Consider the following 51,089-nt stretch of genomic DNA (forward strand, 5'->3'; position numbering starts at 1 on the left):
GCATCGATTTGCATGCCCGGTAGTTTGCGTAGCAGGTCTTCTAAGGTCGCTCCGGGTGGTACTTTGAATTTGCTCGCATCATACTCCAGCGTGTCTCCACGCATCATGAGTGGTGCTTTGGCGGCTTTTACCACTACCTCGTACAGTTCCTGCATAATTGGAACCAATTGAATCTCTTCTACCTCAAGATCTTCTGTTTCAGGGAGTGCTAGCTCTTTTTGGAAGGGGATGTATCCCATGTAAGTAGCTTTGATGAGCAGCGGTTGCCGCTCCACGTTTTTGAAAAGGTATTCTCCATTTTTATTCGTCAGCGTGTATGCAACCAAAGCCGAATCGGAGGGGCTTAGCAGAAGAACTGAGGTATAATCCAGCGGAATATTGGTGGTGTCTTTTACCGTCCCCCGAATCGTAAGTTTGGATTGGGCATGGGAGGCAAAAGTGACAGCGACCACAAAAAGGAACAGAATTCCCATGCGATAAGGCTTCACACCTTGTGAAAAGATAAAAAGGGTATTCCATCTGACCCTAAAAATCAATTTAAATACACATGAAAGGAGGATTTTCATTTTTTTTCTGTGTTAAAATCTCAAACTAAAATATAGATGACTAAAACTGTTTATCACCTCATCATCCCAGCCAAGTATTTTATTGTTCGGCTGGGAGGATCTGTGTAAAATGACATGTTCTCAATAGACTGGATTCTATGGCAATCTGGCTAAGTTGAAAATGAGCGTTCCTTACTTTTACAACACTAGGCTGACCTTAATTCTTTACACTTCTTGATCCTCAATTTCCAGAAGTAGATGTTTTTGGATGCGTTCTCATTGGCTTGGTGCTCTCCTCAAACAAATCAAAAACTCCATCCGTCCTCTGGCGCCTTTCAATAAAAAAATTGACAATCACCTGATCGCTAGCCGGAATGGCACTTTACTACTGCTAGTATAGTAATTATTTAATGAAAATAGAATGACTAATTTGTTAAAAAATGTTTTTTACTCAACACTTTGTTACTGAGGTTTCTTGAAGTCCAAATTAAATTTGGAATTGACTTCCCGTGAGACAACTAAATTTTGAAAGAATAATTTTTTGTCCGGTTTACAAAAAGAAATAGGGGTTGAAATTTTCTTATAAAAATGAGAATCGTAGAAAAAATCAGACGGATGAAGTCCTGGTTTAGTGAAAAGCAGAATAATAGGACCCAGTTATCTACCAGATTCTTGTGTTGAAATAATCAAGGGAAAAAAAATCTACCTCTTGTCTTCCCAAGGCATATAGACCACCTTTTTTGTCTGGAAAAAATCTTCCTTGAAGTAATCTTCCAAATGGTAGACTACATAAGACTTGTCAAGCGCTTCCATCTCTTCGTCTACATCTCCTCCTTTGAGATAGAGAATGCCGTTTTGGAACTCGTTAAAGTCTTCCTTTTTGATTTTCCCCTTGACCCAAGGATAAAAATTAACCATCTGTGTCACAGCACGGCTAATAACAAAGTCGTATTTCCGGACCAACTGTTCTGCCCGGGCCTGTTGGGCTTCTACGTTTGATAGCTTCAATTGTCTAGCCACATCCTTTACCACGGTAATTTTCTTTCCAATGGAATCCACCAAATGAAAATGAGTGTCTGGGAAAAGAATAGCCAGTGGTATTCCCGGAAATCCTCCTCCGGTACCGATGTCCAGCACTTTGGTGCCTGGCAGGAAAGCCATGACTTTGGCGATTCCAAGGGAATGCACTACATGATGGATATAAAACTGATCCATGTCTTTGCGACTGATCACATTTATTTTCGAATTCCAGTCTTCATAAAGCGCCTGCAGCCGCTCAAATTGTAGGATTTGAGTTTCGCTCAGATCTGGAAAGTAAGAAAGAATCAGCTGGGTACCTGGGTTCATCAGATGTGTTTTTCTTTGCCGGAGGCTATTTCAAAAAGCAATTCTCGGGATCTGTGAAGCTGTGCTTTTACAGTACCCAAAGGTTTCTCTAATTCCTGTGCGATTTCTTCATAGGAAAGCTCATCGAAATACCGGAGCTGAACCAGCTTTCGGTATTTGGCGGGAAGTTTATCTACAAAAATCCGGACCATATCAATCCGCTGAGAACGGATGAACTGATCCTGTGGATTGTTGTCATCATCTTCCACATCGATGTTTACCGAATTTCCACTGTCATCGGAGAGGGTGTTGTTCAAACTCATGGTTTTGAGTTTTTTCTTTCGGATGAAGTCAATCGTGTTGTTGGTGGCAATCCGGAATAGCCAGGTGCTGAAGGTATAGTCTTTTTTAAAACGCTCCAGATTCCTAAACGCTTTGGCAAAAGCCTCCATCGTCAGATCCTCTGCATCATCGGCATCACGGATCATTTTTAGAATCATGAAATAAACGGCCTTTTTATACCGCTTCATGAGCGTAGCATAGGCTTGCTGGTCTTTATCTTGCACAGCCCGATCGATGAGATCAAAATCCTCGAGTGCTTTATTCGAAAAACCGCGTTCGTTTATTTCCATTGGATGTCTTTTGCTTGGTAAGAAACAGATCCCAATACCCAAAAATATCCCAGGTACATGAAATCATTAATCAGGATGTTCATCGGTGACACAGATCCCTGAACTTTTTTGGAGGCAGATTTGAAAATCCATACCACCAGTGCAGATCGTACTAAGACAATACCCAAAACGATTGAAAATTGTTCCAATTGCTGCCCTAGTCCGAAATAAATTAACAATCCTATCGCTCCAATCCAAAATAATGCATGAGAAAGGGAGAATAGTCCAATTTTTCGTTTGTCTTCCCCTCGGTAATATTTACCGACATGCAGGTGACGTTTTTTCTGAATGAGGTATTCTCTCCAAGTTTCTTTCGGAATCGAAGTGGTAGTTGCTTCAGGGTCCAAAACCATTGCTGCGTTTTTGCCAGTAGCGTATTGGTTTACAAAAAGGTCGTCATCACCACCTTCCAAATGCCAGATACCTTTGAATGCCTTCACGTCCATAAAAAAGCTTTTCCGATAGCACAGATTTCTACCCACACCCATAAAAGGAGCCTTCCACAGACCAAAAGAGAAATAAAACAAAGCAGTCAATAAGGTCTCAAACTGAATCCACTTATTGAGAAGCGTGGATTTTGTCGTGTATCCCGAGAATCCAATGGCAAAGGTTTTTCCGTTTTCTCGTACTGGTTCGGTCATTTTTCGTATCCATTGGTCGGTCGTCGGCATACAGTCTGCATCTGTTAACAAGATGACGTCGCTTTTGGCTACTTTGATACCAAGGGTAACAGCAAATTTCTTTGCAGTGACATGACTAGGCGTGTATTTGATCGTGACGGAGCGAAGTTTGGGATAGATGGCCATCATCTCCTCCAGTAGTCGCTTGGTCCGATCTGTACTTCTGTCATTGACGATCATTACGTCAAATTTGGGGTAATCCTGCTCGAAAAGTTTGGGAATGAGGACCTTTAGGTTTTGGAATTCGTTATGAGCAGCCACAAGGACAGTCACCCCCTCTTCAGGGTGTTGGTTTTTCGAAGACTTGGTAAATGATTTGAACCAGGCTGTTCGTCCGAAAATCACCAGAAGGTAAACCAACTGAATGAGAATCCCGATGCCAAAGAAAAACCAGAGTAAAAAAAGGCCCATAGGTCGATTTTGCTGGGCAAATATAAAATCAATTTCAGCAACTCATTTAAGAATAAGTGGATATTTTTGCAGACTAAACGAGACAATTCGTAGCTAGGTGCTGCAGTCTCAGCAAGTAGGATATGAAGTTTACCTTAGGGAAAAAAGATTTACAGACCAAAGCGCGGACAGGAACTCTATTTACTGATCATGGGGAAATCCAAACCCCGATTTTTATGCCTGTAGGCACCGCAGCCACAGTCAAAGCTGTACATCAGCGAGAGCTCAAGGAAGATATCAAAGCGCAGATAATCCTTGGAAATACCTATCACTTGTATTTGCGTCCGGGTCTGGATGTATTAGAAAAGGCAGGCGGTCTCCATAAGTTTAACGGCTGGGATCGTCCCATACTTACCGACAGTGGAGGGTATCAGGTGTTTTCGCTTTCCGGTACCCGTAAAATCAAAGAAGAAGGGGTGACTTTCAAATCTCATATCGACGGATCCAAGCATGAGTTTACTCCGGAAAATGTCATGGACATCCAGCGAACTATCGGAGCCGACATCATCATGGCTTTCGACGAGTGTACTCCGTATCCCTGTGAATATGGATATGCCCGCAATTCCATGGAGATGACTCATCGTTGGTTGACTCGCTGCATCGAGCGGTTTGATTCCACCGAGGGAAAATATGGCTACAGTCAAACGTTTTTCCCGATAGTGCAGGGTTCGGTATATAAAGATCTGCGAAAGCAAAGTGCAGAATATATTGCCGCCCAAGGCAGAGAAGGCAATGCGATAGGAGGACTATCGGTCGGTGAACCTGCTGAAATGATGTATGAGATGACAGAATTGGTGACAGATATCCTGCCATCAGACAAGCCAAGGTACCTCATGGGAGTAGGTACTCCTGCCAATATTTTGGAATGCATTGCTTTAGGTGTCGACATGTTTGACTGCGTGATGCCCACGCGAAATGCCCGAAACGGAATGCTGTTCACTTCGGAAGGCATTATCAATATCCGTAACGAAAAATGGAAAGATGATTTTAGTCCCATCGATCCAGCGATTGGAAACTATGCGAGTACATTTTATTCCAAAGCCTATTTACGCCATTTGACAGTATCTAAAGAAATCCTTGCAGCACAGATCGCCAGCATTCATAATCTTGCATTTTATCTTTGGTTAGTGGGGCAGGCGAGAGAGCATATCCAAGCAGGGGATTTTGCCGTTTGGAAGGATCAGATGGTGAAAAAAGTTAGCGCAAGACTTTGAAATGAAGATTCTAGACAAGCTGATCATTAAGGAATTTTTGAAGACCTACTTTTTTGTAGTGGTCATGCTCGTTCTTATTGTGTTGGTTTTGGACTTCACCGAGAAGAATGATACCTATATTCGAAATGCTGTTCCGGCCGGAGAGATTCTCCGATATATGGGCAATTATGGTCTTTATCTGAACAATCTTCTGACGCCGATCACGGTCTTTATAGCGGTGATTTTCATCACATCTAAAATGGCCGGTCGGACTGAAATTATTGCAATTCTAAGTTCAGGAGTGAGTTTCGTCCGGATGCTCCGGCCTTTTTTGCTTGCTGCAGCGATGATAGGGGCGATCAGTTTTCTCCTCAATGGCTGGATATTGCCTATGGCAACAGCAGGTGTTACCAAATTCAAAATCACCTACCTCGATAAGGGAAGAGCATCCACGGATCCCAATATTCATATTCAAGTTGGTCCAAATAAACTGGCTTATTTGAGTCGCTTTTTTAAGACCGGAAATACAGGATATAATTTTACACTGGAGGAGATTCGGGACGGGCAATTGATTGCCAAACTATCCTCAGATCGTATAGAATGGGATACAGCCAAGAATGTCTGGACCCTGATCAATTGGCGCTTGAGAGAAATCAAGGAAGGAGGAGAAGATTACAGCGTTGGAGAAAAGCTGGACACGGTACTTTCTATTACGCCGGCGGATTTTGATCTTCCCGAAAATCACCACGAAACTTTAAAACTGCCAGAGCTTAGTCGTCAAATCAAGATCCTCGAAGAGCGTGGTGCAGACAATGTAAGCTTCTATAAGATCGAGCGATATGTTCGGTTTATGTCGCCTTTTGCTGCCTTTATTTTGACATTTATCGGGGTGATCATGTCAGCTAGGAAAACCCGTGGCGGATCTGGTTTTCAGATCGCTATGGGCTTTTTGTTAGCTTTCATTTACATTTTACTTTTTATTCTTTCCAGGACTTTTGCGGAGACGGGGTCACAATATCCCATTTTGTCTGTCTGGATGCCTAATATCATTTTTGGGCTCACAGGTCTGGTTTTGTATAAAACCGTTCCTCGGTAGATGTCATCCGGAACGTTTAAAGATTATTTACTCCTTCATTTCATCGTATTGATTTGGGGATTTACCGCCATACTGGGGCTATTGATTAGCTTGCCATCCTTAGAATTGGTTTTTTACCGGACTTTGATTGCTGCAATTGGAGTAGCCGCAGTCATGCTGATCCGAAAGAAACCCATGTTGGTACCCCTACCTGACCTGTTTAAGATTGCCGGAGTGGGGGTGTTGATTTCTCTTCATTGGATATTCTTTTTTTGGTCAGCCAGGCTTTCTACCGCTTCTGTATGTCTGGCAGGGATGGCTACTACTTCGCTGTGGACGGCATTTGTGGATCCGATGATCAATCGGACCAAAATCAAATGGTACGAAGTGGCTCTCGGCTTGCTGGTGATTTCCGGCTTGCTGGTGATTTTCCAGTTTGAGACCGGCTATTGGATTGGCTTGACGATGGCCTTGATTTCAGCATTTTTGGGAGCACTTTTTTCAGTCTTGAATGGAAGACTTACCCTTCGACATTCTCCCTTTCAGATTACCCTATATGAAATGGCGGCAGCGTGCTTTTTTGCTTTAGCATTTATGCCGGTTTATGCTGCATTTTTGACTGATGGGGCTCCGATCCAATGGACTTGGAAAGACTTGGACTGGCTTTGGTTGTTGATTTTGGGAGGAGTCTGTACAGTATATGCGTTTTCAGTATCTGTAGACCTGATGAAGCGTTTGCCCGTGTTTTCGATCAATCTGACGATTAACCTGGAGCCAGTTTACGGGATTGTACTTGCGGTTTTGATTTTTGGGGAAAAGGAAAAAATGACCCCGCAGTTTTACCTGGGTACCTTAATAATCCTCATATCCGTCCTAATTTACCCAGTGTTGAATTATTGGAATAAGCGGAGAAAAGCGGTGAGAACAATCAGTTGATGCGCATACATTGTAGTAATATCAGCCAAAGTAACTCCTGAAGTGCTCAATTCTTCGTTTGAAATTGCACCGATCTTTTCGATCAATCGGTCTTTGGTAATGGACCGAATATGAAAAACCATCAGTTCAGACTCAGGTTTTAGTTCATTCTCAGCTGTAGGTTTCAAAATCGGATTGCCCTGATAGTTTTTGATTTTGGAAGTAATTGGAGCAGTAATCACGACTTGGAGAAATTTGTTTATCAGATTACCGCTAAGAATGACCACTGGTTTTCTGCCTGCTTGCTCAGATCGTATCACTAGATTCAGGTCTTACATCCAAATTTCACCCTGCCTCATTTAGGTAGGTGTCCATTCCTTTTTCGGCTACAAGAAGGTTATCTTCATCCTACGCAGCCTGCCTATAGGATTTGACATCTTCAGCATGCTTTAGATGATCCAAGTAAAGATTCAAAGCATTCTCCATCGGCTTATTTTTAGGAAGAGAAAGCTTTTTCGCATAAGCAAGTCGCTGTGGGAGATCATCAGGTAGAGTACTAGTAAAGGTAGCCGTTGTCTTTTATAGATATAAATGGAAAATATAAAAGACCTTTGTAGTTTATAGTCCACTTATTATTAATGGTTTATAAAAATTTTTCAAACCTAAAATACCGATTTGGAAATTCTAAATCTGAAGGTTGCAGGTCAAATAACCCAAATACACTTGATCCCGAACCTGACATAGCTGAATAGAATGCGCCAGCTGAATACATCGTGGATTTAATCGCTTCGATTTCCGGGTGGTTTTTGAAAATGGTGGGTTCGAAGTCATTGACTAGTTCGATTTTCCAACGGCTTCGATCAGCCAGGATTTCTTCCAGCTTCACTTTAGGAGGAGCTGGTGATACGCCAGCGTAAGCTTCTTTGGTGCCGACATGGATTCCCGGATTGATCAGGACCAGGTAAGTTCCATTTAGTGAAAGATCAATGGGTTCAAGGATTTCACCTCTACCTCGAGCGATTTTAGGTGTATTTTCAATGAAAAAGGGGCAATCGCTTCCGAGCTGAGCGGCATATTCTTCCAAAAAGAAGTCATCCAGATGCAGATCAAAGAGGTTGTTCATCAATTTAAGTGCAAAAGCACCGTCAGCCGATCCTCCGCCTAAACCAGCACCCATTGGGATATTTTTATGCAAGTGAATGTTGAGGTTTGGAAGACCTGGGAAATCCTTTCTTAGGAGCTTTTCGGCTTTCAAAATTAAATTATCTTTTGAGTCGCCGGGGATATCCAGACCCGTGGAGTTCCAAGTTGGTTTTTTATCAAGGATCATTTCCAACGCATCAAAAAGCGGTATTGGAATCATGCATGTTTCGAGTTCATGGTATCCATCTTTTCGTTTGCTTGTGATATGAAGTCCTAGATTGATTTTGGCGTTTGGGAAGCTGATCATTGCTTTTGTGCTTTTGACAAAAATAATTGAATTTAGACGAGTTGCATTTTTTGGTTTTCATTGAGAAATCCCTAATGTTTTCCAAAAATTTTAAGTTTTTGATAGCTTATCATTTTTTTTCTTAAATAAAAGAGAATAATTTTTCATAAAATTTGAAATTACTTGAAATCGGAACAAAATTTCGATTAGTAGCCATTTATAGCCTGTATTTGAAAAATTGATTTTGTAAATCGGCTATAATTAGAATATAATTTGTAAAAAAAATATTTTCTCTAACATTAAAGTCTGTCAAAAACGATTTGCAAAGAATTAAATATTGTAAGTCTGGTGATTGGGTTTTAATATTGTCATGTGATTCGACCACGAACCATAAAACCTCGAACCTCAACATGTACCTATCGGTCTTCTTGCTAAGCTTTATTATTCTCATCGGATTTTCGAAGTGAGGCACTAGACTATTATAAAACAGCATATAAAATCTAAAGTGTCTCACTCAAATGGGACACTTTTTTATTTTTCATACCTATGACCCAAGACAACCTTAAGAAATATAGTTGGGAAATATCCGACAATGACGAGCATCCTGCAGGCAAAGCTATGTTGTATGCCACCGGCTTGAGCGATAAGAAAATGAAACAGCCCTTTGTAGGGATAGCGAGTTGCGGCTATGAGAGTAATCCCTGCAATATGCACTTGAATGACTTTGCCGGTCTGATCAAAAACTCCTCCCAGGAATATGATCTGACCGGTTTGGTTTTTAATACCATCGGGATCTCAGACGGGACTTCCATGGGGACTTTGGGGATGCGCTATTCGCTGGTTTCCAGAGAAATCATCGCTGACTCGATCGAGTCCTTTATCCTAGGGCACTCCTTTGATTCCTGCATTGCTGTCGCTGGATGCGACAAAAATATGCCGGGAGCGGTCATGGGAATGCTGCGAATCAATCGGCCTTCGATCATGGTCTATGGCGGGACCATTGCCTCTGGACTTTATAAAGGAGAAAAGCTCAACATTGTATCTGCCTTTGAAGCTTTTGGAAAAAAAATACAAGGTAATATCAGTGCAGAAGATTATGATGGAGTAATCCGAAATGCCTGTCCAGGTGCAGGTGCTTGTGGCGGAATGTACACCGCCAATACCATGTCTTCAGCCATTGAAGCAATGGGCATGTCCTTACCTTATTCTGCGTCCTTTCCTGCAAATTCACCAGAGAAACTCAGGGAATGTCGCGAAGTAAATAAGTACATGCGGATTCTTTTGGAAAAAGACATCAAGCCAAGCGATATTATCACACGCAAAAGTATTGAAAATGCGGTCCGGGTGGCCATTGCCGTTGGAGGCAGTACCAATGCTGTTTTACATATTTTGGCCATCGCCCGCACTGCAAAGGTTGACTTTTCCCTTCAGGATTTTAAAGCATTTAATGCGGTGACACCAATGATCGGAGACTTCAAACCTTCTGGCAAGTTTCTGATGGAAGATCTTCACGAACAGGGCGGCTTGCCTGCCTTTATGAAATATTTCTTGGAGGCAGGCTACCTACATGGTGACTGCATGACCGTGACAGGTAAGACTTTAGCTGAAAACTTGGAAAAAGTTCAGCCCATTATTCCTTCAAAAGTCAATGTAATCCACCCGATCGAATCACCGATCAAGGAGACAGGGCACCTTTGTATCCTATCAGGGAATCTCGCCCCGGAAGGCGCAGTGGCTAAAATTACCGGGAAAGAAGGACGCTTGTTTACTGGTCCTGCCAGAGTTTTTGATTCTGAACTTGACGCTAACAATGCGATTCGAGATCACAAAGTGAAAGCGGGGGATGTTGTCGTCATTCGAAATGTAGGCCCAAAAGGTGCACCTGGAATGCCGGAGATGCTCAAGCCGACTTCCATGATTATCGGAGCAGGACTTGGTGCCGATGTGGCCTTAATTACTGATGGTCGTTTTTCTGGAGGAACTCACGGCTTTGTGGTGGGGCACGTCACGCCAGAGGCATGGTGTGGTGGTCCGATAGGATTACTTCAGGATGATGACCTCATTACCATAGATACCGACAATCAAGCACTAACTGTGCAGGTGAGCGAAGACCAATTCGCTGAACGTAAGAAAAACTGGTCTCCCAAGTCCATCGAAGGGCTACAAGGGACTTTGAAAAAATACAATAAACTTGTGTCAACTGCGTCTGAAGGATGCGTTACCGATAAATTCTAATTCTATGAAGGATTCGATGATTAGAGGAGCAGACATTGTAGTAAGGTCACTCATTGCCGAAAATGCAGATATCATTTTTGGTTATCCAGGCGGAGCAATCATGCCCGTGTATGACGCCTTGTATGATTATCACGACCAAATCAGACATGTTTTGACTCGACATGAGCAAGGGGCCATTCATGCTGCACAAGGCTATGCTCGGGTCTCGGGCAAAGTAGGAGTTTGTATCGCAACATCAGGCCCAGGTGCGACCAATCTGATTACAGGTCTAGCCGATGCCCAGATCGACAGTACTCCTCTAGTTTGTATCACTGGTCAAGTGGCAGCACATTTGCTCGGTACGGATGCATTTCAGGAGACTGACGTAGTCGGCATATCTATGCCGGGGACTAAGTGGAATATTCAGGTCAGACGAGTAGAAGATATTGCACCTGCTATCGCTAAGGGTTTTTACATCGCCCGATCCGGAAGACCAGGGCCTGTTTTGATTGACATTACAAAAAATGCCCAAGTGGATTTTGGCGATTGGAATTATACCCCTTGCCTAGGCTTCAGATCATACAAAACTCACACGCCGATTGAACTATCCCAGATCAAACAAGCTGCAGATTTGATCAATTCCGCAGCGAGACCCTACCTTCTTTTTGGTCAGGGAGTTGTTTTGGGAAAGGCTGAAACTGAACTTAAGTTCTTTTTGGATAAATCCGGAATTCCTGCAGCATCCACACTTTTGGGCTCTGGGGCTTTGTCCGAGGATCATCCTAATTACGTCGGCAAGCTAGGCATGCATGGTAATTATGCCCCAAATCTCCTCACTAACCAATGTGATGTCCTGATCGCAGTGGGGATGCGTTTTGACGATCGGGTCACGGGTGATTTGAAACGCTATGCAAAACAGGCGAAAGTCATCCATCTCGAGCTCGACGCCGCTGAGGTGAATAAAAATGTAAAAGCTGAAGTAGCAGTATTGGGGGATTGTAAAGAAAGTCTTGCCATGCTCACCGAAGCCGTCCAAAGCAAAAAGCATGAAGATTGGATGGGTAAATTTAGAGAACTCGAGCGGGAAGAGGCCAATGCGGTAAAGCAGCATGATCTAACTCCTTCTAAGCTGGGTCTGACCATGGGTGAAGTTATTCATCAGATTAATCAATACAAAGCAGACGATGCAGTGTTGGTGACCGATGTGGGCCAGCACCAGATGATCGCCTGGAGGTATTTCAATTATAAGAAAACGAGGACTCAAGTGACTTCCGGTGGTTTGGGTACGATGGGATTTGCCTTGCCGGCAGCATTGGGGGCGCAATTACATGACTATTCCAGACAGGTGATTTGCGTAGTCGGAGATGGCGGTATTCAGATGACGATTCAGGAATTAGGCACGATTATGCAGACGAAAGCCCCTGTAAAAATTGTCCTTTTGAACAATAACTTCCTCGGAATGGTCCGGCAGTGGCAGCAAATGTTCTTTGACAGACGCTATTCTTTCACCGAACTGGATAATCCAGACTTCATCAAAATAGCCGAAGCCTATAACATTAGAGCTCAAAAAGTAACAGAGCGGACTGATCTGAAGGAAGCCATAGAGGATATGTTGATCCATGATGGACCTTTCTTCCTTGAAGTGGTGGTCGAGAAAGAAGACAACGTATTTCCAATGATTGCTACCGGATGCTCGGTGGAAGAAGTCAGACTCAGTTAATCCTTACATATGAAGCGATACACAATTTTCGTAATCACCGAGAATTTCATTGGAATTCTCAACCGGATCACCATCATTTTTACCCGAAGAGGAATCAATATTGATGCTTTGACCGCTTCCGAAAGTCGAATTCCAGGAATTCACCGGGTCACCATTGAAGTGACCGTAAATGAAGACACGGTCATTCAATTGGTCAATCAGATTGAAAAAATCATTGATGTGATCAAGGCTTTTTATCACGAAGATGAAGGAGTAGTATATCAGGAAATTGCCCTGTATAAGATTCCTGTATCACGACTTGATGGAGGTTTGGAAAAAGTAATTCGTCAGCACAATGCTAAAATCATCGCCGCAGAGCCTGATTTTGTAGTCCTCGAGCTGACTGGACACAAGGAGCAAACGCAGGAATTGTTGGAAATCCTCAAAGGATACGGGCTTCTGGAGTTTGCCAGATCAGGTAGAGTTGCTGTCGCCAAGCGAATGTTGACAATCGAATCCTTCATTAAATAAAATTTCAACCCAAGCATAATCAAACTATTAAATCAAATTATAATCATGAAATTAAAATTCGGCACAGTTGAAGAAAACGTAGTAACCAGAGATGAATTTCCTCTGGAGAAAGCCAGAGAAGTTCTCAAAAACGAAGTCATTGCAGTTTTGGGTTATGGCGTTCAAGGTCCTGGTCAGGCTTTAAACCTGAAGGACAATGGATTCAACGTGATAGTAGGTCAACGCAAAGGTTCCAAGACTTGGGACAAAGCTGTTTCAGACGGTTGGGTTCCTGGAGTGACACTTTTTGACTTGGAAGAAGCGTGTGAAAAGGGTACAATCCTGCAGTTTTTGCTTTCAGATGCTGGTCAGATTGCACTTTGGCCGACAGTTAAAAAACACCTAACTCCCGGCAAAGCACTCTATTTCTCCCACGGTTTTGGGATTACTTACAAAGAGAAAACAGGAATCATTCCGCCTGCAGATATAGATGTGATTTTGGTGGCACCGAAGGGTTCCGGTACCTCTTTGAGAAGAATGTTCGTCGAAGGTCGTGGCTTGAATTCTTCTTATGCGATCTACCAAGACGGAACAGGAAAAGCGAAAGATCGCGTAGTGGCTTTAGGTATTGGAGTAGGTTCAGGTTACTTGTTTGAGACGGATTTTTACCGGGAGGTGACATCTGATCTTACCGGTGAGAGAGGTACATTGATGGGAGCTATTCAGGGAATTTTTGCCGCTCAGTACGAAGTGTTGAGAGCTAATGGACATTCTCCATCTGAAGCGTTCAATGAAACCGTAGAAGAATTGACTCAATCCTTGATGCCACTAGTCGCTGAGAATGGGATGGATTGGATGTATGCCAACTGCTCCACAACCGCTCAGAGAGGTGCATTGGACTGGTGGAAGCCGTTCCGTGATGCGACCAAGCCAGTGTTTGAAGCGCTTTACGATTCAGTAAAAACAGGAAAAGAAGCGCAAAAATCAATTGATTCCAATTCCAAAGCTGATTACAGAGAAAAGCTTGAAGCAGAATTGAAAGAATTGAGAGAGTCTGAGATGTGGCAGGCTGGAGCAGTCGTCCGTCAGTTGAGACCAGAAAATAATTAAAACCCAAACCCAGAAGATTATGAGTGACAAGCTGTGGATTTTTGATACAACCCTGCGCGACGGGGAGCAAGTACCCGGGTGTCAGTTGAATACCCAGGAAAAGATTGTGGTGGCTAAAGCTTTGGAGGCTTTAGGAGTAGATATTATCGAGGCAGGTTTTCCGATATCTAGCCCGGGTGATTTCAATTCCGTGCAGGAAATTTCCAAAGCAGTTTCCAATCCGATCATCTGTGCGCTCTCCAGGGCGGTAGAAAAAGATATTGACGTAGCTGCTCAATCACTCAAGTTTGCAAAAAGAGGGCGAATTCATACAGGAATCGGCGTATCTCCATACCATATCCAGTTCAAACTCCGCTCGACTCCCGAGGATATCATCGCGAGGGGAGTCGCTGCTGTCAAATATGCCAAGCGATTCGTGGAGGATGTGGAGTTTTATGCAGAGGATGCTGGCCGCTCGGAGCCTGATTTTCTCTGCAAAATCATTGAAGAAGTAATCAAAGCCGGTGCGACCGTTGTCAACATTCCTGATACGACAGGTTATTGTCTTCCCGAACAATACGGGGCAATCATTGCCAATCTTAAAAACAATGTTCCAAACATTGATCGGGCGATCATTGCTACCCATTGTCACAACGATTTGGGAATGGCTACTGCCAATACTATCGCTGGAGTGCAACACGGAGCTAGGCAAGTAGAAGTTACCATCAACGGGATCGGTGAACGCGCAGGAAACACCTCCATGGAGGAAGTGGTCATGGCTATCAAATGTCATAAATCAATTCCTGTTTACACGGATATCGTGACTCCGAAAATCTATCAAACCAGTCGACTCGTGTCGAAACTGATGAATATGCCTGTTCAGCCCAACAAGGCGATTGTAGGCAGAAATGCTTTTGCACATTCTTCAGGTATCCATCAGGATGGGGTGCTGAAGCATCGTGAAAATTACGAAATCATCGATCCAAAAGAGGTCGGCGTAGACGAATCCACGATTGTATTGACTGCAAGATCTGGTAGAGCTGCACTTAAGCATCATTTGGATGCTTTGGGTGTAGAGTTGGAGGGTGAGGAGCTTCGAGAAGTATACGAAGCGTTCTTGATCTTGGCTGACAGCAAGCGAGATATCGGCCGCAAAGATTTACTTGGTCTGGTTGGTAAATTCATGGAGGAATCCAATTTTATCGAACTGGAAAAGGTGAACTACTCTTCCAATGGACAAATCAATGCTCAGGTGACGCTCAAAATAGGTTCTGAATCACACCAAGCTACTTCCTCCGGTGTAGGACCAGTTGATGCGGTTTTAAAGGCAATCGAGAAAATTGCAAAGCCGCAAGTCGACCTTGAGGAGTTTTTGATCCAAGCGATCACACATGGTAGTGATGATGTGGCCAAAGTTCACATGAGATTAATCAAAGGAGAAAAACCCTATTACGGCTTTGCCTCCAACGCCGACATCGTATTAGCTTCAGCTCAAGCTTTTGTCGACGCATTAAATAAAATTCCGGTCAAAGAATATGCGACAGCATAAGTATGGAAAAGACAACATTATTTGATAAAATTTGGGATTCGCACGTAGTCAAATCCGTGCCAGCAGGTCCTGACGTATTCTTCATCGATAAGCATTTTATCCATGAAGTCACCTCTCCAGTAGCTTTCCTCAATCTGGAGAAGCGCGGCATTGGTGTGAAATATCCTGATCGGACGATTGCTACTCCAGATCACAATGTACCCACAGTGGATCAAGATCAGACGATCAAGGATAAGCTTTCCAGAATGCAGGTGGAGCGCCTGCGGGAGAACTGCGCCAAACACGGCATTGAACTCCATGATCTAGGCTCTGCCCACCACGGTATAGTTCACGTGATCGGTCCAGAATTGGGAATTACACAGCCGGGAATGACTATTGTCTGTGGAGATTCACATACTTCCACTCACGGAGCCTTTGGGGCGATCGCATTCGGAATCGGAACTTCTGAAGTGGAGATGGTTCTTGCGACACAGTGCATCATGCAGTCTAAGGCCAAGAAAATGAGGATTTCTGTCAATGGAACTCTTGGTGCCGGAGTGACTTCCAAGGATATCATCCTATACATCATCTCTAAAATTTCAGCGGCGGGAGCCACTGGGTATTTTGTAGAATATGCAGGTTCAGCTATTCAAAGTCTATCGATGGAAGCTCGAATGACCATTTGCAACATGTCCATCGAGATGGGTGCCCGTGGTGGATTGATTGCTCCTGATGAGACCACATTCAATTACCTGAAAGGAAAACAATATGCCCCAAAAGGTGACGATTGGGATAAGGCAGTGGCTTATTGGAAAACACTAAAAACCGACGAGGGAGCTGTATTTGACCAAGAGTTGGTTTTCGAAGCAGAAGATATCGAGCCAATGATCACCTATGGAACAAATCCCGGTATGGGAATCAAGGTGATTGGAAATATCCCAACTACTGAAGGAATGGAAGGCTCAAACAAAACTTCCTACCTGAAATCTTTGGAGTACATGGGATTTGCGCCAGGTGAACCAGTCAAAGGAAAGCTCGTGGACTATGTGTTCGTGGGATCTTGCACCAACGGACGAATCGAAGATATTCGTTCCGTTGCTCAGTTTGTAAAAGGTCACAAAAAAGCGGATAACATCACGGCTTGGATTGTACCCGGATCCAAAGAAGTGGAGAAAATGGCAAACGAAGAGGGCTTGGTGAAAATTCTGGAAGAAGCTGGTTTCGTCCTTCGTCAACCGGGTTGTTCAGCATGTTTGGCTATGAATGACGACAAGATTCCTTCAGGAAAATATGCCGTTTCGACGTCAAACAGAAACTTCGAGGGTCGCCAAGGTCCAGGTGCACGCACCATGCTCGCCTCCCCATTGACTGTGGCTGCAGTTGCTATCACTGGCCGGATCACTGATCCACGGGAAGTATTTTCCAATTAAGTCTCTTAGTTATTAAGTTATTGGTTAAAAGTTATTTGTGTTTGGGGTCAAAGCCACTTTCGCACATTCAAGTCACCAATAACTAATAACAAATAACTACTCTACCAAAAATTATGGCTTACGATAAATTTACCGTCCTCCGAAGTACCGCGGTTCCATTACCGACTGAAAATGTGGACACTGATCAAATCATCCCTGCACGATTCCTGAAGGCAACCGAGCGTGAAGGTTTTGGAGACAACTTATTCCGTGATTGGCGATACGATGTTGAGGGCAATCCCAAAAAGGATTTTGTTCTGAATGACCCTACCTTCTCCGGAAAGATTCTGGTGGCAGGAAAGAATTTCGGTTCGGGTTCCAGTCGTGAGCATGCCGTTTGGGCAATTTACGATTATGGATTTCGCTGTGTAGTGTCCAGCTTTTTTGCAGATATCTTCAAAAACAACTGCTTGAATATCGGCGTGCTTCCTGTGACCATTTCAGCGGAATTTGCAAATAAGCTTTTTGAAGCAATACAAGCAGAGCCAAAGACCGAAATCGAAATAAACCTTCCTGAGCAAAAAATCACCCTACTTTCTACAGGCGAGTTTGAGTCCTTTGACATCAACGAATACAAGAAAGACAACATGCAGAATGGATTCGACGACATCGACTATTTGCTGAATATGTCTTCCGAAATTGACGCATTTGCAGCGTCCAGATAAGAAAATAATGGAGGCAAATAGAAGTCATACAGCTCAACCCTCCAAGGGTTTCAAACCCATGGAGGGTTTGAATGGGCGGCGTATTGAAATCATGGATACCACGCTGAGGGATGGAGAACAGACCTCGGGAGTTTCTTTTTTGCCTTCTGAAAAGCTCCAAATTGCAAAATTACTGCTTGAGGAATTGAAAGTCGACCGGATCGAAGTCGCTTCTGCCCGAGTATCTGACGGGGAACTCGAGGGCGTCCAAAAAATAACTTCGTGGGCGGCTCAAAAAGGGTATCTCGATCGGGTGGAGGTGCTTGGCTTTGTCGACACACCAGTATCTGTCAATTGGATTATGGAAGCTGGCGCAAAAGTGCTGAATCTATTGACCAAAGGCTCTCTAAATCACTTGGTTCACCAGCTGAAAAAAACGCCGGAGCAGCATTTTGAGGAGATTGCTTACAGTATTTCCTATGCGGATAAAAATGACATTTCGGTCAATGTATATCTTGAAGATTGGTCCAATGGAATGCGCAATTCTCCGGAATACACCCTCAATTTGATCGAATTTCTGACTAAGCAACCAGTGAAGCGAATCATGCTTCCAGATACCTTGGGGTTACTTTCTCCAGATGAAGTTCGGGATTTCTTTGATTTGATTGTAGGTAAGTTTCCTGAAACGCACTTTGATTTCCATGCACACAATGACTACGATCTTTCTGTAGCCAATGTCATGGAAGGAATTCTCCATGGTGCATCCGGTATTCACACCACCGTGAATGGTCTTGGCGAACGTGCTGGAAATGCGCCCTTGGAATCAGTGATCGCTGTGATCAAAGACTTCACTGACTTCGAAATTGGTGTGCAGGAGCAGAAGATTTTCCGCGTATCCAAGTTGGTGGAGCAGTTTTCCGGTCAGCATATCCCTGCCAATAAGCCAGTGGTCGGCGAAAATGTCTTTACCCAAACGGCAGGAATTCACGCAGACGGCGACAATAAGAAAAACCTCTATTTCAATGATTTGCTTCCTGAGCGATTTGGACGTCAACGGAAATATGCGTTGGGAAAAACCTCAGGCAAAGCCAACATCCTGAAAAATCTTGAAGAACTGGGGATTTCCCTAGAAAAAGAAGAGCTCACTCGGGTGACGCAGCGAATCATTGAGTTGGGAGATAAAAAGGAGCGGGTGACCACAGAAGATTTGCCATACATCATTTCCGATGTGTTGCAAAACAACTCGATTTCCAAAAATATCAGCATCGAAGGGTATCACATGACCCATTCCAAGGGGTTGAAACCATCCGTTCAGCTTCGATTAAACGTGTATGGTAAGTCGTACGATGCCACCGCCACAGGAGATGGACAGTACGATTCCTTCATGAAAGCAGTAAAAAAGATCTATAAATCCCTCAAAAAAGAGCTGCCAAAGCTAATCGATTACCACGTATCCATCCCTCCCGGAGGAAAAACCGACGCTTTTGTGGAGACGGTGATCACTTGGGATTATGGAAAAATATTCAAAACCAAAGGGCTCGACCCGGACCAAACGGTGGCAGCGATGATGGCTACCGAAAAAATGTTAAACATCGTCGAATCATTCAATACAAACCCAGAAAAAGAATCCGCAAACTATGGAAATGAATATCGCGCTGTTGCCGGGTGACGGCATCGGCCCTGAAGTAATTGCTCAGGCAGTGAAAATAGTCAATGCAATTGGGCAAAAATTCGGTCATAAAATAAGCTTTAAAGAGGGACTTGTAGGTGCATGCGCCATTGATGCTACAGGTGATCCTTATCCTGATGCTACACATGAGATTTGCGCCGCTTCTGATGCTGTACTCTTTGGTGCGATCGGAGATCCGAAATATGACAATGACCCGAAAGCAAAGGTCAGACCTGAGCAAGGATTGCTTCGGATGCGTCAGAAATTAGGGCTTTTTGCCAATGTAAGACCGACTTTTACCTTTCCTTCCTTGGTTCATAAATCTCCATTGAAACTGGATCGCGTGGATGGAGTGGATTTGGTTTTCTTCCGGGAATTGACCGGAGGGATCTATTTCGGAGAACCAAGAGGCAGAAATGAGCAAGGCACCAAGGCATTTGATACCAATGTGTACAGCAAAGAGGAGATTGTTCGTTTGGCTAGAATGGGTTTTGAGGCTGCGCAAAAAAGAAGAAAACTTTTGACCTGTGTAGACAAAGCCAACGTGATGGCCACCTCCAGACTTTGGAGAGAAACGGTTCAGGAACTAGCTCCTGAATATCCGGATGTAAAAGTGGAATACGAGTTCGTAGACGCCGTTGCGATGCGACTGATCCAATGGCCAAAAGCTTATGATGTTTTGATCACCGAAAACCTCTTCGGCGACATCTTAACCGACGAAGCTTCCGTGATTTCCGGTTCGATGGGTTTGATGCCTTCCGCATCCTTGGGTTCCAAAGTGAAGCTATTCGAGCCGATTCATGGTTCCTATCCTCAAGCAGCTGGAAAAGACATCGCAAACCCGCTGGGAACAGTGCTTTCTGCTGCGATGATGTTTGATTATGCATTTGATTTGGCGGAAGAAGCGAAAGCTATCAGTGACGTGGTAAACCTTTCGCTAGCTGAAGGCTATGTGACCGAAGATATCGCTGATGGCGGAAAAGCCTACAAAACTTCTGAAGTAGGAGACTGGTTGGCAGCGAAGATTTTGGGATGAGTTTTTCCCATTAAAATGAAGAAACCACCTCAGGAATGGGGTGGTTTTTTAGTTTAATCTTTCGTTTCTGATTTTCACCAAGTCGACTACTTTGATTCCAAAAGCCTTAGCATAGTCGGAAAGTCTGGAATCTCCGGTAATCAAAAAATCACACTCTTTACTTATTTCTAAAACTACTGAATCTGTTAGTCCTAATTCAAAAAATGCATTGGAGTCCATAATTATTTTAGACTCAAGAAATTTTTCTGTAGACTTCGCTATCAATTCTCTTAGTATTTGGTAATAGGCCCAGCGATGCCCTTTTTGGAAGTTATTCAGCAAGTTGGCAACTTCTGTAAGAACATTCGGAGTTGTTACAACTTTCCCCAAGTCACCGATCAGAAGTGCCAAATTCTCAAAATCAATCGATTCAAAAATGGAAGTCCGCTTATGCGATGAGATAAGTGACTTGTCAATAAGCCCAACTATCAAAAGTATCAGCGCATTGGTATCCACAAAAATCATCCTACCTCTGAAAACATGTAAATCCCCAGCACTTCTTTATTTTCATCGATTTTTAGACGTTTGTAAACTCTCTCAACCGGGAAAGAAAAAGTTATTGGAGTAATTCCAACAGGTTTATTTTTGTTTGCAACTAGAAATGAGATTACCACTTCCCAAATCTTTTGATCTTTTTTGAATTCAACCTGCTCTAGTCTAAAGTCAGGATCAGGTAGACTAACTATTTCGGATAGCACACTTTTAGATGCCTCAAATACCTCTTTTAATGAAAGTTCCATAACTGATTTTTTTCAAATTTAATGAATAACCTTAATCCCTCGCCGGATTGATCATGATATGTGCGCGATGAGTTCCCGGATCCATGATCCAAGGTAAACCCGGTCCAGCTGGTTTTAGTGGCAAGCCTGTACTTTCCGCGGTTGCCCAAGGAATGTAGACGACAGAGCGAGTATAGGTGTTTTTGGCATCCCCAGTAGTCCAATTCACGTCTTTTTCTTCAGCAGTCAAGGCATTGAGTAGGCTTCCCTGATCGGGAAGTTTGAGTTTGCCAGCTTTGGATTCAGCTTCACGGGTAGTGAATATTTCCTGAGCGGTTTTTCCCTCTTTTCTAAGTGTCCAACCGCGCTCCATAAAAGGCTGTGCACTAATGTGGTAACTGGAAACAGAAAGTCCCTCACGTGTAGGATCGTCTCCCAAACAAACGGTCTGATTGGTTCCTTTTCGAAGTAAAGTCCCGTCAAAAGCATAGACAGTAGCATCAGAACGCTGGTCCTCGGGAGCTGCTAGGAGGGCCATTTTAATCTGAATCTCTTTGGAAGGTCCAGTCTGGGAAAGCACAGGCAGCCAAGCTACCATCAACATCAGGAAGAAGGGAAGTTTCATAGGTATTTGGATTTAACGCTTAGGGAAAGTACAAAAAGATGAAACCTCCTCCAAAAAAGGGAGTAAAGCAAGAACCTGATAATCAACTCATCCTCCACATATTTACTTAATTAAGCTCAAGAATCAGGGCAAAATCATCCTCATAGACAACTTTTCGTGGTAATTCAATTCCATGATAATCCAGACGGTCAAGGGCCGTGGCTACGATATCGTTGAGATGTAGGAGCTGATCAGGTTTGGTGACCAGCAGATAATCTGCGTAGAGTTTGGGCTGCTGTAGCGCATGCTGAAAGTCCGGGCTGAAGTGACCCTCCCAAGTCCAGTCTGCGGGAAGTTGGGAAAGCTCAGGGTAGAAGATTGCATCATCGCTCAAGATCCTTCCTTTGCCTTTTTCTTTGAAAAAAGCTTGAATTTGGCGAATTGAGGCAGCTCTGGAAGTTTCACCGGGTTGTTGAATTACCTGTAGTGCCAGACGCTCTTTTTGAGATACAGTTTGGTTGAAGTAGAAGATTTCCAATAAAATCCCCAGAAATGGAATAAGGTAAGCTAAAAATCGAGTGGTAGGCAAAGTCTTGGATTGAGTGGGATGGAAGAAAACAGCCAAACTTACACCAGTCATCATGGATAGTAGGTTTAAGTGTAAATTCTGAACCTTGTCTGCCGCAGTCTCAGAAATCACATAAAGCAACGCAAGTACCACAACAGCAGCTGCGGATTTCCCTCGCGTAGCATCCAAAATCAAGAATACACTTAAGGCCGAAACAAGTCCGATTAAAATCAGGTATCGCAAACTACCTTCGGATATTGCCCGCCAGACCATGAAATCATCCTGAACTAGCGGGAATCTTCCAGAATAGCTATTCCATACGTCAGCTAGGCTAGTCTCAAAGTAAAAAAATCCACCTCCGAAGACCCGATTAAGAATCAGAAAGACAAAGATCCCCATCAGAGGGATAAAGCATACTAAGAAAATAGAAGAAAAGAAACCGGTGAAGAATTTTCTCCGCTGTGATTCATTGCGGAAAATAGCAGAAGCCTTGGCAAAGAAATTTCCGCTGATCCCTTTGGCTTTGCCGAATCCCACAAAAAAGAAGATTGGGATCAACATGAGCAATAATTTCAGGAAACCTCTATCCAGCAAAAGGAAAGTTCCTAAAAGCAAACTTAGAAAGGTCAGATGAAAGACCGAATACGATCGGATGTATCTCAGAACTAAGCTGAAAAACGAAAAATAAAACACCAAATACAAAGCCAAGCTTCCTCCACTGATTCCTGCAAAAAGTAAAACCGGGCTTAACAGAACATAGATTCCCAGCATCTTTTGTTTCTGGTCACCCAGCCAGCTTTTTCGGATCAAAACTGCACTCAGCCCCCCCATCAGTAGTGCATTGATCAGATAGCTAGGCTGGATTACTTGGACAAACGAAAAAGCATACGAACCCAAAAACAACAAGGCAGGCTCCGTAAAGTAAAACGTCCGGAAAAAACTCAGGTCATAGCGGGTGAGATTTTGAATTTTATACTGAATAAAGTAGGCTTCCAAATCTATGAACCCCCGACTTTGGATCCACAAAGAAGCCAACAAATACAGCGTCGAGAGAATAAGCCAACCCAGAAGGGTGAGAAGCGTGTTCTTTTTCATCCTGCAGACGATTTAGTGGATTTGGTCAACCCATGATTGGTTTTTTCCCAGTAAAATGGTTTGGTTATCAATTGGATCAGTCCCTTGTAAGCAGAGATGGAATGCATCAGCCAGTAGAGTGGATTGATCAGCGCATAGAGGATCAGCGTGTAGGATCTCCTTCGGAAAACCGCAATCATATTCACATAGATCATCATCAGATTGCCGATAGCAAAGTTGAAAATCGCAACCACGATCAGCCAATCAGGGAAAAAGACGGAAATCGCATCCAAAATCGGCTTGCTCACCGGCTGATCTGACCAAAAGACCAGCGTATCCAAGAGTCCCGAATGCAAAAACAAAATAAAAAGTAAAAACAATAGCAGGATTGGATAGACCAAAAACGTAAAGAAAGTGCCTCCAATAAAAAACTGAAATCCAAAGAACCCTTTGAGCCCAATACTTTGGAACAACTTCACCGGATGTCGCATGTGTACCAAATAGGTCTGCATGTAGCCTTTGATCCAGCGGGAGCGCTGCCGGATCCAGTTGAAGAAGTCGTTGTTTGCCTCCTCCAACGTAGTGGAGTCCAGCACGGTCACTTTATAGGACTTGGCATAGGCTCGGAGTCCCAGATCTGCATCTTCTGTCACATTAAACCCGTCCCATCCGCCCAGCTCCATAAGCTTGTCAAATCTAAAGTGATTGCTCGTTCCACCTAGTGGAATAGGTACATCAAGGTTATCCAAGCCAGGAAGCATATAATCAAACCAGTACGAATACTCTAGTGTGAAAAGTCGGGTTAGGAGGTTTTCTTTTTTGTTGAAATAGTTGAGTGCGCACTGGATGACCACATAGTCATCGGAGATTTTGTTGAAAAGGGAGTGGACGAGCTTTAGCTGATTGTTGTCCGGGATGTCTTCGGCATCGTAGATCGTCAGGTACTTGCCCTTGCTGAAGTACAGGCCATAGTTGCAGGCCTTGGGTTTGGTCTTTGGCTGGGCATAAGGCACGACCACCGGCTCAAAAATGCAAGGAAAATTCATCTCCTTCACCGCATTGTACGTCATGCTGTCGTCCGATTCGATGAGCAGTTTGATGTCCAATTTTTCAAGTGGATAATCCAGATTTTTCAGGTTCCATACCAACTTGTGAATGACCTCGGATTCTTTGAATACGGGAAGCAAAATTGTGTAAAAAGGCAGCTCCTCATCCCGAATTGACTCGAGCTCGGACTTACTGATTTTTTTGGTTGTCTCCATCCGAGATCCATAGAGAGTCAGTAAAAATTTAAAAGTGATCGAGAAAAACAGCAGCCCATTTAGGATGAGATTGATGACGATGGCGGTATTGACCGGAAAAAAGAAAAAGAATCCCAAACCTGCTATCAGTACGGCTCCGATGACTATTAATTGGCTTTTCGTGAAAGTTTCGATAGCACAGCTTTCCCGATCCTGATCGTAAATGTTAAAAACAGCTTTGTCAAGGTAGTCTAGCCCATAAGTGGTATGCAATGCCTTCAACACGTCCAGATCTTCTGCGACATGGTACCGATCTACCCGCTGACCCAGGAGTGCTTCGATCTGGTTGATGTTGATGCTGTCTGAGGGGTCGGAGAGTACAACCTCAAGGTAATCCTCCCGCTGGACCAAAGGGAAAATCAATGCGTCAAGGAAAGTATGAAGCTTTTCTTGGACCACTGATGCTTTTGGGATTGGACTCAACGAAGTGAATTCAAATTGAAACAGAGAAATCCCCTCGCTTACCAAGGATTCTTTCCACTTTCTCCGGCTGAGATATCCATAGTTTAGGGCAATCCGTAGAAAGCTTTTTTCCAGTTTCTTTTCCAGCCTTTCGATGGACTCAATGGAGGAAGAGTTGAGACCGGCTTTTTCCACAAAGAGGGACTTTCGAAAATATTCTTTAGTCTCCATTAGCGCAGCTTGATTACCGAAAACACCTGAAATCCGCTTCCGATTCCGGAGTTGCGGTTGAATATATCATGAAATAGTCCACCGTACAGTGCCAAATCCGGAGTAAACTCATAGCCCAGATTCATAGCCGCTTTGACCATGCTGAAGTCAGAGACTAGCTGAAGGTTGCCTTCGAAGAACTCACTGTTTTCACTAGTGGAGAAAATACAATCCAACTCTCCAAGAGCGACCCATTTGCCCCCAAAGCGGATCCCCTCAGAAGCATAAATCCTGAGCTGCAGGGGATCGTCCGGGAAAAAATATCGAACTCCTGTTTCCAGTTTGTGAAAGTTATTGCTCGAGCCAAGCCAGGGTGCATTGCCATATAGCATAATCCGGGCTTCCATTCCAAATCGGTCGTAACCCGTGAAGGGGACTTTGTCATTGGTATAGACCGGAAAAAAAGCTGTCAATGAGCCAAGCAGGTAGTTGTTTTTGAGTTGGGTGAGGTGCACACGGGCTCCTAGTTCCAATTCACCCCAGTCCGTATTTTTCTGATTTTGGTTGTCATCCCGATACCGGTTGAAAAAGAGCGGTACAGTACCAAAAAGATTGACCTTGTAATTTTTAATTGGCATACTGAAATAAAGCCTTGGATTTGCGTTGCTGAATTTTCCTTGGTCTGAAAAATCAATCTTGTCACCTGATCGGTCCCGATAGGCCGTTGCTTTGTAGCTGCTTAGAAATGGAGAAAGCAAAAATTCTCCCTTATCCTGTTGCCAAGGATTTTGAGCTAGACCGGGTAGGGCACCGCACAGGAAAATTAGGATCAGGAATAAAATGTTACGTCCGAGCATCTTCGATTTTCTTTTTAGCAGTTTGAGATTTTTGATAGACATAGAGCAGAAGAACCACGATCAGAATCAGCAAAAAAGCACTCAGGTAGAGCCGATAGCCCATCCAGAAGCTTTCAAAACTTTCCCGGTTTTCGACCCTTTGGGATTTCAGCTCCTTCAACCTGATGTCAAAGTAGTAGTAGTGCGATGCATCTGCCACCAAGATATTACCCATATCGGTGACATAATAGTCTTCGATGCCATCAATGGCTTCTACAAGAGGTCGCCCATCCTGAAGATCATTGGAGATCAAAAGAACATGCTGACCGTCTCGTGCAAACAGCTCCATCCAAGTTAATGGTGTCTGCGGGTGATTTTTCAGAAACAGTCCGATTTCATCTGATTTATGAGACAATCCCTCGGGGGAATACGCTATTTTTTTTAGGTTTTTGAATACCTCCTCGTATTGTTCGGGGCTTTGGGTGAGTAGAATCAGATGGGTATCACCCATGGGCAATTCCTCAGGACCATTGATCCGGGTCATTTTTGGAAAGTATAGCGGATATTCTTTTTGCGGACGCTGATTGAGGATGTCGAGAAGGTTGCCTAAGGCCTCAAGTTCAGCTAGCCTGAGGGTGAAGTCATAGCGGATTTCCAAAGGCTTTCCTTCCATGTTTTTGGGGAACGAGGAAAAAAGAAGTGGAAACTCTGATCGATATTCAGGGGAAATTAGGGTGTTTTCCAGATCGATCTCCAAGTCAAAGTCCTTGCTTCCAGGTCCTGAGAAATCTGCCGGCAGGAGCTCGAAGGTAAAATAAGAACCCGGAGCCAGTACAATTGGCGGTATCTCAAAAAGTTCGTCTACACCATTGTTTGCAGTCAGTTGAAAGGTCCGGAGTAGGTTGTTGTTGAGATAGAAATTCAAAAACCTGCGGTTGCCTTTGGGAATGGAACTGTGACTTGCCCTAAAATGGACGCTGAGAGACTTGAGTTTGGCTTTCGAAAGGTAAGTTGGGATATTGACTGAGTGTACCTGAAGTTTTTCTCCAATTAAATGAAGATCGGGGAAGTTCATGTAAGCAAGACTGTAAGTGTCTAGCCAATCGTAAGCATAGACGGTCGCTGATCCAGCAGTCGGCATACTGGGCAAACCAAGAACACGATATAATGCCTGAAAGTCTGGATTTTCGGTTGTTTCAAGATAGAGCTTTCGGACAGGTTTTATTTCTCCGGAATCCAAGTCAACTGGATGATTCAAAATCGACAATCTAGATGCAGATGGAGATAATCCCGCTAAGATCATACTATCCAAATCATTCTTTGGTCCAATTACCAATACTTCTGAAATGGGATTGCTTTGATCCTCAGCTAGTCCCCTCAAGGAGATCGCTTTTCCAAATTTTCTTTTCATACCGAGCTGGAGACCGATCAGTTCGGCAGGATATCGCTCGACCCAACTTTCGGGAACAGCGATTCTTGTAATTTCAGGCAGAAGCTCCTCTGGCAAAGGCAAGGAGTTTATTGCTAAGGAATCCTTTTGGTTTTTAGGACTTTGAGGGTGGAGATTAGCCAATGCGGTGGAGCATAACCCGAGCAGCAAGAAAGGTAGCGCAAATCGGATCATGGTCAGTTCAGGATTTGAGGATTTTGCACTTGCTTAAACTCCAGTTTGAAAATCACGCCACCTTCCAGTTCGGTTTGGTATTTGAAGTATCCGCCCATTTGCTCAGTCATGCTTTTGGCAATCTGCAGACCGAGGCCCTGAGGTGCTGCAAAGCTCGAAGTAAATTCAAAAGAATCAATCGGCTTGAAGATTCGATTGAGTTCTGATGCAGGAATCCGTGCTGAAGGCGCTAAAAACTCGATCCGGATGTTTTCATCGACCGGAAGGCAGGTCACTTGAATCGACTCGTCAGGTTTAGACCAAATGATCAGGTAATTAAGGATATTTTCTACTACATTATTGAAGATGAGCAGGTCTGTGAGGAGGAAATACTGTGCCTCTTCTTTGTTGAGCTTGAGGTCTAATCCGTATTCGTCCAGTTTTGCTTTGATGCCTTTTTTGGTTTTTCGCAGACTAGCGTAGCAATTGACTGGCTGAAGGTTGATTTTGAGTGAAGTGTCTTGGTCTTCCTTAGCGAAGAGATTGTCTGCATAGCGAAGCAAGTCAATGCTGACATCCTGCAAAAGTTGGATGTAATTTTTCTCTTCTTCGTCCAACTTGTCTGTACTTAACTGCAAGAGTTGTGACAGGCCGATGATGTTGTTGATTTTATTTTTAAGGTCGTGACGAAGGATCTTTTCTTTCTGTTTTTCGATTTTATTGGCCTCTGTTAATTCACCGTATTTCAGGTTGAGATTTCGGATTTGATTGGCTTGCGTTTTCAAAAGATCCTCGCGCTTAAGTTCTTTTTCGAGGTTCATTTTGTAATTGCGCTTTCTGGCATCAGGGATAAATGAGGTAAGAAGCAGTATGGCCAAAAACGCATATCCTCCGAGCTGCAGTTGTGGATAAAATTTTTCCAAACCAAAATACCAAAGCAACAGGGCATAAATCAAACAGATTGTCAGCACTAGGATAAGCCCAAAGACTCCGCGCCAAAGAGCCAGATAGTTGAGCCCTCCGATTACAAGTGTCAAAATAACGAAGTATAACGTTACTAGTACCCCGTCAACCTGCTGGATAATTAGCAGACAATAGGCAGAAAACAGGGCGCTCAGCAGGATGACGAGCAGGTGTGGGGTTTTGGATTTTTTCTTCAGGAGTGCAAAGCCCAAAATCCCCAAAGCAAGTATTCCCGTTTTGAACAGAAAAGTCTGCTGCCAGAGATCTTTGAGAATAAAAAATTCCAGGATATACAATCCCAAAACAATGCTGATGATGCTCCAATAGATATAATTGGCCGCGTCCCAATTTTTTTTCAAATACGCATTTTCCAGAGCATTGGCAGGTATTGGGGTGGATTCTGAGTGCATGCCAGTCGGTTTGTGGTGAAGTAATAATCGTTAAAAATAGCGTTATTGGCTTAGGAATTGGTCCCTTTTTCGATGAATATGTTCAAATTCTTCTATAAAAATGCAGTTTTTGAAGTTAAGTAAATCTCCTGATTCATGCGGTTGACTATTCTATTGGTAATGGCTTTAACTATTCAATCTTTACTATTTGCTCAAATCCCCAACAATGGGATCAATTTGACTGGTATGGAACGAACATGGGATAAACCCAGCTTTCACAGCAAGGCGATTATTTCCCAGCTCAAAGAACTTCAGCGCTTTGGCTATACTTCGGTGCGACTACCACTTGCTGTCGATTACCTGTTACATACCGATCAGCGATTTCTTCGTGAGCTCCGCAAAGTAGTGCGGTATACTGAGTCTCAGGACTTGATTCTGATATTGGCCTATTTTGATCATCAGCTGGCTGAAGACCAACTCGACTTGAAAGTCTTAAAACTTCAGGAAAACTGGATAGCAATTTTGAAATCATTGGATGGAAATCTTTCCAATATTTACCTCGAACTCGTCAATGAACCTCAACTTAGCCCAAATACGTGGCATAGTGTGGTTCCGGATTTGGTAGAGTCGATCCGTAAGGTGAGTCCGAACATTCCGCTGATCCTAGGTGCTACTAATTTTAACAGCCTTTTCGAACTCAGCAGGATGAAGCCTTGGGACTTAGACCGAATCATCTATACTTTTCACTACTATGAGCCTTTCCTGTACACCCATCAGGGAACTGCATGGACCGGTCCCCAAAACAGTACAAAGGGCATTCCTTATCCCTTCGCAGCGGAGGCAATGCCTGTACTTTCTCCTCAGGCTCGAGGTACAGCTGGGGAGATCAATTACAGAGATTATGCTCTTACAGGCAACCGCATTGCCATGGAGGATAAGATCGGACAAATCTCCCAATGGGCAAAGCAGCACCAGGTGGTTCTGTGGTGTACTGAATTTGGAGTCACAGTCAATTCGGATCCTAAATCACGGCAGAATTATCTGCTCGACTTGAATCAAGTGCTGCAAAATCATGGAATCCCCGGATTTATCTGGGAATGGGAAGGTAATTTTGGAGTCAAAGAACTTAATTTGCCTCTACGTTGATTCCCCTTTGATCATGCTTTCTAGGCCCTTTTCCTATCTTTTTTCTTTATCATACTTTGGAGCCAGATTCAAGGGCTGGGCCAAGCAAAAAGGACAACCTACCCTCGAAGGAAAACTGGAGCGGGTATTTCGTTTTGTCCTAGGCCATGAGGATTTGAGGATGATAGGATCGAGTAGGACAGACTCAGGGGTGAGTTGTAGAGCTGGGTTTTTGCAGGTATTCGTGAAAGAAAAACTTGATTTTGAAGCCCTCTTGCCTTTACTCAATCAAAACCTAGGTGGTGAAATCAGACTAAATTCCGTTCAGGAAATCAGGCGGGATTTTAATCTGATCCAGTCAGTCAGTAAAAAAACCTACCGCTACTACTTCTCCGATTCTCCAGATTTCCATCCCTTTGCCTCGGCTTTTTTTACTTCCGTTTCGGGTGTCAATTCGGTAAAGCAAATGGAGCAAAATGCTGCCCTGTTTGTTGGCAAGCATGATTTCAAGGCTTTTTGTAAGATTTCAGGAGAAAAGACTGATTTCGTCCGTGAAGTGCTGGAGGCTAAAGTCTTTGAAAGCGACGCGTTTTCCTCGGATTTTGCTCCTTTAAAACTCCATTGCTTCGAAGTGACGGGTACTGGATTTCTTTATCACCAAGTACGGAAAATGATCCATGCAATCTGGTATTTTTCTCCAGATCAAATCAAAGAAAGACTTGACCACCCTGAGGCTGGTTGGGAACCTGTACCGACCGCCACGGCGAATGGCTTGGTACTTTGGGAGACCGTTTTGGCGGATTTCTGAGTTGAAATTGATATTCAGGAGAATAACTCCCATTTTGAAGTGCTAAATCCAAGTCTATGAAATTTCTGTTCTTCTCGAAGCCGTATTTTCTATTTTGGCTCGCATTGTTTTTCTTTTCTTGTGATTCCACTTCGAAAGTAAAAACAGCGCAAGACGCTTTTCCTCATATTCTGCTAATCTACCTCGATGACTTGGGCTATGGCGATGTCAGTGCCTATCGGTCTGGCACGCTTCAGACTCCAAATATGGATGTTTTGGCCAATGGAGGGGTGAGATTTACCAATGGGTACGCTTCCTCCGCTACCTGCACTCCCAGTCGCTATGCGCTGTTGACAGGGACCTATCCCTGGAGAAATCAAAATGCCAAAATCCTTCCGGGTACAGCACCCTTAATCATCGATACAGCTCAGATGACACTTCCAAAAATGCTCAGCGCTCAGGGGTATCAAACGGCAATTATCGGGAAATGGCACTTGGGTTTGGGAACCGGTTTTGTAGATTGGAATCAAGAAATCTCACCGAATCCAAATTATGTGGGATTTGACTATTCCCATATTTTGGCAGCTACTCAGGATCGGGTTCCGACGGTCTACATCGAAAATGGCCGTGTTGTCAATTTGGATCCAAATGACCCCATTCTGGTCGATTATGAGAATAATTTCGAAGGAGAACCCACGGGCCTAGATAATCCTGAGTTACTCACCATGAGGTGGCATCATGGGCATAACCATAGCATCGTGAATGGAATTCCTCGGATTGGTTTCATGAAAGGAGGGAAAAGCGCACGTTGGAGTGATGTGGATATGGCTGATCATTTTTTGGCAAAAGGGAAGGCCTTTATTCAGGAAAATGCAAGCTCTGATAAACCGTTTTTTCTCTTTTTCCCCATGCAGCAGCCCCATGTGCCGCGTACACCGCATCCCCGTTTCGAAGGAAAGTCGGGAATGGGGCCGAGGGGTGATGCCATTCTGGAGGCCGATTGGGTAATCGGAGAATTACTCAAAACGCTGGAAGAATCGGGCATTTTAGAAAATACCCTAATCATCTTTTCCAGCGACAATGGGCCAGTATTGAATGATGGCTATTACGATGACGCGGTGGAAAAATTGGGAGATCATACGCCAGCTGGGCCTTTGAGAGGAGGGAAATATTCCTTGTTTGAGGCGGGAACGAAAGTTCCATTCATCACCTATTGGAAAGGGAAAATCCAGCCTGGAGTTTCTGATGCGATGGTGACACAGATTGATTTGCTGAGTTCTTTGGCAGCTTTGGTAGGAAGTCAGGAAAAAGGTCCGGATAGTGAAAATTTGTTGAATGCGCTTTTGGGGAAGAGTACTAAAGGAAGAGAGTCTTTTATCTTGGAAGCTACCTCCCGAACAGCCCTTCGTGCTGGAGATTGGGCCATGATTCCGCCATACAAAGGGCCGGCAGTCCAAAATCAAGTCAATATTGAATTGGGAAATGCTGCGGACTATCAATTATACAACCTAAAAGCAGATCCAGGACAGCAAAACAACCTAGCTGCTTCTAATCCTGAAAAGCTGGAAGAAATGAAAAAAATCTATCAGGAAATCAGAGGTGGGGAAAGCAAAGTGGAGCAGCTGAAGCTGAAGTGAAATTTTTCTTTTTAGCTCACAGATGACTCAGATGTTCACAGATACTAATTTCCATCTGTGTTATCTGTGAGCAATCCCTCAAAGGTTTAGCTCCATCACCACATCATCCATCACGTAGCCGTTTCCGATGTCGATGACTTCTTTGTAAATCTCCTGAAAGCCCATTCTCAGGTAAAAATCAATGGCCTTCTGATTGTACTTGTTGACGTTGAGCAGGAGACTATTTTGGTCGGCTTTTTTAGTTTGGTCGGCTACTTCAAGGATCAAGGCTTTGCCCACGCCTTTTCCTTGAGCTGAGGGCAAGAGGTAGATTTTATGCAGCTTGGCTTTTGATTCTTGAGAATAATTCAATTCAAATCCCGCAAAACCAAGTTCTTCCCCATTTTCCTCAGCAAGCAAAAAGGTATGTCCTTTTTCCAGCTGAGATTCCAGCATGTCGAGCGAATACATCCAATTCAGCATATAGTCAATCTGCTCCGGACTCAGAATATTGGCGAAAGTCGATGGCCAAGTGCGGTGAGCGATGGACTGGACTTTGGGGAGTTCTTCTTTGGCTAGCTGTCTGATTTTCATTTACGATTTTTGATTTACGAGGTGTTGTGCAGAGTTGAGGTCAAATTTCGCATCAAAACCTAAAAGGCCTAAAAACTTTACCACCTTCCAACCTTACCACTTTTCAACCCAATTTTCTAAGCTTTCAATATTTCAATCAAGAATTAGAATTCGACAAGTTCCTTCAATTTGGTCTTGAATCGATCAACCGGCAAAAACTGCTTTTCCAAGTTGGGAGCAAAAGGCACCGGAGTATCCAAGCTTCCTTCCCGCATCACAGGAGCATCGAGGTCTTTGAAGCAATGCTCCGAAATCCAGGCGCAGATTTCTGAGCCGATTCCTCCCGTCAGGGTGTCTTCGTGGAGGCAAATCACCTTTCCGGTCTTTTTCACCGTGGTAACCACAGCTTCCTGATCCCATGGCAAGAGGGTTCTCAAGTCCAAAATGTCTGCGGAAATCCCGAGTTCCTCGACGGCCTTGATTGCCCAATGTACGCCCATTCCATAGGTGATGACGGAGACTTGGGTTCCTTCTCGTGCCAAAGCAGCTTTTCCGACTTCCACGGTATAATAACTATCAGTCACAGGTCCTGAGATGGAGCGGTAGAGCAATTTGTGCTCGAAATAGAGGTAGGGGTTGGGGTCCTCCAAAGCCGCGTTGAGGAGTCCTTTGGCATCGTGAGGATTGGAAGGATAGACGATTTTCAGGCCAGGAGTGTGGAAAAACCAGGCCTCATTGGACTGGGAGTGGAAGGGTCCTGCGGCTGTTCCTGCTCCAGTTGGCATTCGGATGACGACATCGGCTTGCTGTCCCCAGCGGTAGTGGATTTTAGCCAAGTTGTTCACGATTTGATTGAAACCCACGCTCACAAAGTCCGCAAACTGCATCTCTACCATGGCCTTGTAGCCTTTGATCGAGAGACCGAGTCCGGCACCGATAATGGCGCTTTCGCAAAGTGGGGTATTGCGGACCCGTTCGCCTCCGAATTGGGCTTTGAAGCCATCTGTAATTTTGAATACCCCACCATACTCTCCGATGTCCTGACCCATGAGGATCAGGTTGGGGTATTTTTCCATCGATTGACGCAGTCCGTCGCTGATGGCATCGATGAAGCGCTTTTCGGTACTTGGTCCCTCCGGAGCGATGACTACTTGGGAAAAAGGCGCATAGACATCTGCGAGTTCTTCTTCTAGATTAGGTGTGATAGCTTCTTCTGCAAAAGCGATTTCTAACCCCTCGTTGATTGCTGCTTTGACTTTTTGGTTGATTGCTTCTTTGGTTGATGGATCTAGCACACCAAGCGATTCCAAATAGGCTTCGTAATTGTCCACCGGATCAAGTTGAGCCCATTCTTCCATCAGATGCTTGGGCACATACTTCGTACCGGAAGCTTCTTCATGTCCCCGCATACGGAAAGTGATGGCTTCGACTAAAATTGGTCTTGGGTTTTCACGGATGTCTTCGGCCAGTCTAAGAATAGTATCGTAGACGTCCAAGACATTGTTTCCCTGCATCCGGACTGCTTCCATACCGTAGCCAGGGCCTTTTTCGGTGAAATACTTAAAGGCAAACTGTTCCTCACTTGGGGTCGAAAGCCCATACCCATTGTGCTCCACCACAAAAATCACCGGCAATTTCCAAACCGCCGCCACATTTAATCCTTCGTGAAAATCACCCTCCGAACTTGCCCCGTCACCGGAGAAAACAAGGGTCACTTTCTTTTCCTCAGAAAGCTTGTGGGCCAAGCCGATTCCATCTGCGATGGCTAATTGTGGCCCGAGGTGGGAGATCATTCCGACGATGTGGTGCTCGATGCTGCCAAAGTGAAAAGAACGGTCCCGACCTTTGGTGAAGCCTGATTTTTTTCCCTGAAACTGTGCAAACAACCGCTCCAAAGGCATGTCCCGACCTGTGAAAATCCCCAAGTTGCGGTGCATGGGCAGGATAAATTCATCCGCCGCCAAGGCATTTACTGCGCCAATCGAGATGGCTTCCTGACCCCATCCACTAAACCACTTGCTGATTCGACCCTGCCGTAGGAGGATTAGCATTTTCTCCTCGATTCGACGGGGCATGATCAGCGATTCGTAGAGTTTGAGGAGGGTTTGGTCGGAAAGATTTTTCCTGTCAAAAGTCAAGATTTGGGCATTTGGGGCAGTGAATTCCATACGATTCGATTTGGGAAACTAAGGTACTCTATACCCTGAAATCGGCAAAAGATTTTTGGATTGACAGGAGGTCAGAGGTTCCCACAGATAGACACAGAAAAAGTCACAGATTTACACTGATTTAAATTTTGGTGTTTGGGTAGTTAAAATCCGACGTCCGAAATCTAAAAAATCCGAGGCTTCGACTTCCCTCAGCCTGACAAATGTCCTCCCTTGCACGGTGCCCCGACTTTCGTCGAGGCAAAAAATAAATGCAAGGAGTTAAAAAGTATTTGCTGTACGCTGCGAAATTAGACAAACCATTTCCCCGAGTGCGATACCTCACGTTAAGGTTATTTTATCAAAGTGTTAAGTGGAGGCGATTTGAAAATTCTCAAATTGAAAGATTGGAAAATTCCGAGAAGACAAACGCTTATTTTCAGAAGAACGGGTTGTAGATCAGGCATTTTTCCAATTTTGTAATATTCCAATTTTTCAATCCCTAATTCGTTTCGCGGTTTTTTTGCCTACCTTTGCCCTCCCAAATCGAAGCGAAATCTGTGAAAGCGAGAACATTAAAGAAAGACAAAGTCAATATCATCACCATGGGTTGCTCCAAAAACCTGGTCGATTCCGAAGTCCTGCTGACCCAACTCAGAGGTAACGGCATCAATGCCAGTCATGAGTCCAACTCCGATGACAACAATATCATCATCATCAATACTTGTGGATTCATCGACAATGCCAAGCAGGAATCGATCGATACCATCCTCCAATATGTGGATGCTAAGGAGCAGGGTTTGGTGGATAAGGTGTACGTGACGGGCTGTCTTTCACAGCGCTACAAAGACGATTTGGAAAAAGAAATCCCACAGGTCGATGCATTTTTTGGAACCCGGGACTTGCCTGCTATTTTGAAGAAATTCAAAGCTGACTACAAGCATGAGTTGGTTGGAGAGCGTCTGTTGACTCACTCAGCACACTACGCCTACATGAAGATTTCCGAGGGTTGTGATCGACCTTGTTCCTTCTGTGCGATTCCGCTGATGCGGGGTGGGCATATCTCCCGACCGATTGAAGAATTGGTGAAGGAAGCCCAGCACAAAGCGGCAAATGGAACCAAAGAATTGCTACTAATCGCTCAGGATTCTACCTATTACGGTCTAGATATTTACAAAAAAAGAAACTTGGCCGAGCTCCTTCGCAACCTATCCGATGTGGAGGGAATCGACTGGATTCGTCTCCACTATGCCTACCCGACGGGTTTCCCGATGGATGTGATCGAGGTAATGAAAGAGCGTCCGAATATCTGTAAGTACTTGGACATTCCTTTGCAGCATGGTTCGACTGATGTCCTGAAGGCGATGCGCCGGGGCACAACTCGCGAAAAGCAGGAAGAACTTATCCACAGCATACGCGAGATGATCCCTGAGATTGCGATCCGGACAACCTTGATCGCTGGGCATCCGGGAGAGGGAGAAAAGGAATTCCAAGAGATGGTGGACTTTGTGGAGCGAATGAAGTTTGAGCGATTGGGTGTGTTTACTTATTCCCATGAGGAAAATACCCATGCATTTGGGATGGAGGACAAACTTTCTCAGGAAGAAAAGCAGGACCGCGCCAATCACCTGATGGAAGTACAGGAGCAAATCAGCTACGACCTGAATCAGGAGAAAATTGGTAAAACCTACAAAGTCCTGATCGATAAAAAAGAAGGAGGCCATTTCGTCGGCCGAACAGAATTTGACTCTGTAGAAGTGGACAATGAAGTGCTAATCGATGCTTCCAAGTTTTACTGCCGGGTGGGAGACTTTGTCCAGGCCAAGGTTTATGAAGCGACGGAGTTTGATTTGTATGCGACTGTTGAAAGTTAATGACATGCTGCTTCTCCAGAGGCAGCATTTTTTTTTTGATTGAATCCAGCTTCTGGATATGCAGGTAACTTGAGATTGAACCATAAATTATTTTTCTAACTAATCTAAAAATAATTAATCTAAACATTTAGGATTTATCTTCCGTTTTGCATGGGAGAAAAACACAAGGATTTTTATCCAACTAAATCTCTTAAAACTATGAAAACGTTCCTTGTCTTATTATTCGGACTGTTCTTGATTCAAGATCTTCCGGCAAGCGAAACCCAAGAGTACTTCTATTTTGGAAATACCAATCTGGTTGGAATAGGTCCAATTGAAGAAGGGAAGAAGTCCGGAACCTGGAAAATTTATAAGCGGGTAAATGAGCTCAATGCTCCTCAAGTAAGTTTGGATGCGGTAAGAGGTGTGGAGATAGCGGAGGAGTTTGATTTATCCGTTCCGGTTTTTCAGATTACGTTCAAAGACAATTTGCCTGACGGGTTGATGGAGGAGTTTTACCCAAATGGTCAAATCAAAAAATTGGTAAATTTTTCAAATGGCAAGCTTAACGGAGAGTTTTTTGAATTCAGCGAAGGTGGTGAAGTGCTGCTTTCTGGTCAATACCTAGATGATTTCAAAGAGGGGGATTGGAATTCCTATTACCGTGATGGGTCAAAAAAATCCGAATATTTCTACCTCAAAAATTTGCTTCAAGGCACTACTAAAAATTACTTCCCAAATGGAAATGTAGCCGAAACTATCCCATTTGAAGAGGGTAAACTTCAGGGCACCTATCAGTCTTTTTTTCCAAATGGTACCCTTCAAAAATCTGTAGAATTCGCAAATGACCGAGAAAACGGAGCTTACGAGCGATTCTATGAGGATGGTCAGCCAGAAATCATTGGAACTTTTGTCAAAGGGGAGCTTTCTGGCAACTGGGAAAACTACGACAATCTGGGTACCCTGATCAGCAAAGGAGCGTACCTAGCGGGTGTCCGTGTGGGGGACTGGAAAGAGCAAATCCGAGAGGTACAGGGATTTTACCGAGAGGGAGAATACAAGGATGGAAACAAAGAGGGAATTTGGAAGGTAGTCGATGAACAAGGGGTTGTATTTCAGGATGAGCAGTTTGTCGAAAATCGATTGGTAGCAATCAGCGAGTTTAGAACTGTGGATGGCAGAGTGCTGGATGCAGGGAAACTGGTCAATGGCACAGGAAAAAGACTTGTCTATGACCGAGAAGGAAATTTGCTGGAAAATGGGCGCTACGCTAAAGGAGTCCGAACTGGCGTTTGGTTGACCTATTATCCAAAAAGTACAGCAGTAGCTAGCTCGGGATCATATAATGCAGGTGAAAAGACAGGAACTTGGAGATACTTTGGTTTGAATGGAGAATCGCTTGGTGAGGAGATGTTTGATCAGAATAGTCCTTCAGTTTCCCGAGAAATAGATCCAATTCAAAAGCACCACTTAGCACGTCGCGACTTCAATAGAAATCTTGCCGCAGAGCCCACCAGTTCGAATGATATGCCATTTTTGGAGCGATTTCAGATGAGGACTTTTCAAAATTTGGAAACCAGGTACTGAAAGCGCTTTAGATAAATGGAAATGCTGCTTCTCCGGATGCAGCATTTTTTTTGCGCAGCTTTTCTGAAAGCAACACACTAGATGAAAATCATCCAGCTTCTGGAGAAGCAGGACAACGCAAGCACTTACTTTTTGCCCTTTCCCACCAATCGACTACTTTAGCCGACTAAAATCACCCGAATGAAATCGAGCACAACAAGAAAGTCAGACCTAGAGTTAAGTAAATCCTTGCGAGATTCCATGAGCAATTTGAAGAACAAATAATAATCTCATGAAGCTAATCGAAGTCACCACGCCTGCCCATCAGAAAGAGTTTATCGAAATGGCAGTGAGGCTTTATAAGAAGGAAAAAAACTGGATCCGACCAATCGATGCGGATATTGAGGGACTTTTTCATCCCGAGACCAATAAGCTTTTTCGAAATGGGGCCAAAGCCAAGCGATGGCTTCTTCAGGATGAAAAAGGATTGACCATCGGTCGGGTTGCAGCTTTTATCAATCCCAAAATGAAAGAAAAGCAACCAACTGGAGGAGTGGGATTCTTTGAGTGCATAGACAATCAAGACGCAGCTTTTCTAATTCTTGATACTGCAAAAGCCTGGCTCCAAAGTGAAGGAATGGAAGCGATGGATGGCCCGATCAACTTCGGTGAACGTGACAAATGGTGGGGCTTGTTGGTAGATGGTTTTTCTGAGCCGAACTACAATATGCCATGGAACTTTCCATACTACCAGAAGTTCTTCGAAAACTATGGCTTCCAGCTATACTTCAAGCAATACACCTATATGCGACCCGTTCAGGATCTCGGTTTTGACGAGAAAATGATCCAACGCGCCAACACCATCATGGCGAATCCGGAGTATTCTTTCCGGTACATCAAAGGGAAAGAACTTCAGGAAAAAGCGCCGGAGTACTTCATGACGGTGTATAACAAAGCCTGGGCCCGCCACATGGGCAAGTCAATTGCTTTGAAAGAAGCCCAATTGATGTTTGGAAAAATGAAGCCAATCATCGACCCACGCTTGATCTATTTCGCTTTCTTCAAAGGTGAACCTGTTGGATTTTTCATCCAAATCCCTGAAATCAACCAGATCTTCAAGCATGTCAACGGGAAGATGGATCTTATCGGTAAGGTCAAATTTCTATTTTACAAAACTTTCTTTCCGCCCAATAAAATGCTCGGGTTGGTCTTTGGCGTAGTGCCGGAGCATCAGGGTAAAGGAGTCGAGAGCGCCATGATCATCAGCTATGACAAGATGAGTGGCAAAGCTTCTTTTCCATACAAAACCATCGAGATGAACTGGATCGGCGACTTCAATCCAAAAATGATGCGGGTCTGTGAGCAACTGTTGGCGACGATTTACAAGACACATCATACCTACCGCTACCTGTTTGATCGGGAAAAGCCGTTTGAGCGACACCCTATTTTCGATTGACGAGTTACGAAGGACGATTTACGACACAAATTCGAACCTCAAACCTGATTCTCCCAATTGAGCTTGCCATGATTATTGTCGAATAGCGAACATCGAATTTCGAATAATGAAGTAAAGCCCAGCTTTCTGATTAATCTTCCAATTTTGAAATATTTCAATTTTACAATCCTTTATAAATGAAAAAATACGACGTAACAGGCATCGGAAATGCACTGGTAGATATTGAGTTCAAGGTGAAAGACAAGTTTTTTTTGGTCAATCAAGTCGAAAAAGGCCTGATGACTCTGGTAGACGAAGCCCGTCAAAATTCGCTGATGCAAGTCATCAATACCGAAGAGGCAAAAAAGCAAGCGGGAGGTTCTGCTGCCAACTCCGTGGTGGCGGTAAGCCAGTTTGGAGGGAAGTCCTACTATTGTTTTCGTGTAGCAGATGACGAGTTGGGACACTTTTACCTGAAGGATTTGCAGGATTCTGGGGTGGATTCGGCCTTGACCCAGTCAAATCTTCAGGAAGGCATTACGGGCAAATGTCTCGTGATGGTAACTGAAGATTCTGAGCGGACGATGAATACTTTCCTAGGCATCACACAGAATTTTTCTGTCACTGACCTTAATGAATCGGCGATTAAAGATTCCAAATACCTCTTCATCGAAGGATATTTGATCACTTCCGAAAACGGAAAAACTGCCATGAAGCATGCCAAGAAAGTAGCAGAAGAAAACGGCGTGAAAGTCGCTTTGACTTTTTCTGATCCTGCTATGGTGAAGTATTTTCGGGAGCCATTTGATGAAGTGATCGGAGCGAGTGTGGATTTGCTTTTTGCAAATGAAGAAGAAGCGATGCTTTTCACAGGTAAAGACAATCTCTCAGAGGCAAGGGAAGAACTGAAAAAAGTCGCCAAGCACTTTGTCATCACGCAAGGGAAAAATGGAGCAATGATTTTTGATGGAGATACCTTCATCGATATCGAGCCCTATCCTACTACGGCTATTGATTCCAATGGAGCGGGAGACATGTTTGCCGGTGCATTTTTATATGGCATCACCAATGGGCATTCGTACGCCTCCAGTGGAAAGTTGGCCTCGATGGCCAGTTCCAAAATTGTGAGTCAATTTGGACCGAGACTGCAATGGCATGAAGCCAAAGCGATCTTGGCAAGATTGAATCCTTAAGGAAAATTAACGAAGCGGGGAAATTTTATTTCCCCGCTTCGTTTATCTTCTTTTTCCTGCAATGGTGGATTATCTAACCTTTACCATACTAATTGCAGTTTACTTTGATGTAAGGCAAATTTCTTATTTGAACAAAACATTCTAAATTCCGACCAAGTTCTTAATTGAATACTAACCCAATCTTTTTACCATGAGAAAATTTACAACGTTAGGCCTGATACTCGGAGTGCTCAGCATACCGGCATTAGCCCAAAACAAAATTGAGTTCAAGGAATTCACCTTGGACAACGGGCTGCATGTGATCATGCACCAGGATAATACCACACCGATCGTGGTCACTTCGGTCTTGTACCATGTAGGTTCTAAAAATGAGAACCCAGAGCGTACAGGTTTTGCCCACTTCTTTGAGCATTTGATGTTTGAGGGCTCTGAGAATATCGACCGTGGTCAATACATGAATATCATTCAAAGCCGTGGAGGTACCCTTAACGCATACACCTCAAATGATATCACGTATTATTATGAGTTGCTTCCTTCCAATGAACTGGAATTGGCACTTTACATGGAAAGTGAGCGAATGCTCCATTCCAAAGTAGATATAACGGGTGTAGAAACTCAGCGTGAGGTTGTCAAAGAAGAAAGACGTCAACGTTATGAGAACCAGCCTTACGGCACAATTCTCCCTGAGACGCTGGTAAGAGCTTATCAGGTTCACCCGTATCGTTGGGCACCCATCGGATCGATGGATCACCTGAATGCTGCTACCATTGAAGAGTTTCAGCAGTTTTACAAAGATTTCTACGTGCCAAACAATGCGACCTTGACTATCGCAGGAGACATTGATTATGCTTCTACTGAAAAATTGGTGAGAAAGTATTTCTCCGAAATCCCAAAAGGAGTAAAAGAAATCTACCGTCCCAATGTAAAAGAGCCTAAGAAGACTGCGGAAATTCGTGACATCGTCTACGATAATATTCAGATTCCTGCGGTGATTCAGGCTTACAATCTACCTCCAAGAAACCACCCGGATTCTTATGCACTTTCGATGCTGTCCACGTATCTGACTGGGGGCAACTCTTCCCTCATGACGAAGGAATTGGTGGATAAACAGCAAAAAGCACTGGTAGTTGCGGCGATTCCACTGGAGCTTGAAGACGGGGGAGTTTTCCTGATGTATGGCATCACCAATATGGGCGTAGAGCCACAGGATCTCGAAGCAGAGGTGGACCGGTTGATCAAGCAGGTACAGGATCAGGGAATCAGCGATGAAGAATTTGAAAAGCTCAAAAACATTATGGAAAACAATATCGTGAGCGGTAACTCCACCATCGCAGGTATTGCTGAAAATCTTGCAGAAGCCAAAGTAATCTATGGGGACACCAATTACATAAACCAAGTCATGGAAGCATACTCGAAAGTCACCAAAGCGGATATTCAGCGGGTAGCCAAGGAATATATGGATCTGACTGGCCGTGTGGTATTGTACTATTTACCAAAATCTGCTCAACCTGCGACTGAGTAATTGTTTTACCTTAAAGAAAATAGACATGAAAAAAATAGCTATAGCATTCGTTTTTACGCTTTTGGCCACGCTGGGCTCTTATGCTCAAGTGGACAGAAGTAAGCTTCCTGATTCAGGTCCTGCTCCCGAGATTAAAATCGGAGAGGCTGAGACATTCACCTTGGATAATGGATTGAAAGTGTTTTTGGTTAAAAACACCAAACTTCCTCGCGTGTCATTCACACTGGTATTGGAAAGAGATCCAATTCTGCAAGGAGACAAAACCGGGATGACTGGATTCGTGGGTGAAATGATGATGGGTGGAACCAAAAACCGAACCAAGGATCAATTAGATCAAGAGATTGATTTCATCGGGGCGAGTTTGAGCGCCTCATCCACTTCTATGTTTGCTTCTTCTTTGAAAAAACATCAGGAAAAAATACTTGAATTGATGGCCGATGTGCTGTATAATCCGGTTTTTCCGCAGGAAGAGTTGGATAAATTGAAAAAGCAATCTCTGACAGGATTGGCTCAAAGCAAGGATAATCCAAATGCCATTTCCTCAAGATTGTCACGGACGGTCCTGTATGGTAAAAACCACCCATACGGAGAGATCGAAAGCGAAGAAACAATCAATAACATCACCGTAGAAGATGTGAAAGGCTATTACAATACTTATTTCAAGCCGAATATTGCCTATTTGGCAATCGTGGGAGATATGGATAAGTCAGAGGCGGAAAAAGTAGTTAAGCAATATTTCGGAAAATGGGCAAAGGGCAATGTGCCAACCTTTACTTATCCTATGCCTGAACGCGCTTCGAAGAGAGCTGTAGCCTTGGTAGACAGAAGTTCGTCTGTCCAGTCAGTGATCAATGTGACACAGCCTGTCGACATGAAAATCGGTGATCCAGACTACATCTCCAGCCGTTTGCTTAACCAGATTTTGGGTGGAGGTTCTGCCTCGAGACTGTTTATGAATCTCCGGGAGGACAAAGGCTATACCTATGGTGCTTACTCTTCCATCGGTGCAGACAAACTGGTAGCGACTATTTCCGCAAATGCTTCTGTAAGAACCGAAGTGACTGACTCTGCTGTATATGAGTTCATCTATGAGATCCAAAATCTGGTGGACAATGGCGTGACTGAGGAAGAATTGGCAAAAGCTAAGGCAGAACTTTCCGGAAGCTTTGGTAGATCTTTAGAGCAACCTGGTACGGTAGCCAACTTTGCTTTGAACATTGATCGTTATAATCTTCCAAAAGATTACTACGAGACTTATTTGAAGAAATTAAACGCGCTAACGGTAGCAGATATCAATGCCACCGCAAAGCGACTGATCGAGCCAGACAAATTCATCATCACTACAGTAGGCAATGGATCCGAAATCAAAGAAAAATTGGCGCAATTTGGTGAAGTCATTATGTATGACAACATGGGTTCACCAGCCAAAGAACTCGTGGCAGATGAAAACATGACTGCGGAAAAAGTTCTTGATACCTACCTCAAAGCAATCGGTGGAGTAGATCAAGTGAAAGCGATCAAAACTGCCAAAATCTCAATGGATGCAGTGGTGATGGGAACTCCATTGAATCTGTCTTTCATCTATGATTCCCAAAATGGACGCTATGGCCAGAAACTTTCCGTAGGAGGAAATGTAATGCAGAAGACTACGCTTGCAGATGGCAAAGGCTCCATGTCTGTGCAGGGTCAGTCAGTAGAATTGACTGAGGAGCAATTGGCAGAAGCCAAGTTGAACTCGTTCCTTTTCCCAGAGGCAGTTTATCAGGAAAATGGCTACACCTTGACATTCGACGGATTGAAAGATGTGGACGGCACACCTGCTTATAAAGTGATCATAGCTACAGCATCTGGAGCAAAATTGACCAACTATTATGCGCAGGAGTCTGGTTTGAAAATCAAATATGAGAACCCGGCATCCGGGGATACTTATTATTCAGATTACCAAGCTAAAGACGGAGTGCTCCTCCCGATGGCTTGGACGATTAAGTCCCCTGCTATTCCGGTTCCTTTGGAAGCGAAGGTCACGTCCATGGAGTTGAATGTACCTGTGACAGACGAGGACGTCAAATAAATTAAAAAGAGGAGTGCTACAACTCCTCTTTTACTTTTCTTTACATTACTTTAAATTATCTACTATGAAAATCAAATCACTTTTAGTGTCTGCGGCAATGATAGCTGCTTTTCAAAGCGACCTAATTGCAGAAAGAATTATCCGATCGGGAGATCCAATGGCAATGGTCATGAACGATCCAGCTACCATCATCGCCAATTATATCAAGGCTGTTGGCGGAGAGGAAAAAGTAAAAGCCATCAAGAATGCCAGCATGACTGCTGAGGCTAATTTTCAAGGCCAGGTCATTGAAATCAAGACAGTCGCTGACTCTGAAAATTCGAGAATGATGCAGTCCACCTCTGTGGGAGGCAACGAAATGCAAAAAACCTTATTGGTAGGTGGCAAAGGGCAAATGGTAATGATGGGTCAAGTGCAGGAACTTCCTGACGAAACGGCCGCATTGCTGAAGCCGCAGACCTATGTTTTCCCAGAGCAATTCTATGAAGAGATGGGTTTCAAATTGGAATTCCTCGGTACAGAAGAGGTGGATGGTCAACAAACCAATAAGTTGGGTATCACTGCTCCAAATGGCATGGTAACAAATGAATTCTATTCTGTCGAAACTGGGTTGAAATTAAAGACCAGTTCAGCAGCCACAGGAGACATCACGTATTCAGATTATCAGGAAGTGGATGGTGTGTTGTTTCCGATGATGTTGACGATCAAAAATCCGATGCTCCCAGTGGCATTGGAAGCGAAAATGATTTCTGTCAAATTCAATCAAACACTTTCTGATTCGGATTTTCAGTAAATAAAAGACATCATTTGATCTTGAGGCCTCCATTTTTATGGAGGCCTTTTTTAGTTCTTCCATTTGTTGGTAAGGGCATTTTCTTCTACCATGGAAAGTCGATAATCCGGAAAAAAGATGCCCTTTTCCTCTTTAGGTAAATACCTAATTTCTCTCTCTTCTCTTCGTAGCGCTAGTTCGGGGTAATCCGAATCCATGTTGAAATCGAAAGTCAGGATTTGGTCATTTTTCATTAAGAAAGAGTATGCTTTAGATTCTGGGTGGATCTGAATGATTTTATTTTCCTCATTGATTCGAATACCAAAGCGATGTAGGAGCCAATTTTCAGTCTCAATTTCCTCTAGCTCGATCCCCAAGCTGGCAAATTGAGTTTTCAAAAAAGGAAACAGATCCTTCTTTCCATAGATATAGGCAGAAAAGAACTCTTGGATCTCTGTTTTATCTTCAAATTTTTCAAAAACCACCTGATCAAATTCTTCCATTGTATACCCCACAAAGGGTTGTCCATACTGGAGCCACATCTCTTTCATCACCAGACTTAATGAGCTCCCGCCTTTCAACAGCAGAATATCCATGCAAAAGGAAAGTAAGGCTCCACGCGTGTAAATATTGACTTTGCGGTCAGGAATCCCCGCTACATATCCGTCCAACCAAAGATCATACGATGACTCAGCAATGGTATGGTTTTGCCAGCCGAAGCTTACTGATTCACGGGCAAGGATCTTTTCCAGATGTTTAAGATAGGTCGGAAGATCATAGACGCCCGACTTCAGCAAATACAAATCACCCATATAGGTGGTCACACCTTCCAAAAGCAGACCTGCCTTAGTATAGGTTTCTTTGGAAAAATCATAGGGTAATAGCTCCTTTGGCCGGATTCTGCACACATTCCAGGCATGGTAGAGTTCATGGCAGCTGACTCCCAGAAGTTCCTCCAGTTGATCCGGATCGGCCAAGCTCTCATCCGGGCCAAAAGTGATCACGGTACCTCTTCTGTGCTCTACACCATGATAGTGGCGATAGGTGAGAAGTTGGTAAATAAATTGATATTCTGACTCTGGGAATTCTCCGAAGTCTTGAATCAGCTTTTCTGAGAATGCCATAAAGGATTCAAGAAATTTGTCTTTGTCAAAGTGAATTTCACCTTTGATCCAAATGGTAAATTGTGTTTTACCTACGGAATAATTCCAGTGGGTTAGGCTTTTCGATGCCAGAACAGTGGAATCAGCCAACAGCTGAAAGTCTGTCGCCTTCCAAATGGAATTTGCAATTGGAATTAGCGTGCTGACCTGTAGGGGAAATTGGGGTAAATCTAGATTAACGGAAATTTCCTCATGACTTCTGCCACTTACTTCAAAACAACAGTTGACCAAATTCAAGTAAACTTGCTCGTCATTTACCCATGAGCTGCCAGCGTCCATTTTTCCACAATAATATTCATAGCAAATCCGGTAATCTCCCGCTTCATTAGCGTGAAACTCCCAACAGTCCTTACTGCTCTTCACTGCATCAATTGGCTTAGTGTGGGGATCGAAGATGCTTAGGTTCCGAAGATTTTGCGCAAAATTTGCCAACTGGTATCGACCTGCTCGCCATGCGGGCAATTGAAGTTTGACTGACCCGGATTCTTTTACATTCAGCTCTAATTCAAGCTGAACGAATTGAGAAACGGGATTTTTACATCGGATCGTGAAGCGAATCATAGAAAATAGTGGTTTGATAGCAACAAATGTAGAAGTCGGATTTGTATTTCAGAAAATGGTCCATATCTTTGCAATCCTTTTCAGGGTCAATGCCTGAATGGAAGATAAAGAACGCAACTAGTTAAAGATATTCGATCATGAAAAGAACATTCCAGCCTTCTCGAAGAAAAAGAAAGAACAAGCACGGCTTCAGAGAAAGAATGTCTACTGCCAACGGTAGAAGAGTAATCAAGGCAAGAAGAGCAAAAGGAAGACATAAGTTGACCGTATCTTCTGAAAAGACACTGAAGAAGTAATTCTTTGCATTGCTTTTCGTATGTTCACATACGACTAAAGTCCAGCGATGAATTTTAAACTTCCAAAGAACGAGCGGCTTCATGCCGAAAAACTAATCAAGGAACTTTTTAACGAAGGTTCCTCTTTTTTTTTGTACCCGTTCAAAGTACTTTTTATCCAAAAGAATGAGGTAAAACATCAACCTAATCAGGTGCTTTTCTCTGTTTCCAAGAAGAAAATCAAAAGAGCAACAGGCAGGAACTTCATCAAACGGAGACTGCGAGAAGCCTACCGGCTCAACAAACATCTGCTAGCTGCAGATGGAATTATTGTGGGCCTTATATTTGTTGGTAAGGCAGAAATGTCATTTGCAGAGATTCAGCCCAAGATGATTCAGGTTTTGGAAAAACTGAATCTGGATTTATCCCAAAAACCGTTTTCCCCATGATCCAAAAATTGAAGAAACCAATTGTTTTTATCCCCTTAGTTCTAGTTCTTTTCTTAGGCACGATTGCCTTTCAAGTGAAAAACGACAAGCTTTTTGCCTTGGCAAAGAACATTGACATCTTTGCGACTTTGGTCAGAGAGCTGGATTCGTATTATGTGGATGAGATCGACCCGGACAAATTGGTAACTATCGGGATCAATGCCATGCTCGAGGAGCTTGATCCATATACTGAATACATTCCAGAGGAAGAATCAGCAGACTTTCGGATGTTGACGACAGGTGAGTATGCTGGGATTGGAGCTCTGATAGGGAATCGCGGAGAGGGAAATATGATTCTCATGCCCTATACAGGTTTTCCTGCACAGTCCTCAGGATTGAGAATTGCTGATTTTATTTTAAAAGTTGACTCCATTGATGTTTCAAATAAGCCAACTGCAGAAGTTTCCGACCTTCTTAAAGGTCCGGCTAATACTTCATTGACTTTAAAAGTCCTTCGCGACAAGGATACACTGGATTTTTCTTTGATCAGAAAAAAGATCACATTGAAAAACGTGCCTTTTTATGGTAAAATCGACGATAAAACCGGGTATATCAAACTTTCGGACTTCACCACAAATGCCTCGACTGAGGTAAGAAATGCATTGGTTAATCTTAAAGCACAGGGTGCTGAAAAGTTGATTTTGGATCTAAGGGACAATCCCGGAGGGTTACTGAATGAGGCAGTGGAGATTGTTAACCTGTTTATTCCAAAAGGGAAGGAAGTAGTAAAGACACTCGGAAAGCTTCAAAATGTGAATTATACCTACAAGACCTCCAAGACGCCTATTGATAAGGATATTCCATTGGTCGTTTTGATCAATGAGCGTAGTGCCTCCGCTGCTGAGATCGTAGCAGGGGCACTTCAGGATTACGATCGAGCAGTACTAGTAGGACGAAAGTCGTTCGGAAAAGGTCTTGTGCAGACTACCATTCCGCTGACGTATAACGCTCAGGTAAAAGTGACTACTGCTAAATATTATATACCCAGTGGTCGATGTATCCAGGCGATAGATTACGCACAGACTAGAGAGAATGGTTCGGTTACTACCGTACCAGATTCTCTGAGAAAAGCTTTTAAAACAGCAAATGGAAGAATCGTAAAAGATGGAGCTGGGATTGAGCCAGATGATCTTGTAGAGGAAATTAGCTATGCACCCATATCGTATACCTTGGTAGCTGGTAATCATGTGTTTGATTTTGCTACCCAGTATTTTTACAAGCATCAGTCGATTTCAGATCCAATGACTTTTACTATTTCCGATTCAGATTACGAGGATTTCAAGAAGTTTTTGGAGGGGAAAGAATATGATTATACCACCTATGTAGAAAAATCGGTTCAAGACCTGGAGAAATATGCTGAGAAAGAAGCCTATTTTGAAGAAATAAAAACTCAGTTGGAAGCGATCAAATCCAAAGTCAATCACAGTAAAGAGAATGATTTGGACACCTATAAGGAGGAGGTTAAAAAAATCCTGAGTGAAGAAATTGTATCCCGATATTATTTCCAAGAAGGCATGATCGAAGCAGGCTTGGATCAAGATCCAGCGATAGAATTGGCAAAATCATACTTGTCTGATCCTGCGAAATCTTCCAAAGTTCTATCAGCTTCAATTAAGTAATGGGGAACATATTGTCTATTGAGACATCTACAGAGACTTGCTCTGTAGCAGTTCATAATTGTGGAGGCTTAATAGCTCTATCGGAGATTACTGAGCCCGGAGCACATGCAGAGCAATTGATGCAGTTAGTAGTGGATGTTTTGGAAAGGGCGGGAATGGGGTTTAATGACTTGAATGCCATTGCAGTTTCTGAAGGCCCTGGTTCTTATACTGGATTGCGCATAGGAGTTTCTACTGCAAAAGGCTTGGCTTTCGGGCTGAATTTGCCGCTAATTTCAGTCAATACGCTTCAAGCCTTGGCCAGTGCAGTTGTTTCTGAGTCAGATGCTCTAATTATTTCAGTTTTGGATGCCAGAAGGATGGAGATTTACCGGGAGGTCTTTCATGCTAAGCTGAATTCTGTTTCAAAGCTCGATTCAGAAGTTTTGGAACCGAATGCCTTTCAGAACTATTTGGAGAAAGGCCGGGTTTATTTTGTGGGCAATGCGCTCGAGAAACTTCAGAAAGTCGTTACCCATGAAAACGCAGAATTTGTATCAGACCTCTCTTTTTCAGCTGCCCATCTTGGTAAATTAGCCTGGGATAAATATAAGAACCATGATTTTGCCGACTTGGCTTACTTTGTTCCAAACTACCTCAAAGAGTTCAAAGCCTTACATTCAAAAAAGAATCCACTTCTTGAGCTATGAGTGAAATCATAAACAGAGTCACATCCAGTTCAATCGTTTCCTTAAACTTGGAAGAAATCTACCCCAAAGAAGCTCGGGTAAGTTTTGATCTAAAGACTTTTCTCTGGCAGGAGTTAATTCTTAAGGAGCAAGACTTTAGAAAGGCACTTAAGGAAGTGGACTGGGAGTCTTATCGGGATAAATGGGTGGCTGTGACATGCTCTGCTGACGCGATAGTTCCAACTTGGGCGTTCATGTTAGCGTGTACTTATTTGGATCCCGTAGCTAAGGGATATGCCGTGGGAGATTTGGATAGCTTGGAAATTATGATTTCGGAGCAAGTAATTTCTGGCTTTGATTTGGAGTCGTTTCGGGATCGTCCAGTTGTCATCAAGGGATGCAGTGATTTTCCGATTCCACTTTTTGCCTATGGAAGAATGATTTCTGCCCTTCAACCTGTGGCTAGATCTCTAATGTTTGGTGAGCCTTGCAGTACAGTGCCATTGTTTAAAAAATCAAAGTCCTGATTTTGAAAGGATAAAGATACTAATCCAAAAAGTTTCTGATTTTTGTTTTGCAAAGACTTGTGTAATCAAAAACACTCGGCTATGTTTGCACTCCCATTCGAGGATATGTCTCTGGGAATAGTTGAAATGAGCCTAAAGAGAGAAGAAAAAAAGTAGAAAATTTTCTTCTGGATATTGTAAAAACAAAACAAAATCCGATCTTTGCACTCGCATTTGGGACAAGGGTCTCGCAATTTCCGATAAAGATCGGAATAAAGTTCTTTGAAGTGTTGTAAGAG

At 43.6% G+C, this 51,089-nt stretch carries 44 protein-coding genes (1 of these 44 cut by a window edge); 27 read left to right on the forward strand and 17 right to left on the reverse strand.

The genetic code is table 11. The annotated features are described in order from the left end of the window. The 4 genes from DK188_RS15205 to DK188_RS15220 form a co-directional block, all read right to left on the reverse strand. Nucleotides 1–566, reverse strand: partial view of an outer membrane beta-barrel protein gene (locus DK188_RS15205; RefSeq protein WP_232825747.1) — the 5' end (the start) only. 2,335 nt of this gene lie to the left of the window's left edge; only the first 566 of its 2,901 coding nucleotides appear in the window; it begins with the start codon at nt 564–566; its stop codon lies beyond the left edge, outside the window. Between the two features lie 681 nt (nt 567–1,247). Continuing rightward, on the reverse strand, nt 1,248–1,892 hold the full coding sequence (gene rsmG, locus DK188_RS15210; protein WP_111671690.1) for a 16S rRNA (guanine(527)-N(7))-methyltransferase RsmG: 645 nt from the start codon (nt 1,890–1,892) through the stop codon (nt 1,248–1,250). Then, the gene (locus DK188_RS15215; protein ID WP_111671691.1) at nt 1,892–2,503 is read right to left on the reverse strand and encodes an RNA polymerase sigma factor; all 612 of its coding nucleotides are present in this window, start codon (nt 2,501–2,503) and stop codon (nt 1,892–1,894) included. Before DK188_RS15215 ends, rsmG begins: the two co-directional genes overlap by 1 nt. After that, nucleotides 2,494–3,633 (reverse strand): glycosyltransferase, encoded by a 1,140-nt coding sequence (locus DK188_RS15220; RefSeq protein ID WP_111671692.1) that lies wholly within the window; start codon nt 3,631–3,633, stop codon nt 2,494–2,496. Before DK188_RS15220 ends, DK188_RS15215 begins: the two co-directional genes overlap by 10 nt. 122 nt (nt 3,634–3,755) lie before the next feature. Here DK188_RS15220 and tgt point away from each other — a divergent pair, with 122 nt between their 5' ends. The 3 genes from tgt to DK188_RS15235 are packed head-to-tail and all read left to right on the forward strand — an operon-like array spanning nt 3,756 to nt 6,876. Next, the gene (gene tgt, locus DK188_RS15225; RefSeq protein WP_111671693.1) at nt 3,756–4,886 is read left to right on the forward strand and encodes a tRNA guanosine(34) transglycosylase Tgt; all 1,131 of its coding nucleotides are present in this window, start codon (nt 3,756–3,758) and stop codon (nt 4,884–4,886) included. 1 nt (nt 4,887) lies between these two features. After that, nucleotides 4,888–5,961 (forward strand): LptF/LptG family permease, encoded by a 1,074-nt coding sequence (locus DK188_RS15230; RefSeq protein WP_111671694.1) that lies wholly within the window; start codon nt 4,888–4,890, stop codon nt 5,959–5,961. Continuing rightward, a complete protein-coding gene (locus DK188_RS15235) occupies nt 5,962–6,876 on the forward strand; it encodes a DMT family transporter (protein WP_111671695.1) in 915 nt (304 codons plus the stop codon). Here DK188_RS15235 and DK188_RS15240 read toward each other — a convergent pair. Together DK188_RS15240 and ispE are read right to left on the reverse strand one after the other, a co-directional pair. Further along, nucleotides 6,834–7,175, reverse strand: a complete 342-nt coding sequence (locus DK188_RS15240) for a type II toxin-antitoxin system PemK/MazF family toxin (protein WP_232825748.1) — start codon at nt 7,173–7,175, stop codon at nt 6,834–6,836. The two genes, DK188_RS15235 and DK188_RS15240, sit on opposite strands and share 43 nt — an antisense overlap. A 323-nt stretch (nt 7,176–7,498) precedes the next feature. Next, nucleotides 7,499–8,305 (reverse strand): 4-(cytidine 5'-diphospho)-2-C-methyl-D-erythritol kinase, encoded by an 807-nt coding sequence (gene ispE, locus DK188_RS15245; RefSeq protein WP_111671696.1) that lies wholly within the window; start codon nt 8,303–8,305, stop codon nt 7,499–7,501. A 525-nt stretch (nt 8,306–8,830) separates the two neighbouring features. On the opposite strand from ispE, the gene ilvD reads away from it, so the two are divergent. The 9 genes from ilvD (at nt 8,831) to leuB (ending at nt 20,142) form a co-directional block, all read left to right on the forward strand. Beyond that, complete coding sequence (ilvD, locus tag DK188_RS15255; RefSeq protein WP_111671698.1) at nt 8,831–10,519, forward strand: dihydroxy-acid dehydratase; 1,689 nt, start codon at nt 8,831–8,833, stop codon at nt 10,517–10,519. Between the two features lie 4 nt (nt 10,520–10,523). After that, on the forward strand, nt 10,524–12,218 hold the full coding sequence (gene ilvB, locus DK188_RS15260; RefSeq protein WP_232825749.1) for a biosynthetic-type acetolactate synthase large subunit: 1,695 nt from the start codon (nt 10,524–10,526) through the stop codon (nt 12,216–12,218). A 9-nt stretch (nt 12,219–12,227) separates the two neighbouring features. After that, nucleotides 12,228–12,728, forward strand: coding sequence for an acetolactate synthase small subunit (gene ilvN, locus DK188_RS15265; RefSeq protein WP_111671699.1), 501 nt, complete (start codon nt 12,228–12,230; stop codon nt 12,726–12,728). A gap of 45 nt (nt 12,729–12,773) precedes the next feature. Further along, a complete protein-coding gene (gene ilvC / locus DK188_RS15270) occupies nt 12,774–13,817 on the forward strand; it encodes a ketol-acid reductoisomerase (protein WP_111671700.1) in 1,044 nt (347 codons plus the stop codon). A gap of 19 nt (nt 13,818–13,836) precedes the next feature. Further along, nucleotides 13,837–15,345, forward strand: a complete 1,509-nt coding sequence (locus DK188_RS15275; RefSeq protein WP_111671701.1) for a 2-isopropylmalate synthase — start codon at nt 13,837–13,839, stop codon at nt 15,343–15,345. Between the two features lie 2 nt (nt 15,346–15,347). After that, nucleotides 15,348–16,754 (forward strand): 3-isopropylmalate dehydratase large subunit, encoded by a 1,407-nt coding sequence (gene leuC / locus DK188_RS15280; protein ID WP_111671702.1) that lies wholly within the window; start codon nt 15,348–15,350, stop codon nt 16,752–16,754. A gap of 113 nt (nt 16,755–16,867) precedes the next feature. Then, nucleotides 16,868–17,458, forward strand: a complete 591-nt coding sequence (gene leuD, locus DK188_RS15285; RefSeq protein ID WP_111671703.1) for a 3-isopropylmalate dehydratase small subunit — start codon at nt 16,868–16,870, stop codon at nt 17,456–17,458. 58 nt (nt 17,459–17,516) lie between these two features. Beyond that, entirely contained in the window at nt 17,517–19,106 is a 1,590-nt protein-coding gene (locus tag DK188_RS15290) for an alpha-isopropylmalate synthase regulatory domain-containing protein (protein WP_111671736.1), read from the forward strand. Then, nucleotides 19,075–20,142 carry a 3-isopropylmalate dehydrogenase gene (gene leuB / locus DK188_RS15295; protein ID WP_111671735.1) on the forward strand — a complete coding sequence of 356 codons (1,068 nt, stop codon included), beginning with the start codon at nt 19,075–19,077 and terminating at the stop codon, nt 20,140–20,142. The genes DK188_RS15290 and leuB overlap by 32 nt, the downstream gene beginning before the upstream one ends. Before the next feature lie 48 nt (nt 20,143–20,190). On the opposite strand, the gene DK188_RS15300 is transcribed toward leuB, so the two are convergent. The 8 genes from DK188_RS15300 to DK188_RS15335 all read right to left on the reverse strand — a co-directional run bounded on the left by DK188_RS15300 (nt 20,191) and on the right by DK188_RS15335 (nt 28,871). Then, a complete protein-coding gene (locus DK188_RS15300) occupies nt 20,191–20,646 on the reverse strand; it encodes a PIN domain-containing protein (RefSeq protein ID WP_111671704.1) in 456 nt (151 codons plus the stop codon). Continuing rightward, entirely contained in the window at nt 20,643–20,921 is a 279-nt protein-coding gene (locus tag DK188_RS15305; protein ID WP_111671705.1) for a hypothetical protein, read from the reverse strand. The genes DK188_RS15300 and DK188_RS15305 overlap by 4 nt, the downstream gene beginning before the upstream one ends. Nucleotides 20,922–20,952: 31 nt before the next feature. Beyond that, entirely contained in the window at nt 20,953–21,525 is a 573-nt protein-coding gene (locus tag DK188_RS15310) for a hypothetical protein (protein WP_111671706.1), read from the reverse strand. Nucleotides 21,526–21,631: 106 nt separating this feature from the next. Then, the gene (locus DK188_RS15315) at nt 21,632–23,167 is read right to left on the reverse strand and encodes a hypothetical protein (RefSeq protein WP_111671707.1); all 1,536 of its coding nucleotides are present in this window, start codon (nt 23,165–23,167) and stop codon (nt 21,632–21,634) included. Continuing rightward, on the reverse strand, nt 23,164–25,080 hold the full coding sequence (locus tag DK188_RS15320) for a glycosyltransferase family 2 protein (RefSeq protein ID WP_111671708.1): 1,917 nt from the start codon (nt 25,078–25,080) through the stop codon (nt 23,164–23,166). The genes DK188_RS15315 and DK188_RS15320 overlap by 4 nt, the downstream gene beginning before the upstream one ends. Continuing rightward, nucleotides 25,080–25,916, reverse strand: coding sequence for a hypothetical protein (locus DK188_RS15325; protein WP_157963249.1), 837 nt, complete (start codon nt 25,914–25,916; stop codon nt 25,080–25,082). Before DK188_RS15325 ends, DK188_RS15320 begins: the two co-directional genes overlap by 1 nt. Then, on the reverse strand, nt 25,903–27,519 hold the full coding sequence (locus DK188_RS15330; protein ID WP_111671710.1) for a hypothetical protein: 1,617 nt from the start codon (nt 27,517–27,519) through the stop codon (nt 25,903–25,905). The genes DK188_RS15325 and DK188_RS15330 overlap by 14 nt, the downstream gene beginning before the upstream one ends. A 2-nt stretch (nt 27,520–27,521) precedes the next feature. After that, a complete protein-coding gene (locus DK188_RS15335; RefSeq protein WP_111671711.1) occupies nt 27,522–28,871 on the reverse strand; it encodes a sensor histidine kinase in 1,350 nt (449 codons plus the stop codon). Between the two features lie 135 nt (nt 28,872–29,006). Here DK188_RS15335 and DK188_RS15340 point away from each other — a divergent pair, with 135 nt between their 5' ends. The 3 genes from DK188_RS15340 to DK188_RS15350 are packed head-to-tail and all read left to right on the forward strand — an operon-like array spanning nt 29,007 to nt 32,399. After that, complete coding sequence (locus DK188_RS15340) at nt 29,007–29,996, forward strand: glycoside hydrolase family 5 protein (RefSeq protein ID WP_111671712.1); 990 nt, start codon at nt 29,007–29,009, stop codon at nt 29,994–29,996. A gap of 13 nt (nt 29,997–30,009) precedes the next feature. Then, nucleotides 30,010–30,783, forward strand: coding sequence for a tRNA pseudouridine synthase A (locus DK188_RS15345; RefSeq protein WP_157963250.1), 774 nt, complete (start codon nt 30,010–30,012; stop codon nt 30,781–30,783). Nucleotides 30,784–30,839: 56 nt separating this feature from the next. Further along, entirely contained in the window at nt 30,840–32,399 is a 1,560-nt protein-coding gene (locus DK188_RS15350; RefSeq protein WP_111671714.1) for a sulfatase family protein, read from the forward strand. Nucleotides 32,400–32,477: 78 nt separating this feature from the next. Here the strand turns inward: DK188_RS15350 and DK188_RS15355 are convergent, their stop codons facing one another. Next, nucleotides 32,478–32,972: a GNAT family N-acetyltransferase gene (locus DK188_RS15355; RefSeq protein WP_111671715.1), complete on the reverse strand. Its 495-nt coding sequence runs from the start codon at nt 32,970–32,972 to the stop codon at nt 32,478–32,480. Nucleotides 32,973–33,115: 143 nt separating this feature from the next. Continuing rightward, entirely contained in the window at nt 33,116–35,119 is a 2,004-nt protein-coding gene (locus DK188_RS15360) for an alpha-ketoacid dehydrogenase subunit alpha/beta (RefSeq protein ID WP_111671716.1), read from the reverse strand. 539 nt (nt 35,120–35,658) lie between these two features. Between DK188_RS15360 and rimO the strand changes: the two genes are divergently transcribed. From rimO to DK188_RS15400, 7 genes are all read left to right on the forward strand, one after another. Next, the gene (gene rimO / locus DK188_RS15370; RefSeq protein ID WP_111671737.1) at nt 35,659–36,972 is read left to right on the forward strand and encodes a 30S ribosomal protein S12 methylthiotransferase RimO; all 1,314 of its coding nucleotides are present in this window, start codon (nt 35,659–35,661) and stop codon (nt 36,970–36,972) included. Nucleotides 36,973–37,170: 198 nt separating this feature from the next. Then, nucleotides 37,171–38,538, forward strand: a complete 1,368-nt coding sequence (locus DK188_RS15375; RefSeq protein ID WP_157963251.1) for a toxin-antitoxin system YwqK family antitoxin — start codon at nt 37,171–37,173, stop codon at nt 38,536–38,538. A gap of 271 nt (nt 38,539–38,809) precedes the next feature. Further along, on the forward strand, nt 38,810–39,973 hold the full coding sequence (locus DK188_RS15380; protein WP_111671719.1) for a hypothetical protein: 1,164 nt from the start codon (nt 38,810–38,812) through the stop codon (nt 39,971–39,973). A 176-nt stretch (nt 39,974–40,149) separates the two neighbouring features. Then, entirely contained in the window at nt 40,150–41,145 is a 996-nt protein-coding gene (locus DK188_RS15385; RefSeq protein ID WP_111671720.1) for an adenosine kinase, read from the forward strand. Between the two features lie 190 nt (nt 41,146–41,335). Continuing rightward, on the forward strand, nt 41,336–42,667 hold the full coding sequence (locus DK188_RS15390) for a M16 family metallopeptidase (RefSeq protein ID WP_111671721.1): 1,332 nt from the start codon (nt 41,336–41,338) through the stop codon (nt 42,665–42,667). A 25-nt stretch (nt 42,668–42,692) separates the two neighbouring features. Continuing rightward, nucleotides 42,693–44,738 (forward strand): M16 family metallopeptidase, encoded by a 2,046-nt coding sequence (locus DK188_RS15395; RefSeq protein ID WP_111671722.1) that lies wholly within the window; start codon nt 42,693–42,695, stop codon nt 44,736–44,738. A gap of 64 nt (nt 44,739–44,802) precedes the next feature. Beyond that, nucleotides 44,803–45,531, forward strand: a complete 729-nt coding sequence (locus tag DK188_RS15400) for a peptidase, M16 family protein (RefSeq protein WP_232825750.1) — start codon at nt 44,803–44,805, stop codon at nt 45,529–45,531. A gap of 50 nt (nt 45,532–45,581) precedes the next feature. Here the strand turns inward: DK188_RS15400 and DK188_RS15405 are convergent, their stop codons facing one another. Next, entirely contained in the window at nt 45,582–47,234 is a 1,653-nt protein-coding gene (locus DK188_RS15405) for a M61 family metallopeptidase (protein ID WP_111671723.1), read from the reverse strand. Between the two features lie 137 nt (nt 47,235–47,371). On the opposite strand from DK188_RS15405, the gene rpmH reads away from it, so the two are divergent. From rpmH to DK188_RS15430, 5 genes are read left to right on the forward strand one after another with little or no spacing between them, the layout of a single operon-like run. Next, nucleotides 47,372–47,530, forward strand: coding sequence for a 50S ribosomal protein L34 (gene rpmH / locus DK188_RS15410; protein WP_111671724.1), 159 nt, complete (start codon nt 47,372–47,374; stop codon nt 47,528–47,530). A gap of 47 nt (nt 47,531–47,577) precedes the next feature. Beyond that, nucleotides 47,578–47,958, forward strand: a complete 381-nt coding sequence (rnpA, locus tag DK188_RS15415) for a ribonuclease P protein component (protein WP_111671725.1) — start codon at nt 47,578–47,580, stop codon at nt 47,956–47,958. Continuing rightward, the gene (locus DK188_RS15420) at nt 47,955–49,616 is read left to right on the forward strand and encodes a S41 family peptidase (protein ID WP_111671726.1); all 1,662 of its coding nucleotides are present in this window, start codon (nt 47,955–47,957) and stop codon (nt 49,614–49,616) included. Before rnpA ends, DK188_RS15420 begins: the two co-directional genes overlap by 4 nt. After that, nucleotides 49,616–50,305, forward strand: coding sequence for a tRNA (adenosine(37)-N6)-threonylcarbamoyltransferase complex dimerization subunit type 1 TsaB (gene tsaB / locus DK188_RS15425; protein WP_111671727.1), 690 nt, complete (start codon nt 49,616–49,618; stop codon nt 50,303–50,305). The genes DK188_RS15420 and tsaB overlap by 1 nt, the downstream gene beginning before the upstream one ends. Beyond that, nucleotides 50,302–50,811: a DUF2480 family protein gene (locus DK188_RS15430; RefSeq protein WP_111671728.1), complete on the forward strand. Its 510-nt coding sequence runs from the start codon at nt 50,302–50,304 to the stop codon at nt 50,809–50,811. The genes tsaB and DK188_RS15430 overlap by 4 nt, the downstream gene beginning before the upstream one ends. Nucleotides 50,812–51,089 lie beyond the last annotated feature (278 nt).

It is taken from the genome of Algoriphagus litoralis (genome assembly GCF_003259255.1).
GTDB lineage: Bacteria > Bacteroidota > Bacteroidia > Cytophagales > Cyclobacteriaceae > Algoriphagus > Algoriphagus litoralis.

Coding starts and splice junctions, on each gene's coding strand:
- DK188_RS15300 (WP_111671704.1), bottom strand. CDS start 20,646: ATGATTTTTGTGGATACCAATGCGCTGATACTTTTGATAGTTGGGCTT.
- DK188_RS15405 (WP_111671723.1), bottom strand. CDS start 47,234: ATGATTCGCTTCACGATCCGATGTAAAAATCCCGTTTCTCAATTCGTT.
- DK188_RS15215 (WP_111671691.1), bottom strand. CDS start 2,503: ATGGAAATAAACGAACGCGGTTTTTCGAATAAAGCACTCGAGGATTTT.
- DK188_RS15430 (WP_111671728.1), top strand. CDS start 50,302: ATGAGTGAAATCATAAACAGAGTCACATCCAGTTCAATCGTTTCCTTA.
- DK188_RS15340 (WP_111671712.1), top strand. CDS start 29,007: ATGCGGTTGACTATTCTATTGGTAATGGCTTTAACTATTCAATCTTTA.
- ilvB (WP_232825749.1), top strand. CDS start 10,524: ATGAAGGATTCGATGATTAGAGGAGCAGACATTGTAGTAAGGTCACTC.
- DK188_RS15330 (WP_111671710.1), bottom strand. CDS start 27,519: ATGATCCGATTTGCGCTACCTTTCTTGCTGCTCGGGTTATGCTCCACC.
- DK188_RS15220 (WP_111671692.1), bottom strand. CDS start 3,633: ATGGGCCTTTTTTTACTCTGGTTTTTCTTTGGCATCGGGATTCTCATT.
- ispE (WP_111671696.1), bottom strand. CDS start 8,305: ATGATCAGCTTCCCAAACGCCAAAATCAATCTAGGACTTCATATCACA.
- ilvD (WP_111671698.1), top strand. CDS start 8,831: ATGACCCAAGACAACCTTAAGAAATATAGTTGGGAAATATCCGACAAT.
- rpmH (WP_111671724.1), top strand. CDS start 47,372: ATGAAAAGAACATTCCAGCCTTCTCGAAGAAAAAGAAAGAACAAGCAC.
- DK188_RS15420 (WP_111671726.1), top strand. CDS start 47,955: ATGATCCAAAAATTGAAGAAACCAATTGTTTTTATCCCCTTAGTTCTA.
- DK188_RS15310 (WP_111671706.1), bottom strand. CDS start 21,525: ATGAAACTTCCCTTCTTCCTGATGTTGATGGTAGCTTGGCTGCCTGTG.
- DK188_RS15335 (WP_111671711.1), bottom strand. CDS start 28,871: ATGCACTCAGAATCCACCCCAATACCTGCCAATGCTCTGGAAAATGCG.
- DK188_RS15320 (WP_111671708.1), bottom strand. CDS start 25,080: ATGGAGACTAAAGAATATTTTCGAAAGTCCCTCTTTGTGGAAAAAGCC.
- DK188_RS15290 (WP_111671736.1), top strand. CDS start 17,517: ATGGAGGGTTTGAATGGGCGGCGTATTGAAATCATGGATACCACGCTG.
- DK188_RS15395 (WP_111671722.1), top strand. CDS start 42,693: ATGAAAAAAATAGCTATAGCATTCGTTTTTACGCTTTTGGCCACGCTG.
- ilvC (WP_111671700.1), top strand. CDS start 12,774: ATGAAATTAAAATTCGGCACAGTTGAAGAAAACGTAGTAACCAGAGAT.
- DK188_RS15380 (WP_111671719.1), top strand. CDS start 38,810: ATGAAGCTAATCGAAGTCACCACGCCTGCCCATCAGAAAGAGTTTATC.
- DK188_RS15345 (WP_157963250.1), top strand. CDS start 30,010: ATGCTTTCTAGGCCCTTTTCCTATCTTTTTTCTTTATCATACTTTGGA.
- leuD (WP_111671703.1), top strand. CDS start 16,868: ATGGCTTACGATAAATTTACCGTCCTCCGAAGTACCGCGGTTCCATTA.
- leuC (WP_111671702.1), top strand. CDS start 15,348: ATGGAAAAGACAACATTATTTGATAAAATTTGGGATTCGCACGTAGTC.
- tgt (WP_111671693.1), top strand. CDS start 3,756: ATGAAGTTTACCTTAGGGAAAAAAGATTTACAGACCAAAGCGCGGACA.
- rsmG (WP_111671690.1), bottom strand. CDS start 1,892: ATGAACCCAGGTACCCAGCTGATTCTTTCTTACTTTCCAGATCTGAGC.
- DK188_RS15350 (WP_111671714.1), top strand. CDS start 30,840: ATGAAATTTCTGTTCTTCTCGAAGCCGTATTTTCTATTTTGGCTCGCA.
- ilvN (WP_111671699.1), top strand. CDS start 12,228: ATGAAGCGATACACAATTTTCGTAATCACCGAGAATTTCATTGGAATT.
- DK188_RS15325 (WP_157963249.1), bottom strand. CDS start 25,916: ATGCTCGGACGTAACATTTTATTCCTGATCCTAATTTTCCTGTGCGGT.
- DK188_RS15375 (WP_157963251.1), top strand. CDS start 37,171: ATGAAAACGTTCCTTGTCTTATTATTCGGACTGTTCTTGATTCAAGAT.
- DK188_RS15230 (WP_111671694.1), top strand. CDS start 4,888: ATGAAGATTCTAGACAAGCTGATCATTAAGGAATTTTTGAAGACCTAC.
- DK188_RS15315 (WP_111671707.1), bottom strand. CDS start 23,167: ATGAAAAAGAACACGCTTCTCACCCTTCTGGGTTGGCTTATTCTCTCG.
- DK188_RS15275 (WP_111671701.1), top strand. CDS start 13,837: ATGAGTGACAAGCTGTGGATTTTTGATACAACCCTGCGCGACGGGGAG.
- DK188_RS15360 (WP_111671716.1), bottom strand. CDS start 35,119: ATGGAATTCACTGCCCCAAATGCCCAAATCTTGACTTTTGACAGGAAA.
- DK188_RS15235 (WP_111671695.1), top strand. CDS start 5,962: ATGTCATCCGGAACGTTTAAAGATTATTTACTCCTTCATTTCATCGTA.
- DK188_RS15390 (WP_111671721.1), top strand. CDS start 41,336: ATGAGAAAATTTACAACGTTAGGCCTGATACTCGGAGTGCTCAGCATA.
- DK188_RS15305 (WP_111671705.1), bottom strand. CDS start 20,921: ATGGAACTTTCATTAAAAGAGGTATTTGAGGCATCTAAAAGTGTGCTA.
- leuB (WP_111671735.1), top strand. CDS start 19,075: ATGGAAATGAATATCGCGCTGTTGCCGGGTGACGGCATCGGCCCTGAA.
- DK188_RS15385 (WP_111671720.1), top strand. CDS start 40,150: ATGAAAAAATACGACGTAACAGGCATCGGAAATGCACTGGTAGATATT.
- tsaB (WP_111671727.1), top strand. CDS start 49,616: ATGGGGAACATATTGTCTATTGAGACATCTACAGAGACTTGCTCTGTA.
- DK188_RS15400 (WP_232825750.1), top strand. CDS start 44,803: ATGAAAATCAAATCACTTTTAGTGTCTGCGGCAATGATAGCTGCTTTT.
- DK188_RS15355 (WP_111671715.1), bottom strand. CDS start 32,972: ATGAAAATCAGACAGCTAGCCAAAGAAGAACTCCCCAAAGTCCAGTCC.
- rnpA (WP_111671725.1), top strand. CDS start 47,578: ATGAATTTTAAACTTCCAAAGAACGAGCGGCTTCATGCCGAAAAACTA.